Here is a 56,329-nt window from a genome sequence, read left to right on the forward strand (position 1 = left end):
TCAGGAAATGGAGATTCGGGGTTTCGTACCACTGGTAAGGCAGCGCGCCGGTTACGGGGGTCCTTCCCCGGAAGAAAATCTGGAGCCGGGACTTGTAATAAGCGAAATTGGAAAAGCTTATTATAACCTTTCTGCCCACCCTCAGTGCGTCCGTCAGCACCGAATCCGGGTGCTTGATCTGCTGGAGGCTCTGGTTGAGGATCACGTAGTCGAACGATTTATCTTCGTATTCGGCCAGACCGCTGTCTATATCCCCGTGTATGACGTTCAGCCCCTTCGCAACGCATGCATAAATCGCCTGGTCGTCTATCTCTATGCCCTGACCTCGGACGCCTCTTTCCTTGATCAGAATGGCAAGAAGCTCTCCCGTTCCGCACCCGAGATCGAGAACCGTCGTCTGCGGCTTAACCAGTTTTAATATGGCTTTTTGGTCAAAGCGGACGTTCCCATATGTCATAGTCTCAGTCCGCTTCGCATTCGTGGAACACTTTCTTCAGGAAATGCGAGATCAGGTGCGTCTCCTCGTCAATCTCGAGAAGGAACGCGTCGTGTCCGTATGTGGAGTCCACTTCGCAGTACGTGGTCTCGATCCCCGAGCGTTTACACGCCTTGACTATCTCCTTCGATTGGTAGGCGGGATATAGCCAGTCCGATTTAAACGCGATGACGAGCACCTTCGTCTTCAGGCCCTGGAGGGAGTCTTGCAGCGGCCTCCACTGCGTCGCGTCGAAGTTATCCATGGCTTTCGTAATATAAAGATATGAATTGGCGTCGAAGCGCTTTACGAAACTGTCTCCGCGGTAACGGAGATAGCCTTCGACCTCGTAGTCGGCCGTGAACTTGAAGGGCCGGGCCCCGTCCTTCTTCTGCCTCCCGAATTTCTCCTCCATGGATATGTCGCTCATGTACGTGATATGCCCTATCATCCTGGCCACGGCGAGTCCCTTGGCGGGCGTGAGGCCGCCGTAATAATCACCGGAATTCCAGTGCGGGTCGGCCATGATCGCCTGCCTCCCCACTTCGTTGAACGCGATCTGCTGAGGGGAGTGTTTTATGGCGGTCGCTATAGGGATTGCGCTCCTTATCCTGTCCGGGTACCTGATGAGCCAGGAAAGGGCCTGCATGCCGCCCATGGAGCCCCCTGCCGCCGTAAGCAGCTTATCGATGCCTAAATGATCGATAAGGCGCTTCTGCGCGTCCACCATATCGTTGATCGTGATTAGGGGAAAATCGAGGGCGTAATGACCGCCGGTTGCCGGATTTATGCTCGAAGGGCCTGTCGACCCCTTGCAGCCGCCTATGACGTTACAGCAGATAACGAAATATTTGTCCGTATCGAACGCCCTGCCCGGGCCTATCATCGAATCCCACCAGCCCGGGTTTTTCCCTTCCGCATCGAGCCCTGCGGCGTGCGCGTCGCCGGAAAGTGCGTGCAGTATGAGTACGGCGTTCGTTTTATTTTCGTTGAGCGAGCCGTAGGTCTCGTAAGCTGTCGTTACCGGCCCGAGCTTCTCCCCGTTCTCGAGCGGAAGGCTGTCGATTGTATGGAACTGCGTCTCAACAACACCGACGCCGTCTTCGTATTTATCGATTTTCTTCGTCTTCACCCTTTAACCTCTGTAATAGCCGAGGGACACATGAACAGCTTATCCCGCCTTTTCCAGCGCCTGATCTATATCTGCGATAATGTCGCTTATATGCTCGATCCCCACGGAGAGACGGACGAAGTCCGGAGTCACGCCCGTCGAAAGCTGCTCCTCGGGAGATAGCTGCTGGTGCGTGGTCGTGGCGGGATGAATTGCGAGTGTCTTCGTATCACCTACATTCGCCAGGTGCGAGATCAGCTGTAGCGAATCGATGAATTTCCGCCCCGCCTCGAGCCCGCCTTTGATACCGAAGCCCAGTATCGCGCCAGAACCCTTGGGCAGGTATTTGGCCACCCTCTCCTTCTCGGGGCTGTCGTCGAGCCCAGGATAATTGACCCACGCCACCTTCGGGTGCTCCTTCAGGTGCATCGCAACTGCAAGCGCGTTCGCCGAATGTCGCGGCATGCGGAGGTGAAGCGTTTCGAGTCCCTGCAGGAAAAGGAAAGCGTTAAACGGAGAGACGGCCATCCCGAGGTCCCTTAAAAGTGTGACTCGAGCTTTTATAATATAAGCGATATTGCCGAGCGGTTTTAAAGCTTCAATAAAATCTATCCCGTGATAGCTCGGCTCCGGCTCCGATATGAGGGGAAACTTCCCGCTGTCCCATTCGAACTTGCCTGAATCTACTATGACTCCGCCGATGCTCGTCCCGTGGCCTCCGATAAATTTCGTCGCCGAATAGACAGTAATATCCACTCCGAAATCAAACGGCCTCAATAAGTACGGGGATACCGTATTATCAAGAACGAACGGTATCCCGTTTTTGTGAGCCACGCCGGAGATACCTTCGAGGTCGGCCACGTCGAGCTTGGGATTACCTATGGATTCGGCATAGACTGCTTTCGTTTTCTGTGTAATTGCTTTTTGAAGTGCCTTTAAATCGTTCGACTTTACGAACTTTACGGTTACCCCGAGGCGCGGGAAAGTGTAATGGAACAGGTTATAAGTCCCTCCGTAGAGGTTGTCCATGGATACGATCTCATCCCCTGCCTGCGCTATGTTGAGGAGCGCCATAGTCGTAGCGGATTGTCCGCTCGAAACTGCAAGGGCTCCGACTCCGCCGTCCATAGCGGCTATCCTTTTCTCGAATGCGTCCTGCGTCGGGTTCATGATCCTCGTATAGATGTTCCCGAACTCGCGCAGCCCGAAGAGATTCGCGGCATGTTCCGTGCTCTTGAACTGGTAGGATGTGGTCTGATAGATGGGGAGCGCCCTCGCCCCGGTCGCGGGGTCGGGCTCCCACCCTCCGTGGAGAGCGAGCGACTCTACTTTAAGCTGACTATCGATCTTACTCATTCACATACTCCTTTGGTCTCATTTTATTTTTTATCTTAATCGGGTTTGATAAAAATGTCGAGATAGTATCCATGCCTCGAAACCAGACCCGTCCTCATGCGCCCAAGCCGCAGCAATATCTGTTGATTGCACGAGATTATATCATAGAAAAATAGGGCAATCACCATGCCAATTGCTACAAATTGATATAATTCCAAGGAGTTGCGCTTCGACAAGACGCATGATTACAACCTAATGTCACGCCACTCCGGGTCATTTAGTTACCATTTGTATAATTCTTATGCACAAGGAACCGGATATCATGGGAACCCCGCAATCATGCAGGGAGGACAACAGTAGAGGAGGCATTGCCTATTTCGCTGGTGGAGCCGAAGGGATTTGAACCCTCGACCTCATGAATGCCATTCATGCGCTCTCCCAACTGAGCTACGGCCCCACGGAAGGTATTAATTTAAGTCCTCATTCGTTTAAAGTCAAATAAAATAATGTATAATTCCTAGCTTATACTCGATTTTGCCTCGATTATAAAGGAGAAATTTGATGAATGTCGTTAACGTCGGCCTTATCGGCGCAGGCACCGTCGGATGCGGTGTTATCGAGGTGCTGCGTAAGAACATGGATATAATCGAAAAGAGGACCGGCATCAGGATAAATCTTAAAAAAATAGCCGATATCGACCCCGACAGGAAAAGGCCCGTCGCAATCCCCAGAAACAAGATGACGAAGGACGCGGGAGAGCTCCTTCGGGACAGCTCGATCCAGATAATTATTGAGCTCGTTGGAGGGACGGGTGTAGCTAAGGACCTCGTGATAGGAGCCATCAGGAGCGGGAAACACGTAGTAACGGCCAATAAGGCGCTCCTCGCGCATTACGGCAGGGAGATTTTCGGAGCGGCTGCGGAAAATGGCGTCGATGTCGGGTTCGAGGCCAGCGTGGGGGGCGGAATACCTATTATCAAGGCCGCGCAGGAAAGCTTCGTCGCGAACAATATACTTTCGATACACGGGATAATAAATGGTACGTCCAATTACATACTTTCGAGAATGACGGAGGAAGGGTCCGGGTTCGCCGAGGTCCTGAAAGAAGCCCAGAAAGAGGGTTATGCCGAGGCCGACCCGTCGTTCGACGTGGACGGGATCGACGCCGCGCACAAGCTCTCGATCCTCATCATGCTCTCCTTCGGCATTTTCATAAGCTTCGGGAAAATTCACGCGGAAGGGATAAGGGGCATTACACCGCTCGATATAGAGTACGCAGACGAGCTCGGGTACAAGATAAAGCTCCTTGCCGTCGCGAAATGGAGGGAAAAAGGACTCGAAGCCGGGGTCTATCCGGCCCTCGTGAGAAAAGAAACACAGCTCGCCGACGTATCGGGAGCTTTTAACGCTATCTACCTCGTAGGCGACGCTGTAGGGCCGGCCATGCTCTACGGCAAGGGGGCGGGAATGATGCCCACGGCCAGCGCCGTCGTGAGCGACGTTATCGAGATCGCGAAAGACATCTCGCTCGGGAACACGCACCCATCCCCTCCGAGGTTTTACGGGGTGAAAGAGCTGTCACGGCTGATAAAAATGAGCGATACGACGAACAAATACTATCTGAGGTTCCAGGCCGAAGACAGGCCCGGCGTGCTCGGCAGAATCACGGGGAGCCTTGGGAAACACGGGATCAGCATCGAATCCGTCATACAGAAAGGCAGGCACCTGGGCGGCGGGGACGTCCCGGTTGTAATCATGACACACGAGGCTCTGGAGAAGAATCTCCTTTCCTCGCTCAGGGAGATAGACAGGTTCTCCACCATACGGGCGAAAACGACTTTCATAAGGATAGAAGACCTTTGACCGGGATTGTGAGAGCCGCTGTCTCGCTAGTATTAATGTTTCACGGACGGGAGCCGGGAGAATCAACTCCCGGAGAAGAGCGCGTATTAATCGGGCGCGGGCAATATGACGAAAAAAGTTAATTTCGAGGAAATATTCGATTCGTTACCGGAATCCATAATCATTATAGACAAGGACCTACGCGTGCTCGATATGAACGACAACGCCGAGAGCACTTTCAGGATTTCCAGGGAAAAGGCCAGGGGACAGCATTCGAGGGCATTCATGCCCGAAGGGATCGACCAGGTCGCGCTAATGGCGATGGGCGAGGGCAGAACCGTAATCGGCGATGAGATTAAACCTACGCTGAGGAGCGGCGAGCGCATCTCCATTCAGGCCGTCGCTTCCCCGCTCTTCACGAGCGACGGGGACCTCAAGGGGGCGATAGTGCAAGTCAAGGACATGTCCGGCACGAAGTTCCTAAACAGCAAGAGCATACAGGAGATATCGGCGTCCAAGTTCGAGAACCTCGTGCTGGGGCTCGCTCACGAGCTCAAAAACCCGCTCAGCGGTATAAGGGGGGCGGCTCAGCTCCTGGCCGAAGACGCTCCGAACAAGGAGACGCTTAAATGCGCCGAGATCATAACGAAGGAAGCCGACAGGCTGAGCGCCCTTCTCAACACGCTCAAGCAGCTTGAGCCGTTCGCCGAAGAGGTATTCGAGCTTATAGACATACACGAGCTGCTTATGGAAATCATATACCTCGAATCGATGTCCAAAGCGGGAAATCGGATACAGTACAAGCAGAATTACGACGTCACGATACCGCCCATACACGGCGACAGGAACTCGCTTAAGCAGGTGTTCCTCAACCTTATTAAAAACGCAGCCGAGTCTATCCCGGGCAAAGGACAGGTCGAGGTTTCCACCAGATGGATCACAGAGCACAAGCTCAAGGGACAGAATTCGATGGCTGTCGAGATAAGGGATAACGGAAGCGGGATATCTCCGGATTCGCTGGAGAAAATATTCAACCCCTTTTATACTACTAAAAAAGAAGGGTCGGGTCTCGGACTCTTTCTGGCGTATCAGATTATCGCCAAGCACGGCGGAGCGATCTTCGTCGACAGCGAGGTCGGTACCGGTACGACGGTCAAGGTGTTCCTGCCTATATCCGGAGTATAATTCCGGCGTACGAATCTGAACCAAAATGAAATCCGAAACGGGCAATTGATAATCGAAAGCATAAGATGAAAAAAAAGGTACTCGTCGTAGACGACGAAGAAAGCATAAGGTGGGTGCTCGGCAAATGCCTGGAGAAGGCGGGCTACACGGTCCGTTATGCCGATAACGGGGCGAAGGCCGTCGAGAGCGCATCGTCGGAAGGTTTTTCCTCGATAATCCTCGACATCACAATGCCCGATATGAGCGGCTTCGACGTGCTGAGGGAATTCAGGTCGCGAGGGATCAATCCGCCTGTAATCATTATCACCGCTCAGAACACGGTCAAGAACGCAATAGACGCCATGAAGCAGGGCGCGTACGACTATATAGCCAAGCCGTTTGACCTCGACGAGGTCAAGCTCACCGTACAGAGGGCCATAGACAGCTACGAGAACTCGAAGAAGCTCGAGATGCTCAGGGCGGAATCCGGAGAAGCGGATTCCCTCCAGGACATCGTCGGCAAGTCCCAGGTCATGCTCAACATATACAAGATGATAGGCAGGGTAGCCGAGCGGGACATTACGGTGCTCGTAGTCGGTGAGAGCGGGACCGGCAAGGAGCTCGTGGCGCGGGCCATACACCAGAACAGCATGAGGAGGGACGGAAAGATGGTCGCGGTCAACATAGCGGCCATTCCGAAGGAGCTCCTCGAAAGCGAGCTTTTCGGCTACGAGAAAGGAGCCTTCACAGGGGCCTCTCTCCCCAAACAGGGGAGGTTCGAGGAAGCCCACAAAGGCACTCTGCATCTCGACGAAATCGGCGACATGCCGCCCGAGCTCCAGACGAAGCTTCTCAGGATACTCGAGGAGAGGAAATTCTACAGACTCGGAAGTGAAAAACCCACTCCCGTCGATGTCCGGATAATAGCGTCGACGAACAAGAACCTCGAGAAAGAGGTGGCCGAAGGCAGGTTCAGGGAGGACCTTTACTACAGGCTGAACGCGATCACGATCGAGATACCGCCGCTCAGAAAAAGAATAGAAGACGTCGTGCCGCTCATCGAGCATTTCCTCAATAAATACTCGCGGGAGCTGGGCGTAGCCAAGAGGACAATATCCGACGAAGCAAAAGAGCTCGTGCTAGGCTACAGTTGGCCCGGCAACGTCAGGGAGCTTGAGAACATAATCAAACGCGTCCTCGTGCTGACGTCCGACAGCGTAATCACGAGAGAGACCCTTATCGAAGCCGCCCCCCATCTCGAAGGCAGGGCGAGGAAGGAACAGGAATCGTTCGATCAGCTCATCACCAACGAGGTCAATTTCCTTATGGAGGCCGGGGGCACGGAGACCGATGGGCATATCCACGATATAATCATCAGAAAGGTCGAGAAACCCCTCATTGAAGCCGTACTCAGGATTACTAACGGGAACAAGAAAAAGGCCGCCCAGATACTGGGCATCAACAGGAATACGCTTTCAAAAAAGATGGAAGAGCTGGGTCTCGAGGGCAAAGACACGGATTAATCCCGGAAGGGTCATGCGATCTTGTTGAGACTTTCTATGTACTCGAGCCCTTCTTTCGCCGCAGCCTGCTCGGCCTGCTTCTTGTTCCTTCCGGTCCCCTTGCCCATGCATTTTCTGCCGAGCCTGACCTCAACATGGAAACACTTGTCGTGAGGAGGCCCTTCCTCGAGCACTACCTTATACTTCGGAACCTTTTTAAACTGCCTCTGCGCGACTTCCTGGAGCCTGGTCTTATAGTCCCTGAAGATCTCCTCGTCGCCGTTAAGACAGTTCTTGAGCAGCTTCGTAACTATCCTGTAGACCTTCTTGTATCCCCCGTCGATGAATACCGCGCCTATCACCGCCTCGAACGCTCCGGCGAGGTTCGACTGCCTCTTTCTCCCTCCTGTATTCTCCTCGCCCTTCCCGAGAAGTATCTGCTTGTCTATCTTGAGCTCTTTGGCGAAATGGGCGAAATTCATGCGGCTCACTATAGCGCTCCTCATCTTGGAGAGCTTCCCCTCGGCGGCATCAGGGAAGAGATCGTACAGCACACGCGCGACAATGAAGCCCAATACGGCATCGCCCAGGAACTCCATCCTCTCGTTGCTCTCGACGGAAGTCTCGTTGGCGTAAGAACTATGGGTTAGCGCGGTTTTAAGAAGGCTCGGGTCCTTGAATCTGTAATTGAGCTTCTTCTCGATCATGAGCTTAGAAAATTATCATCAAGAAAGACTAAAATCAACCGTCCTCGCTAGAGCCGATTATAAAATATAGTCTATACCGGAAGAGATTTATAGGGTTAGGATTTGAAGCGAAACCGGCCTCGGAGGAAGCCGTATGGTCGAGCTTCAAATACAAGGGTGAAATCCAAACCCGTAATCGATCGTAAATATAGAGTATAATACGATACGCTTCCGAGAGGCGTAATTATATAGACGAGGTGAGAAATGAGTATTAGACCTGCATCCCTGTTCGCTTGTTTATTGTTAATATTTACATTAGGTTACAACTCAAGTGCCCAGGACGGCCAGAATGGTAAACGCACCCTGAGCGTTACAGGGAACGGCAAGGCCGACGCAGCCCCGGACGTCGCGTATCTGACCCTTTCCGTCGAGACACTCGCGAAAAACGCTTCCCGGGCGGTCAAGGAAAACGCGGAGACGACCGATAAGGTCATACAGGTGATAAAAGCCAAGCTCGGCAAAAACGACAAGCTCTCAACGGCCGGATACAGCCTGGCACCCGTCTATGAATACAACAACCAGACGAGCAAATCCGAGTTCAAGGGGTACAGGGCAAGTAACAGGATCATCGTCGAAGCCCATAACCTGAAAGAGATAGGTACCATTATCGACGCCACAGCCGAGGCGGGACTCAACAACATAGACAGTCTCTCGTTCGAGACCACGAAGAGGGACGAATTCAGGAGGCAGGCGCTCACCCAGGCAGTGAACGACGCAAAGACGACCGCCGAGACCTTGGCCAAGGCGGCGGGCGTCAAGATAACCAGGATACTCCAGCTTTCACCGTCTTTCGATTACCCCGTGCCGGTGTACAGGGACTACGCCCTCGCCAAGGAAGCCGCACCTGCGGCTCCTCCCACGCCCATAGAGCCCGGGGATATATCCGTGAGCGCATCCGTAAACATAGTGTTCGAGATAGAGTGACGGGTCAGTCCCCCGAGCGGCATTCCTCACAGCTGCAAAGCTCTCGAAGGAATTCGTACGTATAAATTCCCGTATCGTGCTTGTCGTTCCAGCAGAACTTGAACGCGTATTGCCCGACGGGCTCGATGCTCAGGGGCTTGATCGAGACGGATTTCACCCTGAGCGGTATCGTTTTCTTGAAAGGGAGCCTGCCGTCCTTGCTCGTCTTTCTAAGCTGTCTGCACGTGGCGCACGGGCACTCCTGTCTCAGGTCTTCGTAAAGATAGATGCTCTCGTGACCGTCGTCCCACATAATACGCAGCGCCGTATCGCTGAACTCTGATATATCCGCGGGCTTGTATTTCATCTCTCTGTCCCCTCAGGCGGCATATATGAATCGTGCTCCTATATTGTACCGAATTGCGCTGAAATTGACTCCCTACACTGCGAATATTGAACAAACGCCCGGCATGATTCCGTTTCGTTGACATAATTTATACGGAAATTGTATAATCCTTTCCAGATGAAAAAGGACGTCGCGGGGACGGTAGCGGAATGGATAAGGGAGGCACGGAAGATCGTAGTGCTTACGGGATATGACCTTTCAGCCGAGTGCGGGCTCCCGGATTTCTCGGACCCGAGGCTTAACCCTCACATAAGGGATTTCCGGGAGAGCAGGGACGTAAGGGCCGGGTACTGGAAGAAGATCATGGAGATATACCCCTCCCTCGTCAGCGCAGAGCCGGGCCCGGGGCACCGGGCGTTAGCCGAACTCGAGCTGCTCGGGAACCTCGACTGCATATTCACCCAGAGCACGGACGGTCTGCACCGGAAGGCCGGGAGCACGACGGTCATAGAGCTCAACAGCAGCATCCTGTGGATCACCTGCCCAAGCTGCGGCAAGGATTACTCGATAGACGAGATCGCGGGGATGCTGGAAAAAGGCTCCATTGTGCCTGTATGCAGGGAATGCGGGAGCGACCAGCTGAAACCGGCGATCTCTTTCCCCGGACAGCCGCCGCCCCATTGGGAAGCCCGTGAGGCGTGGATGAGGCTACACAGCGCCGACCTCTTTCTCATCTCAGGCGCATCGCTCGAAAACGAGCCCGTTGCATCATACCCCTTCCTCGCCAAGGACAATAACGCCAAGGTAGTCATCATAAGCGAGAAGGAAGGCCCTGCAGACGACTACGTAGACGCGGTCATATACGGCAAGCCGGGTCAGGTGCTGGCCCACATTTTAAAAAAGGTGAAGGAGAGCATTACCATCTCCTGACCGGTAACGGTATAATAAGTACTCCTGAAACCCGTCCGCGACACCATACTACAGGACAACCCGAGGAGAACCATGGCTGAGGAAAAACCGCAGGTTCCAGAAATCGAAAGATACGTTTCGAATACGGACAGGGACATCTATACGGTGAGCAACATTCCCGAAGAGGTCGTCGCCGTTATATTCGCATACGTGAGCAGGAGTCCCAAGGGGTTCAGGGAGAATATAGGGACCGTCATCCAGGAAGAGGAGTTAGGTAGAGAGAGGGCTGCGAAGTTCCACGAAAAGTGGGTGCTAAATTACGGCCACGCCTCGGTCGCGGAGCACGCCGCAGTGCACGTCGGCATCGAGCGTGTATCCAGGCTTTTCTCCTCCATACTCGAGCTCTCGAACGAATACCTCTCGTTCACCGAATATTCGCAGAGATACCAGAGGCCGTCGAGAGGTGATTTTTATGTGCCGCGGGAGCTGGAGCAAAACCCGGCGCTCGGGAACGATTATCTGAAACTCAATGACGAACTTTATTCCACATACTCGAATCTCAACGAAAGGCTGCTTGAATATTTAAAGAGCGCCGAGCCCGCTCCCGAGGGAACGGACGAGAAGGCGCACCTGAGGGCGCTCGAAAAAATCGCGTTCGAGGACGCACGGTACGCGCTCACTCTGGCCACTTTCACGAACCTCGGCATGACGGCGAACGCGAGAGCGATAGAGGACTCGCTCACGAAGCTTCTCTCGAACAAGTACGAAGAGGTCAGGCGGAGGGCGGAGGAGATAAAGGACGAGGTCAGGTTCTCTGTCCCCACGCTCGTAAAATACGCCAACGAAAACAGGTATATAAAAGAGACGAGGGAAGAGCTCGCAAGCACAGCAGAATCAATGCTAGGGCGGGACATTCAGCGGCGGTCGAACGAGGGCTCAGCCGTCAGCCTCATCGACTGGACCGGTAAGGACTCCCCGAATCCGGAAGAGACGGCAATCGATAAAATGATCAGAGCAATACTGTTCGAGCACTCGGATTCGGGCTGCGATGAGATCGATAAAGCTCTCCGCGGACAAAACCTCGCGGGCAGGCTCGGCATATTGAAGAAATCGCTCGAGAGGCTCGGGAAATACGACAATCCCGTGAACGCACTCAGGCTCGTCCGGTACGAGGCCGAGTTCGTCATAAGCGAGGCGTGCTGGCACCAGCTGCTCAGGCACAGAAAGACGGACTGGATCTACAAGGACCCTTCTGTGTCGCACGGCATTACCATTCCGCCCAATATAGGAAAAGCGGGGGTTTCCGGGATGCTCGCGGAAGCGGCTGAGAAAAGCGAGAGGCTTTACAATAAGCTTATGAACGAGGGTCTGACGGAGACGGCAAGCTACGTAGTGACTAACGCGCACCAGAGACGTGTCATCGGCAGCTTCGATCTCTGGGAGCTCTATCACCTTATAAATTTGAGGATGTCCGCAGGGGCGCAGTGGGATATCAAGAACGTAACCGGTATGCTCGCGAAAGAGATAGGCAGGCATCATCCGAACCTCGTCGCCCCCGCGCTCAAGAGGGTAAATTAGATTCGAACATTCACGTCACTAATTCAGAGTGACCCCAATATGGCAAACCAGGAGCACGTGACGATAATTAAAAAAGGGGCCGACGAGTGGAACAGGTGGAGGAAAGAGAACCCGGACTTGAAGCCCGACCTCTCATGGGCGAACCTCACAGGGGCGGATCTCGGCGGCATCAATCTCGAAGACGCGAACATGAAGCTCGCGTTCTGCAAGGGATCGAAACTAATTGGAGCAAGGCTCACCCACGCTACATTATTCGGAACGAATTTCGAGGGAGCGAACCTGGCAGGCGCCACACTGGAAGGGGCTACGCTCGAAGGGGCGCATCTCATAAAAGCCGATCTCTCGGGAGCTAATTTCAGAGGGGTAAATTTTAAACTGGCCAACCTTCAGGATGCTGTGCTCGAAGGCGCTGACCTGACAGGATGCGCGAAGTTGAGTGCGGACCAACTCTCGGCCGCGAAAACACTGCGCAATGCGAAGCTCGACCCCGCGCTTTTAAATGAGGTGTCGAATAAGCGCCCGGAGCTTTTCCGGTAGACCGATGCCTTGCCCCGAAGGCAGGCTTTCCTTGACTATTCCCCACCCATCCAAAATACTACATCCTAATGGAAGATAGCCCGTCTTTTCAGGAATTATTTAAATCACAGATATATTCCGTTTCCGAGCTCAACGCCAGGATCAAGGAGACGATAGAAGATGAGCTCGGGTTCGAGTACGTGTGGGTCACAGGCGAGATTTCTAACTTCAAAGGCAACTACACGAGCGGGCACTGGTATTTCTCGCTCAAGGACGCCTCGAGCCAGATATCAGCCGTCTGTTTCAAATGGGCGAACCAGGCGATAAAATTCGTCCCCGAGAACGGCATGGAGGTCATTTGCTCGGGGCTCGTAGGGGTTTACGAAAAACAAGGAGTTTACCAGCTGAACGTGAGGGATATGGAGCCGAAGGGAGTCGGCGCCGAGGCCCTCGCGCTCGAGCAGCTCCGGGAGAAGCTCCTGTCAGAAGGCCTGTTCAACGTTGAGAGAAAGCGCCCTCTGCCCTTCCTCCCCCGGAGGATCGGCATAGTAACCTCCCCGACCGGAGCCGCGGTAAAAGACATTTTGAAGGTCCTCGACAGCAGGTTCCCTAACCTCGAAATACTCATCTCCCCGGCGAGGGTCCAGGGGGACGAGGCGCCAAAGGAAATAATCTCGTCACTGAACAAACTTTACAGGCTCCCCGGCATCGACCTCATCATACTCGCGAGGGGCGGAGGCTCAAAAGAAGATTTAAGAGCATTCAACGACGAGGCGCTCGCGAGGGAGATTGCGAAGTCCCCCGTCCCTGTCGTGTCCGCCGTGGGACACGAGATCGACGTCACGATCGCTGACCTCGTCGCCGACATGAGGGCGGCAACACCGTCAAACGCGGCGGAGATCGTCGTCAGGGAAAAGGCGGAGCTCCTTCAGGATCTGGCGGAGCTCAAGGCCAAATTAGCTTTCGCTCTGCTTAACCGGGTCGAGTTCCATGCGAGGGAAACAGACCAGATGCAGTCGGACATGGTAAGGCTGTTTCAGATAAAGATCGATAACGCGGTATCGGAGACGGGCGCCCTCGCCGGCAAGCTCGACGCGCTCAGCCCGCTCAAGGTGCTCGATCGCGGATACAGCATCACGTACAAGCTCCCGTCCATGAAGACCGTCAAGGACTCGAAAGAGCTCGCGCGCGGGGACAAGGTCCTGATCGCTTTTAATAAGGGAAAGGCCAGATGCTCGGTCACCGAAACCGAAGATTAACCGAGCAGATTGTTGAACTCGGTGATTTCTATAAGACTGGCGCCTGTGCTTCTAAGAAGAGTTCCGGTCTCGCCTCCGGGGATAGAGTCCGTCAGGATGAGCTTCACCCTGTTTCCCAGGTCCGTCAGGATCTTTTTGCCCGGCTGCCGCCCGTTTAAAACCGAAAGGGATTTCCTGCACAACTCCTCAAGACCCGATTTGGTCTCGAACAATACAGTAGGCATCACCTCGACTATATCCTGATAAAAATCCTTCCTGCCTTCGGCAACCGCAGCCCTGCTGCCCTGATAAAGTGTGAGGTAATTTACAAATTTCGCGAAGGGGCTAGCCTCCGTCATATAAGAAAACGACTGGTCTTCGGCGTTGAGCCGAGGACACCTGAGGGAGACGTTGCCGAGAGACTCCATCAAATCACCCTCCGATACCTCCACAGTACGCGCGTTATCCGCACCCGGTGGGAGAAACAATGCAGCAGGATTGTCGGGCGATATATTTTTATATATACCGGCGAGCTCGTCCTCGAGCTTCTTCCTTTTCATCAATCCGAACTTGAGAACGGCTTTGAAGTTTAGCACCCTGTCGTTCGTTATCCCGGCATCAGGGTAGACAATGATTCTGCCGACGCTCCCGAGAGCAGAAAGGGAGCCCAAAACACCTTCCGCCGCTGCTCCCTGCTCGAGGAATACTAACCTCGGACGAAGCTCATTAGCGACCTCTATGATCCTCTCAGGCTTTTCGTCAGGGGACATCGGAATGACCAGTCCCCCAAGATGCAATACCGCGATCTCCGAAGAGATGGCTTCGAGCCTGTTCGAGGAGACCACGAGCGCCCCGTCCCCCCTGGCGAATCCGAGATCAAGCAGGAAAGCCGCTATATTCTTCACTTTACGGTCGAAATCGAGCCAGGTAATTTGTTTCCAGCTCCAGCCGTCGCGCCTCTGGTAGAGGAGCCTGGTCCCGTGCTCCTTTACTCGATTTTGCAGGAGTTCTGGTATAGTCTTTTCGCTCATCAGTCTTTACCGTGAGTGACGTACAAATATGCTCATCCGGACTGAGTGTAAAATATACTCTAAAACTGGCAGTTTAAAACCATGAAGAAAGTTATAGAGATTAAACCGTTCGAGAGCGAGCTCTTCGACATAGCCAGACACCTGGTCACGCAGCTGAGGAATGCGGGACATAAGGCTTTCTGCGTCGGCGGGTGCACGAGGGATATGCTGATGGGAACCCCGCCCAGGGAATACGATATAACGACGAGCGCAACCCCTGACGAAGTTTCGAAAATTTTCACGCATACCATACCCGTCGGAGTGAGCTTCGGCGTAATACTCGTTTTGATAGGACATTACAGGTTCGAAGTCGCCACATTCAGGAAAGAAGAGGGCTACTCCGACAGCCGCCACCCGGATTACGTAGCCTACACCGCCTCAGAAGAGGAAGACGTACTCAGGAGGGACTTCACGATAAACGGGATGCTCTACGACCCCATAGGGGAAGAGGCGATCGACTACGTGGGCGGGATGGACGATATAAGAGACGGGATAATCAGGACAATAGGCGTGCCGCTATACAGGTTCGGCGAAGACAAGCTCAGGCTCATGAGGGCAGTGAGATTCGCCTCCAGGTACGGCTTCGAGGTCGAGAAGGAGACTTACTCCGCTCTCAAAGCACTCGCACCCGCCATAAATCTGGTGAGCGCCGAGAGGATAAGGGACGAGCTCGTAAAGATCATCACCCAGGAAAATCCGGGAGCGGGACTGAGGCTCCTCCGGGAGAGCGGCCTTCTGCGATATATCCTGCCGGAGGTCGATGTAATGTCCGGTGTGGATCAGCCCCCGGAATTCCATCCCGAGGGAGACGTATTCACTCACACCTGCCTCGTGCTCGATAAAATATACGAGAATTCAGGAGGGCCCGTCTCGCCCGAGCTTGCTATGGGAGGACTCCTCCACGATGTCGGGAAGCCGCCTACTTTCTCGGTCACGGACAGGATAAGGTTCAACGGGCACGACAAGCTCGGGGCCGAAATGTCCCGCGATATATGCAGGAGGCTCAAGTTCTCCAATAAACAGATCGAGCTCATCTTTGAGCTGGTACGGGACCACCTGAAGTTCAAAGACGTCTTCTATATGAAAAAAAGCACGTTAAAGAGGTTCATCGGCACGCCTGATTTCGAGGACCATATGATCCTCCACCTGGCGGACTGCCTCGCGAGCCACGGCTCTACCGAGGCTTACGACTTCGTCATGAAAAAGTTCGAGGAGCTCAAGGAAGAAGAGATAAAACCGGAGCCGCTTCTCGGAGGGAAGGAGCTTATCGAAATGGGATACACGCCCGGCCCGATATTCACGGAGATACTCAGCTTTGTCGAGGAAGCCCAGCTCGAAGGGGAAATTCAAAACGCCGAGGAAGCCAGAGAGCTCGTTTCGAGGAAGTATCCTATAGGCAGGAGCGTCAGTTAGATTCCTTATAGGCTACTCGAAAGTCCCTGCACTAAAATCTGAAGAGATGTACCAGAAATCGCCCTTTTGAATCCAGGTGTCCTGGACCATGACGCTCTTCTCAGAGACGGACGGGTATTTATAGTAAGTGTAGAGGACCCTCACCACACACTCGCCGGTTTCCTTCTGTGCCGGGCTTCCATCGGACGCGCCCTCCGTCATATAAGTCATTTCCTTTATCTCATAACCCGTGATGTTGAGGTCGTTCCGGTTTGCGAGCACGAAGGCTTCGAACTGCTTATATTTGTCGGGGTCCACGAATTGAGCGGCCTTCTCATAGTATTTCCACATTATGAGCTTATAATAAAAATCGCTCGATTTCGCGAGGGACTCCTGGTCGTCCTTCTGTATCAGACCGGTCGTCTTACCGCAGCTGAACAGGACGAAAGCGACGAGAAGGCATGTTACGGCTTTCTTCATAGTAGAAAGGTAACGCCGGGGGACTAATATATCAAATTAGTAAATGCGGGGGATTCCCGAGAACCCCCCGCACCCTGATTATATTTTTCCCTGCAGCAGGAATGCTATGAGAAGAGCATAAATAACGAGAGACTCGATGAGAGCAAGACCGATAATCATCGGAGTGAGGATTTTGGAGCTTGCGCCCGGGTTTCTCGCGATACCGCTCAATGCAGCCGCAGTCGCGCGTCCCTGACCCAGACCGGCGACACCGGCCGCGATTCCAATTCCCAATCCCGCGCCGAGAGCGAGTCCGAGCTTCGTGAGCTCTCCGCCGCCCCCTTCCTGCGCGAACGCCGCATCCGGAATAAAAGCAGCGAGGATAGCTACTCCGACTATCGAGAGAATCGAAAGTGCTGTTTTCATTTTTTACCTCCTTTTGTATAGTAGGTCATTTGTTTTTAATTTTTTGCCCGAATCCTATTCGATTTCAGCTTCATGCGCCGTGGCGAGGGATATGTATATCGCCGACAGCACGGTAAATATAAACGCCTGGAGAAAAGATACAAATATTCCGAGACCTATGAATATAGCCGGTATTATGTAATGCACGAGGTTGGTGAAAACGCCCAGTATAAGGTGGTCTCCCGTTATGTTCATGAAAAGCCTGAGGGAAAGCGACACAGGGCGTACGAAATGGCTTATTACTTCGATAATAAACATCAGCGGGGCCAGAAATATTACGGGTCCCGCAAAATGTTTCAGATAAGCGAGCCCGTTTTCCTTGAACCCGTAAAAGTTATACATTACGAATATGACTAGCGCGCATGCAACGGGCACGTTGAAGTTTCCGGTCGGCGGCAGGAAGCCGGGGATAATCCCGAGAAAATTCGCGAACAAAATGAAGAAAAAGGAAGCGCCCAGGAGAGGGAAATACTTCTTCGCCCGTTCTTTAGAGCCGAGCATGTTCGTGAACAGGTCAAATAGAAAGTCGATAGTGAGTATTTCGAAGATGGTCCTTATCGAGAACTTTTCATCAGGCAAAACGGAATCTTCCCTCGATAGCGCTTTCTTTATCCCGAACCCGGCCAGGGCCAGAATAATAAGCACCAGTATCGACCCGAGTATATAGTCGTATTGTCCGAGTCCGATCAAGGTGAACCAGCTAAAGTGTTCCATCTTTACTCCCTCTCAAGCTTTCTCCGATTATCACTATAACGACACCTGTGACCCCGATAAAAAACCCGTACAGGTTCACCTTGGCGAATATGAATAACGCCACCACTATTGCGATGAATACAGCCATCTTGATTACGAACGCGAATATGCCGAAGCCCTTTGGAGACGACTTCGCTACGAGCGCGTTTACGAGGAACCTGATCGCCATGAAATTCGCGGTAAAAAGTATCCCCCCCGCTGCAGTTCCCACCGCCAGCTCCCTCGAGCCGATAAAATAACACACGACCATTAATATGCCGGTAACGGCCAGACCGGTTCTCTCTACTCTTCCTATGCTCGGTATGTTAATTAGAGTTGCTGTCCTTTCCGTCATTTATCCGCTTTAGCATCCTCAAAAGAATATTGAACCCTGCAAAAACACCTGCCAACAACCCAAGAATCGTGAACCAGGGGGTTTTGGTCCCGACCAGCTCATCTATGTATTCCCCGAGCAGTATGCCGGCTATGACCGAGAACCCGAGCTCGAACCCGATGGCTATGAACATCAGCCATTTATACTTTCCGTCACTCTTAACAGTACGTCTCCCCCGATTATCTCAGACCGATTTAAGAGCTTTATGCACGGCGTCAAGCGTACTATCGACGTCCCTTTCAGTGTGGGCCAGCGAAAGGAAAACCGCCTCAAACTGAGAAGGCGGAAACATAATACCAGCCCTGAGTAAATTTTCAAAAAATTTGGAATACTTTTTTGTATCGCTTTTTAGCACCGTTTTGTAATCCACAGGCTCTATCTCAGTAAAGAAGAGCGTAAACATGGAATCGACTGAATTGACCGAAGCCTTGACACCGACCTTTTTTATTATTTCCTTTATCCCCTCGACCATGGCAGAGGAGAGTTCCCGAAGCCTCTTGTAATTACCCGGCTCTTTTAGTTTTTTAAGCGTTGCGAGCCCGGCGGCCATCGCGAGCGGGTTCCCCGAGAGCGTCCCCGCCTGGTACATAGGGCCCAAAGGAGCAACCATGCTCATTATATTCTTCCTCCCGCCGAACGCCCCCACCGGAAGACCTCCCCCAATAATCTTCCCGAGGCAGGTAATGTCGGGAATCACACCGTATTTACGCTGGGCGCCGCCCATTCCGAGCCTGAATCCCGTTATGACCTCGTCAAAAATGAGAAGCGACCCGGAATCGCTGGTGAGCTTCCTGAGACCTTCCAAAAAACCGTCCGCGGGCGGAACGACGCCCATGTTTGCAGCGACCGGCTCAAGGATGACGGCCGCAATCTGATCCCCGTATTTCCGATAAAGCCCCTTCACCGAATCGAGATCGTTATAATTCGCAAGCAGTGTCTTTTCCGTGAATGATTCGGGTACACCCGGACTGCTCGGCGTTCCGAAAGTGGTAGCACCTGAACCCGCCTGAACGAGCAGAAAATCGGCGTGCCCATGGTAGCATCCCTCGAACTTCACTATATAGTCCCTCTTCGTAAAGGCTCTCGCAAGACGCACCCCGCTCATAGTGGCTTCGGTGCCGGAGCTCGTCATCCTGACCATATCGATGGAGGGGAAGGATTTAACTATGAGCTTTGCGACCTCTATCTCATCCTCGCACGGGGCGCCGTAGCTGGTACCATTTTCCGCCGCCCTCTTTACCGCCTTGACCACGCCGGTTGCCGCGTGACCCAGAATAAGCGGCCCCCAGGAAGACATGTAATCCGTGTATTTATTCCCGTCAGCGTCGTAAATATATTGACCCCTGGCCCTGGATATGAAGACAGGCGTGCCCGATACGGCTTTGAAAGATCTAACAGGGCTGTTGACACCGCCAGGTATGAGTTTCTGAGCGGTTTTAAACAGTTTTTTCGATTTCGTAAGCCGGAGTTTCATTTCCGCGAACAGGAGTGGGAATCAAAAACAGCCAGTAGTAAACATGGATTATTATGGAGTGTCAAGTAATCAATGATTCCGGGAACAAACGGCATGTAAAAAAAAGAGAGAAACCCCGTACCGGGGTTTCTCTCCGTAATTTAGCCTCACCGTTTCAAGTACTCAGGAACGATGAGAAATCTCTTATATTCAAGCGTTTAGGCCAAGCTTATATTTTAGTTGGCGTACTGAAATATAAGTCTCGCGCCTACTTTCGCAGTCGGCGAAGTTACTACGAAGTGAGCCCTTCTGTTAAGCTGATAGGCTTCTTCGGTCGTTCCCGCACCGAACTGTGTCGTTTCACCGCCGCTCGCAGTCGTGATCCTGGCAGGGTCGATACCCAGCTGGACGAGAAACGCCTTCGTTGAGTCGGCCCTTCTCTGAGCAAGCTTCAGGTTGTATGCAGGTGTACCTCTGATATCCGCATACCCTTCGATCAATACAGTCAGGTTAGCATCTGCCTGTAAGGTCGCCGCGTTTTCTTCGAGCACCGCTGCAGCGTCCGGCCTGATGTTGTACTTATCGAAGTCAAAGAATATATCTTTGAGCTCAGGTGCCGGCGGCGGGGGTGGCGGAGGCGGCGGGGGTGGCGGTACTGCACATTTTAATTTCGCTTCGTCTGCCTTTGCCTTGGCATCGATCAGCATTCTGCGAGCTTCGAGCTCACTGCAGAACTCGCTCGCGAGGGCTTTACCCTTTGCCAGTGCCGATTCAGCAGCTGCCAGCTCGTCTTCACCGCAAGGGGCTCCGCAATAATCGCCTCTCGTCGGATCGTCACCGCAAACACGCTGCTTACATTGCTCACAAGTAGCTTTCGCTTCAGCTGTTGCCGATTCAGCAGCTGCCAGCTCTTTAGTCGGCGGGGGTGTCGCGCAGCTAGCCAGATAGAGCAATGCAACAACTAACAAGGGAAGGCCAAAAAACAGGATTTGCTTATCCCTTTTCATTCTACTGCACCTCCTTTAAGAGTTTTTTGAGTACTTAACGAGTACATAATAATAAACAGTTTAACGCTCAACTGCAAGCTCTGAAATTTTTTCTTTTGCCGTCTTAGCTTCGTCGGAATTCGGGTACTTGTCTATCAGCGTCTGGAAGAATAATTTGGCCTCTTCCTCTTTGCCGATCTCGACCAGGGACATGCCCTGCTTGAGATACGCCAGAGGCACCCTTTGGTCCTTGGGATACGTATCTATGAACCTTTGATATTCGAGTATCGATTCTTCGAACTGCCCTTCCCTGTAATAGGATTCGGCGATCCAGTAAGTCGCGTCACTCGCCTTCTGGGACTTGGGGTACCTGGATAGATACTCCTTGAACTTCGCCCTCGAACCCTCGTAATTACCGTCGCTCAGCTCCGTATAACCCTCATTGAACATGACCTCCTCGGTATTGACCGAAGCCGTCTCCGAGGGCATCTGCATATGGGACCCCGACTCCGTAACCGGGGGCGCGGAGCCCAGGCTCAGCTGATTGACCTTCGACTCAAGCTTCGAGTAAGCCTGGCTTAAGTCCCTAAGGCTGGCCTCCAGCTGATAAACCTTCTCCTGCAGCTGGACGTCCGTACCCGTGGTGGAGGCTTCTTTCTGGCTTATCGTTTCAACCTGGTTCGACAGCCTGTCCATCTTGGCTTCAAGCCTAGTCTGACGGGCGTAAACGCTGCTGACATCACCCTGAGTAGCCACACAACCGAGAGACATAATAGAAATCACCGCCGCAATGAGATTAATTGCTTTTCTGTGCATAGGTCATACCTAGAAACTTGGGGAACCAACCGCCGGCACAAAATGCGCCCTTCTGTTCTGCTGGTAATCGTATTCACTCGTACCCACAGCGAACTGTTCGGTTTCTCCTTTGCTTATAGGCTGCACCTTAGAGGGCGAAATTCCGAGCCCGACCAGGTAATTCGTCACCGATTCGGCTCTCCTTTGGCCCAGGGCAAGATTATATTCCTCCGTGCCCCTTATGTCGCAATAACCTTCTACCACAACGACCTGGAACTTATCTCCGCTGTTCCTAATTATACTTGCATTTTGATCAAGCACGGGCTTCGCATCAATTCTTATAGCAGACTGGTCATAATCGAAGAATATGTCCACCAGACCGTATTGTGAGCCGGCGGGGCTCAAATCCTGAAGACTGCCTTCGTCCGCAGTCTGTGCGTAGGCCTGGCTCTTCGCCTTTCCTTCGGCTTCTATCGCCTTGAACCTCGCTTCCTCCAAGAGCTGGCGGGCGGCGTCCTTGTTTCCCGCAGCCATCATCTCCTTCGCTTTTTCAATCAGTTCTTCGGCTGCCTGATACTCGGGTAACCCCTCGGCTCCCGCATCCTTAGCCGCCTGCAGCGCAGCCTCGGCATCGGCCATTTCTTTATCCAGATTCGATCCGCAACCAATCGCAAACATTATCGAAAATGCAAAACAAACGCATAAAGCACGTAACCACAGCCTTTCCATTAAGCTCCTCCTGATTGAAATGAAACTTCTACCTGAGATAATTACATTATTTTGGTTGTTAAGTCAAGACATTTTAATCAAAAATGCGTTAAATCTCAAATAAAAATGGAGAATTTTTAAACCAAATAATCGCTACCAAATCCCCCTCTGCGGTGTTATTATTAAAACGAGAGGGAATATGCCGCTTTCATCAAGAATCACGTCGTTTTTAAGGTTTTTACTGATTATTCACGTGTCTCTAATAATATTCAACACCGATTCGGCACGTGCGGCAACGATTGAAGGCAGCGAGACACTGCTCCCCCTAAGCCCTATTAACGACTCGGTATTTGTCGATATCACGGATATAAACAAGCCGGATATCATTCTCGAGAAAGAAGCGGACAGGAAAACGCTAGCGGACTTCGAGGATTTCCTTCAAAACACCCGCAACGTTTACTTCACGATCTGGCTCATCCGCATAGCCCAGGTGAACATGCTGGATATAAACAGAAAAGAAGAACAAATGATAATAAACCCGCTCAGGTGGTGGAAGAACTTCCTAGGTTTCCAGAACGACGGAAAGAGAAGGGGCGATTTCGAATGGAAAGACGGAGACAGGTTCAAAACGAACTGGATCGCCCACCCCGCGTTCGGCGCCTATTCATATCTTTATTACAGAGCCAAGGGCTATGACCGTTTCGCTTCCGCCGTCGGATCGGCCGTCCAGAGCACTCTTTTCGAATACACGATCGAGGGAGTGATACAATCGCCGTCGATACACGACCTGATAATAACACCGGGCATAGGCGTTCCCGCGGGCATAGTCCTCGAAGAGACTTCCAACCTGCTCGCTTCGAGCGACAGCGGGTTTTTGAACGCCCTCGGGTACGTCATTAACCCAATGAAAATAATCGTCCCTGACCGGGAGACTGTAAACCTGAGCCCTCTCGTGAGCGGGCAGGTCGTTATCGGCTTCCAGTGGTAGATACATGTGTTTGCATAAACCCGAGCCTGAAAGACCGGCCCGCAGACCAAGCGGCGAATCACCAAGGATAATACCATGAGCAAAGAAGAAGGACAGGCGGTCGCGGGGGCTTTCTGGTCTCTCTCCCCGGTCGTTGCAATTACAAGTACCTGGCAGGGGAAGCATAACGGGCAGATCGCGGTGACAGCGGTTACGTCATCCATAGTCCATTTCATACCGCGGCTCCTCGTCGGGATATGGAAAGGCAACTATACGCACGAATTCATCACGAACAGCAGGGCGTTCACCATCCACCTTCTGAGGCCCGATCAGCTGAGCCTCGTAAGGAACTTCGGATTCTACACGGGCAGGGACAGGAATAAATTCGAGAACGTGCAGTACAGAACAGGCGTCACCGGCAGCCCTGTGCTCACGGACGCGCACTCCTACGCCGAATGCAGGGTGATCAATGCGATGGACGGCGGTGACATGACGGCGTTCCTCGTGAGCGTCGAAGACGGCGGTATAATCAGCAGGGGCCAGTGGATGACGCTCAATCACTTTTACTCGGACGCTCCGCGCGAATGGATCGAGGAGTACGGAGAGAAGCTTTCCCGCTCGGTCGCATATTCCCTGAATCTGATCCACAACATAGACTATTCGCCCTGGAAGCCCGAATAACCGCGGGGTTTCCGCCGGCATGCAAAATTCACCGACCCCGGCAGAACCGTATCGTTCTAAAGAGTTATCTCAGCGCGGTTCCGGCACGACACCGACGCTAATTCGTTTCCCCGCCCTGATTATCACGACCTCGACGGCGACGCCGGGTCTGGATACCGCGAGCGCGCTCCGGTAATCATATATGTTACGGATCCTTATCCCGTCGAGCTCTATGACAGTGTCGCCTTTCGCGAGCCCGGCCCGCTCGGCCGGACTCCCTTCTTTTACTCCCGAGAGCCTCACCCCCTCTTCGCGGTTCGTATAATCGGGCACTGTCCCCAGATAGACGTTAAGTTCGGGCGGTCCATCATACGCCGTCGAGCCCTCGGAGAACGTGACTTTCCCCCCGTCGCCCAGCTCCGTAACGAGATTCGCTATAAGGCGCAGCACCCTTGCTTCGCCCTCCGGGTTTATTTTCTCCCAGTCGTCCCCGGTCGTGTGATAGTCCTTATGAAGCCCAGTAAAAAAGAGGACGGACGGTATCTTGTCGGCGAAAAAAACAGTCTGGTCGCTCGGGCCGAACGCCGAATCCATATAGGTCAGGTCGAGGCCGACGCCTGCGTTCGCCTTGTCGATCAGGCCTTCCCACTCCCCGGCTGAGCCTACCCCGAGGACCGTGAGCTTGTTTTCCCTGAGCCTCCCTATCATATCCATATTTATCATCGCCACGGTGTTCTCAGCGGGTATCGCCGGATGCTCTATGTAAAAAGAAGAGCCCAGGAGGCCTATCTCCTCCCCCGAGAACGCTATAAATAGGAGGCTCCGCTTAAGGCGGTGTGTGCTCCGGGCGAAATACTCGCCCAATTCGAGAAGACCTGAGACGCCCGAAGCATTGTCGTCGGCGCCGTTATATACCCTGCCCTTTCCGGGCCGGGGGTCAGAATAATTTTGCCCTCTGCCCAGGTGATCATAGTGTGCGCCAATTACAACTACCTGATTCTTAAGCACGGGGTCGCTGCCCGGAAGGAACCCGAGAACATTGGAGCTCTCCCCCCTTACGGTCACGAGATCGACCCTCATCTCCGCCTCCGATCCCGGGATCGGAAACGAGCCGCTTTTCCTTTCGGAGAGCATCGCCTCCAATCGTGCGAAGTCCCCGCCCGCCAAGCCGATGATTACCCGCGCCTCGTCCCTCCTGATAATTGCCGCCTCAACCGCCGCGCCGCCCGACGGCAGCTCGAAGGCCAGGCTTCCCAGGTCTTCCTCCTCGTCGAGCGAATCGGGCGTCGTGAAAATGATGCCTTTCGCCCCTTTTTCCCAGGCATTCATCGCCTTGTACCGGAAGGACGCATAATCATAGAAATGGCTCCTGTAGTCCATATCCCTCGGCGAGCCCCTAAGCAGGAGCACGATCCTGCCCCTCACATCCACGCCTCGATAGTCGTCATACCCGAGCTCTGGAGCGCTGATGCCGTATCCGGCGAACACCAGCTCTCCAGAAGCGGAGCCGCTCGCAGAAACGGCCAGAGGAAAGAAATCACGGCCCAATTCGAACCGTTTCTCAAGACCGTTGATGGTGATGGCGAGCGAGTTCAGCTTCCCGGGAATAACCCTCTCAGGGAGCGGGAATTTTTGAAAGTAATTGCCGCCGTCTCCCAGGGGCTCGAGGCCCGACTGCTCGAAATCACGGGCGATATACCGCGCGGCCTCTGTCGAGCCCTTCTCACCCGTCATCCGCCCTTCGAGCTTGTCCGAGGAGAGGTAGCGCACGTGGGCAATGACCTCGTGCTGCGTTATCTCCCCCGAGACGGGTTGGGAAGGGGCCTCCTCCGGCCGGGACGGAGAAAGAATAACCAGGGACAGTAAAAGAGGCAGAGCATACTTCCGCATAACTCAATAAATTACCACAGCCCTGCAGGGAGCCGTTTCACATATAGATAATATTACAACGAACGACCGGGGAGCAGTTTGCAGACAAAACCAAACCGTGTAAGACTTATGACCCAAAACCGCACAGTGGAGTATACAATGTATCCCGTTCTATTCAGAGTAGGCGACATATCCGTATCTTCTTTCTCGGTAATGGTCCTCCTGGGTTTCCTGGTCGCATACATACTCGGAGAATCGGAATTCAAGAGGAAGGGGCTTAACGGCAACCTCGTGGATTTGCTGCTCATCGCCTCCGTAGTGGGCGGACTCGGCGGCGCGAAAATCCTGTTCCTCTACCAGCAGGTCCCCATAACGGACTTTATCGCCGACCCCGTCAGGTACCTCGCGTCCGGTTTTACTTTCTTCGGCGGCCTCATCGGGGCGGCAATACTCACATGGCTCGTGACCCAGATGAAAAGGATCAGTTTTTTATCCGTCACGGACCTGATGTGCCCGCTCCTCATAATAGCGTATGCGATCGGCAGAATCGGATGCCTGCTCGTAGGAGACGACTACGGAACCCCTTCCGGCCTGCCCTGGGCGATGGCCTTTCCCGAGGGCTCGCCACCGACTACCGAAAGGGTCCATCCGACCCAGATATACGACACGATCTCCATGACGATATTGTTCGCAGTGCTCTGGGGCATACGCAAAAAAGACCTTCCGACCGGGTGGATGACGGCGATTACGTTTATTGTTCTGGGGATCCAGAGGTTCCTCGTGGAGTTCCTGCGGCAGACGACGCCCAGCTTCATCCCCGGTATATCGCAGGCCCAAATTATAGCGGTCGTATTTGTCGCAGCGGGCATCGTAATTCTATGGAATTCCAAAAATCGCACGGCGAGGCCTGCAGCAGCTCCCTGACGGCGGGCTTGAATACCACTCTCCCCGCTATTTATAAATGCTTTTACTCCGAGTATGTTATGGTAATATTCAGGTCGCTTGCAGTTCGTGAAACGCCGAAGGTGACTGCTTTCTTGAGACAATTTACCGAATAGTGATACTGAAGCGGGATGAACCTTTATCGTATCGGTTTTGGCAAAAAGCTGTTAATCCGGCAAACGAACTCATTGCTTATTACCCTCACATGAGGCCGGCAGAAATAAAATGAAAGTAATTTTCGATCCCGAAGAACCTCTGGACAGCCCGACATCCGCTACGATCGGAAACTTCGACGGCGTACACATCGGTCACAAGAGGATATTGAGCGCGGTAAAGGAAACGGCCGGAACGAAGGGACTGAGCTCCTGCGTGATAACCTTTCACCCCCATCCCCAAAAGGTGCTCCAGAACATAGAGATACCGCTCCTGATGCCTATAAGAGAGAGACTCAGGCTGCTGGAAAACGAGGGCATTGATTTCGTCGCCTGTTATACATTCACGAAAGAGATGTCAAAAATCACGGCGAAGGACTTTATCTCCGAAATACTCGTAGGCAGGCTCAAGGTCAAGCACCTCATCATAGGCCCCGACTTTTCGTTCGGAAGGAAGAGGGAGGGGAATGCGGATCTTCTCAAAGCCATGGGGAAGGCGTATGACTTCGAAACGAGCGTTATCGGTCCCGTGTTCATAGACAACGAGGTCGTCAGCAGTTCCGCCATCAGGAATTTTCTAAGGGAGGGCGACGCAAGAAAGGCGGCCAGGTTCCTCGGTTACTTTTATTACGTCGAGGGACAAGTCACCGAGGGAGAAAAGAGGGGCAGGCAGATCGGATACCCGACCGCGAATCTGGATACGGACTGGGACATATTTCCGAAAACCGGTGTCTATGCCACGAGGGCCTATCTTGACGGAAAGAAGCTCGACAGCATAACGAACATAGGATACAGACCCACGTTCGGGAGCAATAAACTCCTTATCGAAACTCATATATTCGACTTTAATTCCGATATATACGGGAAAAGGCTCAGGCTCGAGTTCATAGAGAGGATAAGGGACGAGAAGCGTTTCGAGAGCGTGGACGCGCTCGTAGCCGAGATCGGGAAGGACGTGGAAAAGGTGAAAGACGTCCTCAGGAATGTAATTTAAAGTGAATATGCCACTTCCCGCGGGGAAAAATTGGAAATAAAAGCGACGACGAAAATATACGGAATATTCGGCCACCCCGTGCATCACAGCCTGTCGCCCGTCATGCACAACAGCGCGTTCTCGGCGCTCGGGCTCGACTGCGTGTACGTTGCGTTCGATGTATCGCCCGGGGAGATAGACAAGGCCGCCCAGGCCGTAAGGATCCTCGGAATAAATGGAGTAAATATCACTATTCCCCACAAGGAAAGCATAATTCCTCACCTAGATAAAATCGCCCCCGACGCAGAGCTCATGGGCGCGGTCAATACGGTAAAGAACAACGACGGCAAGCTCACAGGCTACAACACGGACGTGGGAGGGTTCCTGAGGGCGGTCGAAGAAGACCTCGGTATAAAGCCCGAGGGGCTGAGCGTGCTCCTCGCTGGCGCGGGGGGGGCCGCCCGGGCCGTAATGTCCGCATTCTGCTTGAACGGGGCCGAGAGAATATACATCGCCAACAGAACATACGATAAGGGCCTGAAGATGGCGAACGAATTCGGAAAGCGATTCAAGAAAATCAAGATCGAGCCGGTCGCGCTCGACGATGTCAAAGCCGTAAGAGCAAAACTCGCGGAAGCGGACATACTCGTCAATTCAACTTCGGCGGGCATGGAGGGAAGGGAAACCATAGACCTTCCACTCGATGCACTCAAGGAGACTGCCGCCGTGTACGACCTGGTCTATAAACCCAAGGAGACGCCGCTCGTTAAGGAGGCGCGCAGGCTCGGCCGCAGGGCGTCAGGGGGCCTCGGCATGCTCCTTTACCAGGGCGCGCTCAGCTTCGAGATCTGGACGGGCAGGGACGCCCCGGTTGGGGTTATGAGAAAAGCGATCGAATAAGCCGCCTCCGAGTCAACGGCCCCTTTTTACACCCCGGTAAAATAGGCCCCAGGTCCGAAAAATACAAATCGTCCACTGGCATATACCCGGGCTTTATGGGATAATGAGTGTATCAATACGACAGCTTAAACCCGATCGGAGGTGTGATGAAGGTTGTAAGCCCCGCAGGAGATTTCGAGATCAAGGTCAGCGACTCGTCGGTAGAGGGCGAGTTCGTGGTCCTGAGCGGCCAGATGGGCGTATGGGATTCGAAGATCTACCTGACGCCGGCTGATATCTGGCAGTTCGCATCGATATTTCTGAGACCCGCCGTAGTTATATACATACTCAAGATGCCGTTCAGGTCTTTTTTCGGCGGCTCGAAAGGGAACGGCGAGAAGCAGAACGGCGGCGACTGATCCGCCCGGGCGGACGAACAGCCGCGGAACGGCGACGATAAAAATAGGGCTTGAAACTTAGCACAGAAATTCTTAGACTTTTAGTAGATAAATCTTAAAAGGAGGGACTCAGGATGATAGATAATTTCGACGACTTTGATTCCGACATTCCCGTTAACTATCGAGGCTTCGATCTCTCCGACATAGATTACAACGAGCTGCCCGCCCTCATGGAAAAAATTGACCTGATCCACGAGGACATGAACAGGATCAAGAACCTTTCCAGCAAACTGATCGGAATTTACGAGACCTCCGAATCGATTAAAGGCGACGTTTCGGGAAAACGCGTGCCCGTCTACGAGCAGTTCATAGATGAAGGTATAAAGGAATACGGAGAGGACAGGGGCCGAGAGCTCATAGAGCTGCTCCTGGGCGGCCCCCATGAATCTCCCAAGCAGCAGATCGCCAAAGCGAAGGCGCTGCTCATTTCCTACGAAAGGCTTTTCGAGGACGAAGAGTCCGAGCCTATCCATCCGTCGCAGTTCGAAGAGAGCGACATCTTCAAAATGATCAAGAAACTCACCGGGAACAAGAACCTGTTCCCTACCCTCAACTCTCAGTAACAGGTGGCATATACGAGAGGGGCGCATATACGGGCGGGGAGCATATATAGAGGTGAGTATGAGCGGCGGCATATGCGAGCGGGGGCTTATATGAAAGGACCAGCCATAGAGTGAGTAAGGCTAGCCCATGCGCTCGAGAACTTCCGGGTTGACGAGGTGTTCGGGTATCTTTCCGCCGAGCGCTAGATCGACGCTCTCGACAGCCATCTCTATCATCCTTATTCTGGTTTCCGCGGACGCGCTCCCTATGTGAGGAAGGAGCACTGTGTTCTTCCGCTTAAGGAGCTCTGGGTCCACGTCCGGCTCCCTTTCGTACACGTCGAGCCCAGCCCCCCAGATAATCCCTTCTTTCAGCGCCGCTGCAAGCTCTCCCTCTTTTATGATCGGTCCCCTCCCGACGTTCACGATAACAGCGGTCCGTTTCATTTGTCTGAATTCGGCAAGCCCGAACCGTCCCCTCGTTTCATCATTCAGAGGAGAAGAGACCAGGATGAAATCCGATTCCCTGAGAAGACTCTGAAAGTCCGCATACACAGCCCCGGTTTCCCTCTCGGCATTCTCGTTCCTTCTCCTGTTGTTGTATACGACCTTCATCCCGAAACCCGCAGCCCTTCTGGCCGCGGCCGCGCCTATCCGTCCCATGCCGAATATTCCGAGGGTCTTTCCGTGAATGTTCTGCCCGAGGAGGAGCGACGGGTGCCAGCATTTGAAGTCCCCGCGCCTCACGTACGCGTCCGCCTCTACGACCCGCCGGGCGGCCGAGATCATCAAAGCCCACGCGAGGTCGGCCGTCGTTTCGGTGAGCACATCGGGCGTATTCGTGACCATGACGCCCCTTTCGGTCGCATAGGCGACGTCTACGTTCTCATACCCGACGCCGCAGTTGGATACTATCTTGAGGCCCGGGAGAAGGTCGATGAACTCTTTATCTATCCTGTCGGAAACTGTCGAGATAACGGCTATCGAGCCTGACGCGCCCTCGAGAAGCTCAGCCCTCGTGGGAAGACGGTCACCCGGGAATTCCTCGACAATGTACTTTTCCCTGAGCCGCCCGAAGGGCTCCCCAGGGTAGTGCGCACTGACATATATCTTTTCCATTACTTTGATTGTCCATCCCGAGAGAGATACAGAACGCCTGGTTCGTTCAACTCCGGGACACGAAACGGTCTCTATTTCTCGAACGGGTCAGGTATCTCAGGGTGCCAGAGCTTGAAATGGTTTCTATGGTTCTCCGTATAAGCGCCCGGCGGATAGTATTTATCGTAGAAATCCAGGTCGAGGTGGTGCGCCTGAACCATGAACCGGAGGAACATAGGGTCAGAGAACGCCGGGAACCTCCCGTACGTATCGTAGACGTAGCTGCATATGTCCTTGACGACCTGTATCTCCTCCTTGCTCGGCCTCTCGACTTCCTGGAGCACGCCCTCGGGGTTCTTGAACGGCATCGTATGGGATTCCCAGTTGGACCATTTCAAATCGTTAAGCGCCTCGACCGCTTCTCCCATGTCCTTGTAATATGGAGGACAGAAGGCCTGGAAATACCCGTCCTTCCCGACCGCAACAGGGTTCGGGTTGCCCGTTTCACCCTTGAGCTTCGGAGTGATGAACCTGAACCCGAGGCCACGGTTGAACGGAGTGCCGCCGAGCATGAACATGCTCGCGAACCCGCTGAAGAGCCACCCCCCTAACCCCAGCGCCTGGAGAGTAAGAACCATGTTTTGCCCCATGAACGCCTGCTCGGCTATATATCCGTTCGCGAACCTGAGCTCAGCCTCTATGAGCGGCATCCTCTTCCCGAGATCGAGGAAGCCCTTTTTCTGCCACTCTGCCGTCCCGGGCGCCCTCATCCCGTGGATCTCGTCGACGAAATTGAATCTGTGATCGGGACGCATGTAAAAGAAGTAAAGATTTATTATGCAGGCGGAGAGATCGGTTACCGGCATGAAAAGGGTCGTGCCCGGCTTGTTTACGTTCCAGAGGTTGTGCGCGGCGAGTCCGGGCGGCTTCGAGGGAAGGTCCGCCCGCTTGTCCTCGAGCTTTATCCTCGACTCCCTGAAGAGCTCGAGTATTCGGTCGACGCGCTTCTCACGGCTCAGTCCCTCGAGGCCCCTGAAGTCATCCGGGCGTCTGTCGTGGAGCTTTACCATGTAAGTACCTTCGTCGTTCGTGTAAAAGAGCTCCGTCCTGTGGACGTCCCCGAGCGCGGGGACTGTCCTGCTCGTAAACTGCATCTCGAGGTCGAGCCCGACGTGCGGGGGGAAATCCGACAGGTTGATGTTCTTAATACCGAGCCCGTTCCAGACGATTATCGCCTCTTCGAGCTCAGAGAGTGGGACCGGGGCGTGCTTGGACTTGTACGCGAGGGGGCCCTTTTCGATCTCCATGCCGAGGCCGAACCTCCTCGACCTCCTTTCGAAAACGGCGTCCATGAATTTGTAATCGACGGCAACATCAAGCCCAGGCGGATATTTACTCATTTCTACTTGTCTCCCTCTGAATTTTGAAGGTTATTGTAGCAAATATGGAAGTGTAATCCAAATGAATGTGGAAATAGAAAAGATACTTACAAGAAACGGGATAATTCATCATATATACTTTTATATGACGGCTTCGATCTCGACCTCAGAAAGGACTGAACATGAAATCTAGCCCCCGACTCGCTTCGTTTTCCCCCGCCGGATTGGCCCTTATGATAGTCTTCCTTACCTCATGCTATCCCTCCTACAATATCCCTCCGCCGCCTCCTTTCGCGCCGAATCCTAACGTTCAAACGAGCGAGGACGGCGTGAGGATAACGGTTATCCCCTCATACTGGACGGGATCTCCCGGAAACCTCCAGAACTATGTTACGCCCTTTTACATAGAGATAGAGAACTTCTCAGGCCGGACAGTCGGATTCGATTACAGCGACATTATCCTCTTCGACCAGTTCAGGACGCAGTACGTCCCGCTCAACCCTCAGACCGTGGCGGACATAATCCGGTCTTCGGCGCCCGTATACGCCTATCCCGCATATCCCAATGTATCTATAGGAATTGGGGGAGGTTATTACGGGGGTTTTTACAGGGGAGGCTGGGGACCGTACTACGGACCATACTGGAGACCATTCGGGTACTATGCTTTCAGTCCGATATGGTATTACCCGCCGCCCGTATATTACTACGCGCAGCAGCCGAGCACGAAAGACGTGCTCACAGAAGCGCTGGCGCCCGGCTCTATCGCCCCGAACGCGTCCGTCAGGGGATACATATTTTTCAAGCAGATACCGGCTGAAGTGACGGAGGTCACGCTTGATATAGGTTACGGAATTGAGGGCACGCCCGTATTCCGCACGATGTCGTTCCAGTTCCCCGTGCTGCAGCAAGGCGAGTGACGGTTTGAGTTACCGCAATTTAATTTCTTATTAAAAATAGATGCCGGGAATATGATGTTTTCCCGGTTATTGGTCTTGATACAGGCCGGCATTAGTTTACTTTCTCGCCGCCGAGCACTTTCAGCTTGTTGTAAAGCTCCTTTTCCTCTCGAGAAATCTTTTTGGGTATTTCGACCTGGATTCTCACGTATATGTCCCCGCGCCTGCCGCTCCTGAAACCCGGCAACCCCTCGTTCGGTATGCGCATTACGGTACCCGGCTGCGTTCCTGCCGGGATTTTCATCTCGACCTCTCCCGTTAACGTGGGTATGTCGAGCTTAGTGCCCAGCACGGCATCTGCGATCTGAATGTTTTCCATCCTGTAGAGGTGCTCGCCCCTCCGCTCGAACCTCGGGTCGTCTTCCGTCCTTACGGTAACGAGCAGGTCTCCCGGCTGGCCGCCCGGCTCGGGACTCAGGCTTCCGTGTCCCGTTACGCGAAGGGTCGTGCCCTCTTCAAGCCCCGCCGGCACCTTTATCTTGATTTCGCTCTTCCGCTCGACGTCCCCCTTCCCACTGCAGGTCTGGCAAAATTCCTCAATTATCGAGCCGCGTCCCTTACACTTCGGACAAATGGCTACCTGCTGGAAAGTCATCCCCTGCTGGCGGCTCGTATAGACCTTCTGACCCGACCCGCCGCACTCGGAGCAGCTCTTGGGCTGTGTGCCCGGTTTCGCCCCTGACCCTCCGCAGTCGGCGCACGCCACCCTGCGGCTGTACACGATCGTCTCTTCCCCGCCCGTGAGTATCCTTTTCAGGGGCACCGTAATTTCCGCCTCAATATCCCTGCCCCTCGCAGGCCCCCTCCTTCTCCCGAACCCGAATATCTCGTCGAAAATGCTGCCTCCGAAACCCCCTCCCCCGAAAATGTCGCCGAAGTTGATCCCGCTGAAAATATCTTCCGCGGACATTCCGTCCAGGGCGGAGAACCCTCCCCTGTCATAGCGCGAGCGCTTTTCGGAATCGGAGAGGACGCCGTATGCCTCCGAGAGCTCCTTGAATTTTTCCTCTGCATCCGGCGCGTCGTTGTGGTCGGGGTGATACTGCATGGCGAGCTTGCGGTAGGCCTTTTTTATGTCCTGCTGGCTTGCCCCCCTTTCGACGCCGAGCACTTCGTAATAATCCCTTTTTTCTCTAGGCATATGAGAAACCCGTACCCGTTCTTATTTCATATATAAAAATCATTTCCTGTTTTTCAAGCCCGTGTAGCGGGCGAATGCGGAGCAAACGGCTCTGAACCCGGTATCGAGCAGGTAATTTTATAGGAAAATAAGCTCGATTCCCAATATGAAGCTGACGCATCGATACGGGCGGAAATAATCATCGCAATGTCAGGAGGATAAGGACTGTCTTAAGTATCTGCCGGTGTGGGATTTATCCGAATCCGCGACCTCTTCGGGGGTGCCGTGTGCGATTATATATCCGCCTTCTTCCCCGCCTTCCGGCCCGAGGTCGAGCACATAGTCGGCTGACTTTATAACGTCGAGATTATGCTCCACGACAAGAACGGTATTTCCGGCAAGGACGAGCTTGTTGATCACATCGAGAAGCTTCCTGACATCTTCGGCGTGAAGCCCGACAGTCGGCTCATCGAGTATATAGAGTATGTCCTTCCCTCCCTTCCTCCCCAATTCCCTCGCTATTTTTATCCTCTGGGCCTCCCCTCCCGAAAGCGTGGGCGCCGCCTGGCCGAGCCTCACATAGCCGAGACCCACGTCCTGGAGTATCTTGAGCTTCCTGCCTATAGCAGGGACTTCGTGAAAGAAATTGATAGCTTCGTTCACGGTGAGAGCCAGTACCTCGTCTATGTTCCTGTCCCTGTACCGTACTGACAGCACGTCCTTATTGAACCGCTTGCCCCCGCACTCCTCGCACGTCACGAACACGTCGGCCAGAAAGTGCATTTCTATCTGCTGCACGCCCTCGCCTTCGCAGGTCTCGCACCTCCCCCCGGAGACGTTGAACGAGAAATGGGACGGAGTGAGCCCCTTCGATCTCGCCTGCCAGGTGCCGGCCATCGTCTTCCTAATCTCGTCATACGCCTTTATGTAGGTCACCGGGTTCGACCTCGAGCTTTTCCCGATCGGGTTCTGATCGAGCATTATGACGTCGGACAGGTATTCCGCCCCCTTGATATCTTTGTATCTCCCGACCCTCTCGACTTCGCCCCTGAATTTCCGGGCGAGCGCAGCGTAAACCACGTCGCTCACGAGGGAGCTCTTCCCCGAGCCCGACACGCCCGTAACGCATATGAACGTCCTCAGCGGAAACGAGACGGTCAGGTTCTTGAGGTTGTTCTCCTGCGCTCCCGTAACTGTGAGCGACCTCCCGCTCCCCTTGCGTCTCTTCGAGGGCGGCACGATCTTCGCCTTGCCCGTTATATATCTCTTCGTCAGAGAATCGACGGAGTCGTTAAGCAGCTTCCTCACATCTCCCTGATACACAATGTCGCCCCCCCTCTCGCCCGCGAGGGGCCCGAGCTCGATAATATTGTCAGCCGACTTTATCATTTCGAAATCGTGCTCCACAACGACTACAGTATTGTCCCTGTCCCTGAGCTCCTTGATGAGGGAGATGAGACGGTCGACGTCCCTCGGGTGGAGCCCGATAGAGGGCTCGTCCATTATGTAAAGGGTCTCGGTAAGCGTGGCGCCCAGCTGACACGCGAGATTCACCCTCTGCGCCTCTCCCCCGGAGAGCGTCCTCGAAAGCCTGGCCAGCGTGAGGTATTCGAGGCCGACCTTTATGAGGAAATCTATTCTCGATTCGATCTGCTTCAGTATCTCTTGGGCTATGTTCATTTCATGGTCGCTAAGCTCGAGCTTTTCGAAAAATTTCCCGAGCCTGTCTATCGGCATCAGGGAAAGCTCGTGGATGTCGAGACCCCCGACCTTCACCCAGAGGGCCTCCTTTACGAGCCTCGACCCCCGGCAGGCGTCGCATGTGAACGCCGACCTGTACTTGCTGAGGAATACCCTCACGTGCATTTTGTAATTTTTTTCCTCGAGATGCCTGAAATAACCCCTGACGCCCGGAAACCCTGCTCCGCCTTCGAAGATGAGCTCCTTTTCTTTATCCGGGAGCGTCTTGTAAGGCTTGTCCGTATATATCCCTCTCTCTTCCGCAAAACGGAGGAGCTTCCTCATCTGGGGCCTGGAAGACGGCTTCGTGAGGGGCTCTATTGCTCCCTGTGAAAGGCTTTTTTCGGGGTTGGGGACAACGAGGTCGGGATCGAGGCCCAGTATATTGCCGAACCCCTTGCACTCGGGACAGGCGCCCTGCGGGCTGTTGAATGAAAAAAGGAGGGGGCTCGGTTCGCTGAACCGCATATGGCCCGCCGGACATTCCAGATCGGCCGAGTATGTAAGGGTCTCGCCGCCGACTATGCGGACGTTCACGCGCCTGCTCTCCTCGAATGCGAGCTCGAGCGAGCCGACGATCCTGGAACGGGACTTCTTATCCAGTACAATCCTGTCGAGAACTATCTCCGAACCCCTCGGGACCTTCGACAGGCCCTCGACTTCCTCAATGTCCCCCGCCGCAGTTATGATCCTGCTAAAGCCGTTCGAGAGGAGCTCGGCAGGCGTGAGATTCAGGTTGCCGGGAGGGAACGTCACTAAAGCCCTCTTCCCTTCTTGGTCTCTCAGCAGCTCACCCGCTATGTCCCCCGGAGACCTGTGCCTGACCTCCCTGCCGCATTCGGGGCAGTAGATCCTGCCGATCTTCGCGAAAAGGAGCCTCAGATAATCGTAGATCTCCGTCGTCGTGCCCACGGTCGAGCGCGAATTCCTGACCGTATTCCTGCTCTCTATTGCAACCGCCGGCGGGAGCCCCGATATATCGTCCATATCGGGACGGTCGACGCGCTCGAGGAACTGCCTCGCATACGTGGACAGGCACTCGATATACCTCCTGAGCCCCTCCGCATAAAGCGTATCGAGGGCGAGCGACGACTTTCCCGAGCCGCTCAGCCCCGTTACGACAGTAAATTTATGCCAGGGTATCGAGACTGTTATATCCTTCAGGTTGTTTTCCCTGGCTCCCTCGATTCTTATCTCGCCTTCCATTGACAGCGCCCTTTTATACGATTGCAATGATGAGTCGAAACCGTCCTTGTCGACGGCTCGCGCCTGCAGGACGACCCTTGAATTAATCGACCAGTCCGATTATTTCGGAAAGCTCGCTTACTTCCTTGACATCGGTGTCATCGAATTTCTCGATTTTCCTTCCGTTGAACCATACGACGTCCGCGCCCGCGTTTAATGCCCCCCTTATATCCGTACCGTACATATCGCCGACGTGTACCGCCTCCGACGGAAAAATCCCCATCTTGTCCGCAGCGAATCTGAAGATCCGGGCGTCGGGCTTAACCATATCCAGCCTCGTCGAATCAAAAACGAAATCAAGATACTGCCGGATGCCCACTTCCTCGCATTTCTCTTCCGTATAGCCGTCGTTGTTCGATATGACGGCAAGCAAATAACCCTTTCCCTTGAGGAAATCAAGGAGCCCCGCGGCGCCCGGCAGGAGAGACCTCGAAAAACCGATTTCGCTCATCTCCCTTCTGACACGTTCCCGGAACTTGTCGATATCGGCGGCGGGCGAAAGCGATTCATAGAGAATGGGAAAGAACCATTCCCGGTGTTCTCTCGGACTGATGCCTCCCATCTCCCTGTGCTTCAAAAACAGCTTGTAATCCGCTTTGACGTATTCCGCTTCGAATTCCCTGTCCGTAATGTCGAATCCCGCCTTCCTCATAGCCATTGCTATCCTGAATATAAAAGGCGGATCGGTCGACGCCAGCGTATCGCCGAAATCGAAGAAGAAAGCCTTTTTGGACTTCTCTATTTTCCCTGACGCCATTGACGTTTCCTCGCGCGCTCCCGATAAAGAAAATGATAGCATATGTGTTAAGTTCCACTAATTCCACGGACGGTAATGCAATGGCAGGGGCGAGCAGGCGATAATTTCCGTAGTCACCGGAATTCTGATCGGACTGGTTCCGATAAGATTTTATTTTTTCTTTGCAATGAAATTACGGAGATGTTAGAATATTTTCCCTAATATGAGATGGTATTTCGCTCCCTTGCTCGCGGTCGCGCTCATAACAGTTTCGATCGAGACCGCGCTGCCGGTCAACAGCACAACCAGCGCCTATACGGCTAAGATCGACACCCTGCTTCCCAAGGAGGCGAGGAACAACGGCAAGCTCGGCGTCGTCGTAAAGTCTCTCACCTCCGGTGAAACGATTTACGAACACAACGCGCAGAGCCTCTTCATACCCGCGTCTAACGAAAAGATCATCACGTCCGTGGCATCGCTCTCGCTCCTGAAGAGGGATTACAGGTTCAAGACGGAGTTTTACAGCGGAGGCGGGATATCGAACGGAGTGCTGCACGGCGGCCTTTACATCAAGGGCTACGGAGACCCGACCCTGAGCGAACCGCACCTGGGATTCATCGTCTACCAGCTCAAGAAAAGAGGGATCAGGGAGATCAAAGACGGAATAACGGTCGACGATTCGTATTTCAGCAGAGTAAGGCGGGCGGAAGGATGGAAAGAGGAATGGACGAACGATTTTTACAGCCCCCCGATCAGTGCGCTCTCCTTCAACTATAATACGATCGAGGTCAAGGTCACGGCCTCCAAATCGGGGCAGAGGCCGTATGTCTCGATACTGCCCGACGGCTCCGGCATAGCGATAATAAACAACGCCGTCACCAGCACCAAACAGAGCGCGCTTACCACCACCTGGAAGGACGATCAGACTATAATAGTGGGCGGAAGAATCAAGCCGAAAGCATCCGTCCTTCTCAAAATCCCTGTCCAGAACCCGACGCTCCTTACGGGCAACATACTGAAAAACGCTATCGAGGAGGCGGGCATCAAGGTATCGGGCCCTGTTGTAGCGGGCGATGTGCCAAGGTGGGCCACCGAGTTCTACACGCACTACTCCGATCCCCTGTCGGCGATCATAACCGAGTACAACAAGAACAGCGTCAATATAATAGGCGAAAACCTTATAAAGACACTCGGCGCGGAATTCAAAGGCGCACCCGGGTCGTGGGAAAACGGTTCGTCGGTAATTTCCGAGTTCCTCCAAAAGATTGGCATCAAAGACGGGTACAGGGTGGTCGACGGTTCCGGCCTGTCGCTCCTGAACAGGGTTTCTCCTGAAACCCTGACCGAAGTTTTAAGCTACGCCTACACGAACAGGATAATCGCATCAGACTTCATCGATTCCCTTCCGATAGCGGGCGTGGACGGGACGCTCAAGAAAAGGTTCCGTCAGTCGGATGTCCAGGGCAGGGTAATGGCTAAAACCGGCTATCTCAACAATGTAAGAGCCCTCTCCGGCTATGTTTTTACAAAACAGGGCGATGTTCTGGTATTCTCGATCCTTGATAACGGACTGGGGTGGAAGACCAAGGAATTCCAGAATAGTCTTCTGTCCGAGCTCGTAGGGTGCTGCGGCGCAGCAACAGCCGGCACTTCGACAATCAATTAAATGTTCAAGATAATCGGATTTCCGGAATTGATTTTTGGCAAATCAAAAAGTACATTGTAATCAGAGGCAGGGAATTCTTCCCTACACCATTGTCTATTGATTTTAAATGAAAATTCGAGACCGTGTCGCATCTGGCTCAATTTTCAGGAACGTGTAAGCGAGATTCATCATCGCTTCAGCCACAAAGCAATGGGATACGTCTTCAACGACAAATTATACTCCGTCATTCATGCAAAGAAGTTTCGCTTGACAGATAAAGTAAAAAACTTTATTTTTTTAGGTAAAATTAACCTTTCTACTTAAATGCTCGTTACGATTTTAAAAAAATATGTCTGGGTAATTAACTTATGCCTGCTTACGGGACTCGCTTACCTGGCGGCCGCGACCGTAAACCAGAAAATCGAGGGCATGATAAGCTCGCCTCGCGCTGCGGCATCTCAAAAGCTCCTCCAGGACGACGGAAAGAGCAAACCTGAATCGAGCGTAAAACGCCCTGTATCTTACTACCGGGTGATACTCACGAGAAACATCTTCGGCATCACCAATTTATCGGATGCGGGGTACCCCGGAGGGAGCCAGGAAGCCCTGCCCGACAGCACGCTCAACATAGTCCTCCTCGGGACGATCATCAACAACGACTCCTCGTCGGTGGCCATCATAAAGAACCCCGACGATAACAAGGTCAACGGCTACCGCAGCGGGGAGACCATAGGGATTATCACGTCCGAGAACGTCAAGCTGATAGAAGTGATGAACTGCAAGGTAGTCATAGAGCGGCAGAGGACCGGACGGGAGACTATCAAGTGCAAGGACCTCGGGGAAATAGCATCCACAACCCCGCAAGCCCCTCCCGCGAGGAGGACACAAGCGAGGGGAACGGGCTCGGAAAGTCCGCAGGGGTCTTCCGAAAACGAAGGAATAAATAAAATCGGGGATAACGAATACGAGGTCAGCAGGGAGCTGCTCGAAGAGGTGCTCAGCGACCCGACGAATATTATTCAGCAGGCGCGCGTAATACCTCAGGAGGACGGACTCAGGTTTTTCGGAATACGGTCGAACAGCATATTCTGGAAGATCGGAATTAAAAACGGTGACACCCTGCATAGAATAAACAACGTCGAATTAAACGACGTGGAAAAAGCCCTGAGCGTTTTTGAAGAACTGAGGTCACAGAGTAATTTCACGATAGATTTTACAAGGGCTGGTAAAGAGTACACTTATGAGTACAATGTTAGATAGAAGAGCGTCCGGATGCTCGGGTTCGCTGCCGATATTCGATGATGCGCCGTATACGATCTGATTACTCAAACAGAGACAGGGATGAGCGTACGCGGAGTGTGAGGACCGAATAATAATGAGAGGGCTGCTGATCAATATTCTGATTCTTGGATTCCTTTTAACACTATACGTCTACGTCAACACGGACCACGAAAAAACGATAATCAAAGAGAACTCGGCACAAACTACCGAGCTTGGAGACGAGAAGTCCGCAGGCTCCGACCGGGAAGAGGACTCGAGTTACAAGATACGGGAAGGCGACACCTTATCCCGGATCGCGGAAAGGTTTGAGGTGTCGGTCAAGGACCTGAAAGAATTTAACGGCCTGACAAAGGATGAGCTGTCGGTAGGCGAGTATATCGACATACCCGCCGGGAGCGATACCGAAAAGCTTCGAATCGCAGGGAGCGACACTTATGCCCCCTACGGGGACCCAGGCGACTCCGAGACCATGACTCAATCTCTAAGCGATGAGGAGCAAGACCCGTCGGGTTATCAGAACGCGACTGATCAGCCTGCCTCCGACAGGCAGGAGGAAATCGAGCAGAGGAGACAAAACCTCCTTCAGCAAAGAGATAGGCGGCGACGGCAGCAGACACAGAGCCCCCGCACGCGGGATAGTCTTCAGCAGATGTTACCAAAAGAAAACGGAACTCAAACGCCCCCCGAAACCGAAGCGGAAACCGGAACAGTCGAAGAAAAACCCGAAATCGTCGTAACCGACGGCGAGATCGTCAATCTGCAGTCGGAAATGGACGTGCAGGACCTGATTCAGACCATCAGCGAAATCACGGGACAAAACTTCATACTCGACGAGTCGGTAAAGGGAAAGAAGGTCACTGTAATCGCGCCCGGCGGCTTTAAGAAAGAAAACGCGATGAAGCTCTTTGAAACGATCCTGAGCCTGAACGGGTTCTCGGTCGTCAAAAAGGACGGCACCAATATAATCGTGCCGAAGAGGGACATAAAAATAACCAGCATCCCTACTGAAGTTGGCACTGAGCTGGGTGAGTCATCCGACAGTTTTATAACGAGGCTGGTCCAGCTTAAGAACATACAGGCCAGCGAGGCGGCGAACATTCTGAAGCCCCTGATTTCCCGAGAGGGAGACATAGTAGTGTATCCGGCAACCAACACGCTTATCATAGTAGAGACGGTGGACAACCTGAACCGGATTCTGAAAATAATCGACAACCTGGATGTAGAGACCGAAATAGAATTCATAAAGATACATAATGCCGATGCTGCTGAAGTAGCGGCAAAGCTCGTCGAGATATTCGGGGGAACGGCATCCCAGGCATCGAGCGCCCCTGCACAAACCCAGCAGTCGCAAAGACAGTCGGCGACACGCACACGCAGCCTTCCCGGCTCCCAGAGCAGGGCGGAAACACCCGCGATAACGTCCCAAACGACCGGCGAGAACGCGGCCGTCGGATTTAAAGTAATCACGGACGAAAGGACTAACTCGCTTATCGTCATAGCATATCCGGACGACATGAAAAAAATTAAAGCCGTCATAGAGATACTCGACGTCGAGACCGCGGAGCCGGAAGAGGGCATCTACGTAATAAGGGTATTGAATGCCGACGCCGAATCGATCGTGGCCGTGCTCGCGAGCCTGTTCGGAGGGAGCGGGGCCAGAACGGGGATCGGCGCGGACAGGACTCAGCGTACCTCCGGCTTCGGGACCGATTCAGCGCTGGGGACGTCATCTACAATAGGAACCGGCTCCTCCACGGCCAGGCAGGCGATCGAGAGGGGCACATCGAGCGGCTCTACGGTGGTGGCTGAGACGGACGAGCTCAGGGTTACGTCCGACCCGTCGACTAATTCCATTATCTTTATAGGCTCCAGAAGGGACTACGAGACAATAAAAGAAGTGATCGAAGAACTGGACGTCAGGAGAAAGCAGGTGTTCGTGGAGGCCGCGATTCTCGAAGTGAGCCTGGACAAGATCAGGTCGTTCGGGACCAATCTGAGCATCGGGTTCACGGTAAACGGCGATACACTGGGCTTCGGCGGCACTGTGCTGCCGGGAGTCCCGAGCCTCCTTGCGGTCGAAGCCGACCCCGAAGCATCCGTAAACGTCCTGGGCAGCCTCTCCGGCCTGTTCCTCGGCGTACTGGGCGAGGAAGTGGATCCCGACGGCTCGGGCCCCATCCCCCCGATACCGTCATTCAGCGCGCTATTCCAGGCATTGACCTCGCTTACCGACGTAAACGTATTATCGACACCGAGCATTATTACGACAGACAACGAGCCTGCCGAGATCATCGTCGCGGACGTCATACCGTTCCCTACGGGCAGCACGGTCGGAGACAGCGGAGTAACCGTGCAGACGATCCAGCGTGAGCCCGTCGGCATAAGGCTATCCATTGTACCCCAGATAAGCGAGGGCGACTTCCTGAACCTCAATATACTGACGGAAGTTTCTGCGATCAGGCAGGCGCCGGTACAGGGCCTCAATACCGCACAGTTCGGTATCGCCACCACGACAAGGACCGCCGATTCCTCAGTAGTCGTGAAGAACGGACAGACTATAGTAATCGGCGGACTCGTACAGGACAGGGAGAGCGTGATTCAGAACAGGGTGCCGGTACTCGGCAACATACCGGTGCTTGGCAACCTGTTCAAATTCAAGCAGAGAGAGAGCCAGAAGATCAATCTGATGATACTCCTTACTCCGAGGATCGTCGAGAACGAGCAGGACATGCAGCGGATACTTGAAGAAAGGCAAAGACGCAATATGCTTTTACAGGAGAGGGGGTTTAACAGAGAGGATAACTGATCTTGAGTTATTGATATGAAGAGCATTCAGGAAATAATAGGCGAGCGGAATCCCGCCGCGCTCCCCAAAATTGACGAGCTTTTATCGAAAAACGGAGAAAGCCTCGAGGAAGTATTAATCAAGTCGAGGGTTCTCGACGAGAAGGAAGTCTTGGAAGTGCTTTCCGAATTCTATGAATTCCCTTACACGCTGACGATATCCGAGCGGGAAATAGACGGCGAGCTCGTAAAGACGCTCCCGATCAGCTTCGCGAAGAAATTCAGGTTAATACCCTTTCAGAAAAGGAACGGCAAGGTGATCATCATCCTGTCTCCGCCGCTCGACCTCTACGCCCTCGATGAGGTCAGGTCGCTGTTCGGGTGCGAGATCGAGCCGGTTCTGGCGCTTAACCACATCGTCCTCGACACGATCAACAGGGTCTATGAGCGCGGAAAGGAGATGACGGAAGGGATCGAGGACGATTCGGCAGGCATCTCGGAATACGACCTCCAGGAGCCCAAAGACCTCCTCGAAGCCGAAGACGAAGCCCCGATAATCAGGTTCGTCAATTCGCTCCTGTTTCAGGCGGTGAAGGAAAAAGCGAGCGACATACACCTCGAGTGCTTCGAGAAGGAGCTCTCCGTCAGGTTCAGGAAGGACGGCATACTCCACGAGATAACCACCGTACCTAAAAAGCTTCAGGCGTCGATAATATCCAGGGTCAAGATCATGGCCGAGCTCGATATCGCCGAGAAGAGGAAGCCTCAGGACGGAAGGATCAGGGTCAAGGTCGCGGGAAGGGACGTCGACGTACGTATATCGACCGTTCCGACCACATGGGGAGAGAGCGTCGTAATGAGGATACTCGACAGGTCCTCCGTGCTCCTCTCTCTTGAAGACCTGGGGCTCGCCGGAAAGAAGCTCCATATCTTCGAAGGGCTTATACAGCGCCCTCACGGCATCATACTGGTCACCGGCCCTACGGGCAGCGGTAAAACGACTTCGCTATACGCCGGCCTCGAAAGGATTAACTCTCCCGACAAAAAGATCATCACTGTTGAAGACCCGGTCGAATACCAGATACAGGGGATAAACCAGATACAGGTGAACCCGAAGGTAAACCTCACTTTCGCAAACGGCCTCAGGTCCATACTCCGGCAGGACCCGGACGTAATCCTGGTCGGCGAAATCAGGGACAGGGAAACCGCGGATATCGCTATCCACGCGTCGCTCACGGGACACCTCGTTTTCTCCACGCTGCACACCAACGATTCGGCGAGCGCGATCACAAGGCTTATAGACATGGAGATCGAGCCCTTCCTCGTGGCCTCATCGCTTATGGCCGTAATCGCCCAGCGGCTTCTCAGGTTCCTTTGCAGCTCCTGTAAAGAACCCTATGAGCCGCACGACGACGAGCTCCTGAAGATAGGCCTCCGCAGGAGCCAGCTTGATGACGGGGTGCTCTACAGGGCCAGAGGGTGCGACAAATGCTTTAATATGGGGTACAGCGGCAGGACCGGGATTTTCGAAATGCTGCTTATCGACGACGATATAAGGAACCTGACCCTCAGTCAGGTCGACTCTACCAAGATCAAGAGAAAGGCCATGGAGCACGGCATGACCACACTCAGGATGGACGGGGCTGAGAAGGTGGCAAGGGGCTTGACTTCGGTCGACGAGGTCATGAGGGTTACAGAAGAAGAAAGCATAATCTAAACCGCCTGAAGAGATCACCCCAATTTTTATAAACAGAATCGGATAATATATAAGATATGCCCGTATACAAATACAAAGCCATTGACGAGACCGGACGGACCGTCCAGGGAATCGTAGATGCGGAATCCCCGAAGGGCGCAACGGACAAGCTCAAGCGCCAGGGGGTCTTCCTTTCCTCGCTTAACGAAGTCAAACAGGGGAGAGCGAGGAGCTTTAATCCGTTCAAAGGCGTTAAAATTTCCGAGCTCGCGGTCACTACGAGGCAGTTTTCTACGCTTATCTCCGCCGGGCTACCGCTCGAGGCGTCCCTGACGGCCCTCTCCGAGCAAACGGAGGACGCGAAGCTCGGCGAGATACTGACACAGGTGAAGGACAGGGTGAGCGAGGGCAGCTCTTTGGCTAATGCCCTCGGCGAGCACAGGAGCGTTTTCTCCGATCTCTACATAAACATAGTAAGGGCGGGCGAAGCGAGCGGCACGCTAGACATAGTGCTCCTGAGACTCGCGGACTTTCTTGAAAAACAGGCCGCCCTGACCTCAAAGGTAAAAAGCGCGCTCATATATCCCGTCTTCATGTTTTTCATAGGCGGCGGGGTGCTGTTCTTCACGATGACTTATGTAATACCCAGGATAGCGAAGATATTCGAGGACAGCCAGAAGGCTTTGCCTCTCATGACGGTAATACTGATAAACGTAAGCGGTTTTTTCAGCAGCAACATACTGCTGCTCCTCGTATTGCTCCCCATACTCGTTTTCGGAGCGTACCGTTTCAACAAAACGGAGCGCGGAAGGATGTTCTTCGACCGGCTCTCCCTGAAATTGCCGGTATTCGGAAAAATAAATTCCATGGTCGTGATATCGAGGTTCACGCGGACCCTGGGGACGCTCCTCGCGAGCGGCATACCGCTCCTGGACGCGCTTAAAATAGGCGAAGCAGTCATGGGCAACCAGGTCTACGGCAAAACGCTCGAAGAAGTGAGGTCCAACGTAAGGGAGGGGACGAGCCTCGCAAAACCCCTCAGGGACAGTGGCGTCTTCCCGCCGCTCGTCACACGAATGATAGCCGTAGGGGAGCAGACGGGCGAAATGGAAGAGATGCTCACCAAGGTGGCGGACATTTACGACCAGCAGGTCGAAACGATGGTATCCACCCTCACTTCCCTTCTCGAGCCGGTTATGATTTTAATTATAGGCGCCGTGATGGGGTTCATAGTATTCGCAGTTCTCCTGCCCATATTCAATTTGACATCAACTATAGGATAAAGGAGGTACGAGTTATGAGATCCGAAGGAGGTTTCACGCTTATCGAAATAATGGTCGTGCTGCTGATCATAGCCGGGCTCGCATATATCGTGGGTACGAACGTGATCGGAAGGTTCGGGGAGGCCAAGAAAGAGGAGACCAAGATCCAGATCAAGAACCTGGAATCGGCTCTCAAGCTTTTCAAGCTCGACAACGGTTTCTATCCCGAGACGCAGCAGGGTCTTAACGCCCTAATACAGCAGCCGACGACGGGAAGGGAGCCCTGCTGTTATGCAAAGGACGGATACCTGGAAGGAGAACAGGTCCCCAAGGACGGCTGGAAAAACGAGTTCGTGTATATAGGGCCCGACCAGACCGGGGACGGTACTTACGAGATTATCTCCATCGGGGAGGACGCGGTGCAGCAGACAGAGGACGACATTACAAGCCGCGCGATACAATGAAGAAGCAAAGCGGTTTTACACTCATAGAGCTCCTGGTCGTGATTTTTCTGGTCGGCGCATTCGTATTTATAGCAGTGCCGAAAATCAAAAGCAGCACAGAGATCAACGTAAAGAGCGCTTCCAGGAACCTGAGCGGAACGATAAAATATCTCTACAACGAAGCGGCATTTAAAAAAAATATCTACAGGCTCGTTTTCGATATCGACAGGGGGGAGTACTGGGTCGAAGTGCTGAACGGCAACGAGTACGTGGTATCTACCGAATACCTGCACAAAAAACGGACACTTCCGGGCGGCGTCCATTTCAAGGACGTCGTCACAGAGCGCACACTGGGGAGAAGCTCGCTCGACGACTCCGGGGAATTCATTCTGTTCCTGCCCACGGGTTTTGTCGAACCCGCCGTCATCCATCTCGTGACCGACAGCGAGGACTACTATACTCTCGAGACGAAGCCCTATACGGGCGGGACAAGGGTATACGACGAATACGTACAGCTTTTGAGGAATGAATAAACTAGACAGGGCTGCAAATGAATCCTCCGCAATAGAGCCGCGGTTACACACGGGAGCGCCGGCCCGGAGAGCGGGGTTTACGCTTCTCGAGGTAATCATCGCTGTCGCTATAATCGGCTCGTCGCTGGCGATATTGCTCGGTGCGGTAAACAAAAACCTCATCCTCGCCTCGCAATCCAAGAATCTCTCAATCGCTTCGTTCCTCGCGCAACGGAAGATGGGAGAGGTCGAGATCGAGGGGTTCCCCGAGCTTGGGAGCCAGGAGGGGGTTTTCGAGGAGCAGCCGGAGTTCAGGTGGCACCTAACGGTACAGCCTTACAATATCGAGCAGCTCGGGACCGAAATAAGGATAGTAATACTTACCATTTCCTGGGACGAAGGGAATAAGGAGTTCACAGTTGCGACCGCGATCTCGGACCACGGATAAAGGGTTTACCCTTATCGAAGTGCTGCTAGCGGTTTTTATTGGGTCGATAGTCCTCACAGTGCTCTACGCCTCCTTCTTTCAGATAAACAAGGCGAAGGACAGGATCGAGGAAGAGCTCGAGCTTTATCATGAGGCAAGGATCATCATGTCGAAGATAACCAAGGACCTGGCGGATGCGTACCCCAGGGGACTCGTCAATTCGCAGTCGACCAATATTACCACCCCGTTTTTTTATGGGGCCGCGGAGGGAGAAAGGAGCAAATTGAGCTTCACGTCTCTATCCCGCATGCCGACCCAGAATTCGAGGGAATCCGACCAGACGGAGATAAGCTATTTTCTCGAGCCGATTCAGGACTCGGACCTGTTCGCCCTGGTAAGGAGGGACAACCCGACCCTCGAATCCGATACCGGAGGCACTCAATTTGCGCTATCGGAGCGTATTACGGGTTTTAACCTCACATACCTTGCGAAAATACCCGAGGACGGCGATGCCCAGGAGTACGCGACAGAGTGGAATTCTAACGAGACGCTGTCGTTGCCGGCCGCAGTCAATGTAAATATCGTTCTGAGGAATCCAAGGGGGGAGGACATCCAGTTCAGCACGATGGTGACTATACCGGTAGTCAATTAATACGGGTAAGCTCTCGGGATATAAATATCAGGCGGCCATGATGAAGCCACATCAATCAACGAACTGCGCGAGGCAGAGGGACGGGGAAAAAGGGATCGTCCTGGTCATCGTGATTATCATTATCGCGATCCTCATGATACTCGTGACGGACCTCATTTATTTCACACAGATTGATACAGAGATATCGTCAAATACACGGGACGAAATCAAGGCCCGCTATATCGCCAAATCCGGCGTCCATGTCGCGGCGGGGACGCTGAAAGCGAGGCCGCTCGAAGAGCTCACATCGCTGACGGCCGCACTCGGGGGACAGAACGAAAACCCGGACGGCTACTGGGCCATCAACGTTCCCTACTTCCCCGTCGGGGAAGGAAGCGTGTCAGTTACAGTGACCGACGAAAGGTCGAAGATAAACCTGAACTCGCTCGTCAGCCGGTCGTCGAACAGGGTGGACAGGCAGGTATTGACCGAGCTTACTCAGCTCTGCAGATTCCTGGAAGTCGACGACGGAAAATGCTCCAGATTCATCCCGAGTCTTATAAACTGGCTTGACGCGCCAATCGAAGGCGCTCAAAACGATCAGGACTCTGCGGGAGCGAACGGGGCTTTTTATTCCAGCCTCGAAAACCCCTATATGATAAAGGACGGCCCACTCGACACAGTCCAGGAAATCAGGATGATAGACGGCATGGACGACGAATTCTATTCCAGGATCAAGGACTACGTCACCGTATATCCGCGCGACAAGAAGATAAATTTCAGCACGGCTCCGAAGCAGGTAATCATGGCGGCAATCAAGGGATCGGCCGTGTCCGCAGTTCCGGGCCAGGGCGAAGGAGATGAAGAGGAAGTCGACGACGACATCGCCGAGCAAATCGCGGACGAGATAATAGAAGCGAGAAAGGAAACACCTATAATCACCATACAGAAAGCGAGGGATATAGCGAAGAAAGTCGACGAGACGTCCGAGATCAGCGGGGGGCTCGTCGGTGTTACGCTCGATAGCGGTGAAAGTGAAACGTTCAACGTACGGGCAGTAGGCAGTCTCGGCGAGGAGAACCCGACGAAGAGAATAATCGAAGCGGTGCTCAAAAAAACAAGGCGCGACCAGGAAGTCGTAGTGGACATCGTGACATGGAAAGAACTCTAGAGAAGTTAAAGAAGATAAGAAACGATCTGAAATCGCGCTACTTCGAAAGGGACGACGTAATAGACGGCGCCTTTTGCGCCCTCCTCACCGGAAGCCACCTGCTCCTTATCGGCCCGCCAGGCACGGCCAAATCCCAGCTCGCCAACGAAATCTGCCGCAAGATCAGAGGGGCCCGCTATTTCCAGTGGCTTCTCACCAAGTTCACCACGCCCGAGGAGCTGTTCGGCGCCGTAAGCCTGAGGGGGCTCGAGAACGACGAATACAGGAGAGTCACCGCGGGGAAGCTCCCCGAAGCACACATAGCGTTCCTCGACGAAGTATTTAAAGCCAGCTCCTCGATCCTGAACACGCTGCTCACGATAATGAATGAAAGAATTTTTTATAACGGCACCGAAAAGGTCAGGATACCGCTGATCTCTCTTTTCGGGGCGAGCAATGAGCTCCCGTCCGAGGAAGACGAGCTCGAGGCCCTTTACGACAGGTTCCTTCTCCGGTACGTCGTCGACTACATTAAAGAAGACTTCAGGTTCCTCAAGATGCTCAATACCGAGAACGGCTCATCCGAAGAAGGTGTGATCACGTCCGGGGAGCTCGATGCCTGCAGGGCGGAAGCGGCAAAGGTCAAGCTGCCTTCGAACATATTAAAGCTTATATCGCGGATCAGAAAAGACCTGGGGAAAAAAGGCATAACCCCATCCGACAGAAGGTATAAGCAGTCGGTCTCTCTCCTCAAGTCAAAGGCATACCTCGAGGAAAGGGACGAGGTCACGGAGGACGACCTCCGCTTTCTTGAGAATATTCTATGGAGAGAGCCCGGCGAAAAGGCCGAAATACAATCGGTCGTCCACCAGGCGCTCCACGGCTGGAGGGACAGGCTGAGAGAGCTCCTCATCCAGGCAAAGGAGCTCGACGCTTATTCGAGACGGGAATGGGAAAGCGAGGAAATGCTTATAAAAGCGAATATCGAAGCCCAGACGAAGCTAAAGCACATAGGGGCCAAGCTCGAGGAGCTCGTCCAGGAGTGCAGGGAAAGGGGAAAGCCTACCGACGAGATCAAGTCAGCCGAAGAGGAAATAGAAACCATTCAGAGGGAAATCCTCGACAGGCTCGTTTCGAGCAAAGAGGAGATGGCCTAGGCCGTTCTCGTTTTCAAAGTCTCCGATGACCGGAACAGGCCGCACACGGCAGTCCTGCTACTCACATCCTAAACCATAAATCACCCACCAATCCTCAAGAGCACTTTGCCGGAGCTCTTCCTCGATTCGATGAGCTCATGAGCGCGAGCGACCTCCTCCAAACCGAACACTCTGCCCACGACAGGCCTTATCCGGTGCTCGATTACGAAACCCCTGAGCTCCCCGTAGATATGCGCCATCTTATCGGGCTCCCTGTCCAGCAGATGGCCGAGATGGGACGACATTACGGCGATCGACCTCTCAGCCAATAAACCTACATCGATCCTCGGTATGTCTTTCCAGGTCCTGAGCCACGAGGCCGGATTCCATTTATCCAGATCGAGGCTCGCGAACCCGGTGATTACAATTCTTCCGAAGGGCTTCAGCGTACCCATGCATCTCCTGAAGACGTCCCCGCCGACCATCTCTATGACGGCGTCCACTCCGCCTGTTGCCGCGATCAGATCTTTATAGCTGCCGGCGGCGCGGTAGTTAAAAGTGCCTGAAGCTCCGAGGGATTTGATTAATTCCAGCTTTTCCGCGCTCCCCGCCATGCCGTAGACTTCGCATCCCGCACGGGATGCGAGTTGTATTGCCGCCGTACCCACGCCACCGGCAGCGGCCGTCACGAGCACCTTATCCCCATTGCTTACCCTCGCCATTTTGAACAGCGCGACCCAGGCAGTCATGTAGTTTACGAGGAACGAGGCCGCTTCCTCGTAGCTGAATCCATCTATCACGGGGACGGCATTGATCTCAGGCACGGCAACATATTCGGCATAACACCCGTGCTTCGTCCCTACCATCACGCTATCCCCGACCCTCGACGGGTCGACCCCATCGCCCGCTTCCTCTATCACGCCCGAACATTCCATTCCCGGTATATACGGTTTTCTGGGAGCCCATCCGTAGAGCCCTTTCCTCGAGAGTATCTCCGCGTAGTTAATGCCCGCGAACCTTACCGCGACCACTACCTCCCCCCTCCCCGCCCGCGGCTTATTCACCTCTTCCGTTCGTAGAACGCCGGGTCCCCCGCTTTTCCTGAGAACGATTGCTTTCATATCGCACACCCCGGTTCCAAAATTGAAAATTTCCGCATTCTGACTTATTATGATAAACGAATCGGGCTGAGGTAAACGGACGGGCACAAAAAAATAATAGACGGTGGTGATGAGATGAAAAGATTTTTGCTGATACCTGCAGTGCTTATCACGATTCTTTCGTGCGGCAACCCTTATGTGATAGACCCCTTACAGGAGCAGTCCGCTAGTCCGGGTCAGGTGCCGTGCGAGCCCGACATGATCGAGGTTATCCAGCATAAAATAAACCCCGACGGCAGCGCGACATGGACCGCCCTTTGTCAGGGATACACGTACGACTGCGAAAGGGCGTCAGGCGAGCAGGGCGCAGTCAGCTGCGAGCGCATGGAATCGCAGATGCCCGAATAATAGTATGACTTTCGCCTCCAAGGAGACAGACCGTAGAACGCGTCGATGATAACGGCGGAATCGTATTTATATCCCCTCGTTCGCCTGCCTCGTCTTCGCCCTGCCTTTCACTTCTTCTCCGATCTTCCAGTACTTTTTGTCCTCTTCAGTAAGTAGTTTGAGGGTAGGCACCGGTATCGGCTTTCCGTCCGGATCGATGGCGACGAATATGATATAGCCCCTGCAGGTGAACTCGGCCCCGGGACTGTATTTGCCCACCTTGTAGACGTCCACCTTCACCACCATCGACGTATGGGCCGTGTAGATGACCCTGGCTTTGACTTCTATTATGTCCCCGACTTTCACGGGCCTCTTGAAATCGACTGCTTCGATCGAGGCGGTCACCGTGTCCTGGCCCGCAAACCTCATGGCGGCCAAAACTCCCGTCATATCCATGAGCTCCAGCACCCTGCCCCCGAATATCGTGCCGTAATGGTTCGTATGCGTCGGGAATACCAGCTCCGAGCTCGTAACTTCGACAGCTTCCCTGACCGATTCATTTCCCAATTTATCGCCTCCTGCGTCAACTCGCCTGAGCTTGCATGTTGCGTCGAGGAATATACTAAACGAGCGCCGTGGTTTTTCAACCGGAGGGATTTGCCGAACGTACACTTCACTCACGGTCTGTAAAGGGTGTAAAGTTAGCAAAAATCCGCGTTAATGGAGAACAATATGAATTACCGTAAACCTTATAGGAAACATCTGTCGACTGTATATCTCTTCCTAGCTCTATCTTCATTGACTCTCTCGGTCTTCCTCATCCCGGACGAGTCGCTGGCGGGCGGTAGCGACAAGTATCCAAAGTGCTTCATTGGGACTTATCTGGTGGAGGAGGGAAACGGAACGAAGAGCATCTGGAGCCTTGGGGCGAGGGGAATAATCCTCATTACCAGCTCCGCGCAGCCCTCTCTTAATTTCAGCGATGCGCAGGGAGCCTGGATCAGGACCGGCAAGCTTGAAGCGTCGGCTACCTCGCTCGATTTCTCGTTCGACGATGAAGGCGGCCTCCTCAACATCGCCAAGGTCAATGCCGCGATAAGGTTCACGGACAAAAACTGCCTGGGGATAGAAGGCGAGTTCACGGTTCTGTTCTACGAGCCCGGAGTAGACCCACTCGACCCGGACTCGGTCCCGGATAACGTCGTTTCGGATACGTTTACAGGTCAGCGTGTCGCTGTCGAACAATAACGTACACCGCGTACTCCCGGACCGGAACTATTCGAATGTCCCGTAAACAATCAGATGCCTGTCGCTCGCCTGCGCGACGTCGAATCCGCCGAGGCCCGCTTCTTCAAGCTGCAGCTCGACTTCGCCTACCTCGAATGCGGCGAGGAGGGAATTGTAAAAATCTCTCTTTAAAATGTCTGGCTCGTTCCGCGAATATGTTTCTACGAGACTCCGGGCTTCCTCGACGCTTGCGGGTCTCATCAAGTCCATGATAAAGACCCGGGTTCCCGGGGACGATAGCCTCTTTACCGCGAGCCAGAAATGAGCCGGGTCGGAGAGATGGTGAAGGAGGCTGTTGCTGACGATGAGGTCGTAAGATTTCCCGGGCTCGAATTCCTGTATATTCCCTAGTATGAAACAAACCCTCCCTTCAAGTCCGGGACTGTTTTTGAGCCCCTCTTCCGCATAATGCAGCATCGCAGCCGAGCCGTCTATCGCGTCGATCCTAGAGCCGGGTAACGCTATTGCGACTCTGAAAGTTATGTCCCCCGTCCCGCAACCCATATCTAGAATCGTATCTATTTGCGCCACATCAGTAAGGAACCCCATTAGCAGCTCGATGAAATTCGAGTGAGGCTCCTCGAAATCCGCCCTGCCGTAGGCATACGCCTGCTCGGGATCGTCCATCAGCTCGGGCTCGGGGATTCTCTTCATGCCGCCTTCGGGATTATTTTAATGCGCCGCCTTCCCTTTTGTAATTTCTGATTCATCATTAATAAAAAAGGGGGATACCAGGATGCCGAAAAAATCTGATTCATTAAACGCGGTCGAGCTCATGCACATAGGCTTCAGCGTCTCGATCGACGCCAGGAAATATGAGGAGCGGATAGAGGAAATCATTGAAACAGCCAGGATGTTCAACTCGACTGTTATACTGAGGAACACGCCCGAAACGATGCTCAACGAAAAATTCCTCAAGAAGCTGAAGAGCCATTCCCATAAGATCGTGATCGAGGTCTGAAGGTCGGCCATGCCTAGACTATTCAACCGCTAATGTTCCCGCCGTCACCTGGGCAGGAGTTCGCAATAATAAAAACGGCCTTCCCTCAATACTATTTCCCCCTTTTCGAACTCCACCCTCCTCCCGAATATTGGCCCGTTGTAAACGAACGTATGGAACTCGCCGTTCTCTCCGCAGGGATCGGCGTTCGTAGGAAGGTCAGTTAAGAAATCGTTATCGAATTCCCTTCCGGCAAACCCTCCGTCGAGTAAAGTCGAATCGACGCAGACGACCACCGCTTTAAAGCCCTCGTCGATGAAAGTCCGGGCCAGCGTTGCCGAATCCCTGTCCCAAACGGGGAACACGCCGAGCATACCCAGCTTCCTCAGATGCTCCTCCCTGTATCTCCTGATTTCCTCAAGGAATATGTCTCCGTAGACCACGGAATCCACGCCGGAATCCTTATATTTCAGGAGTAACTTCTCGAGGGACAGCTCGTACTCTTCATTAGTCGCGTTCTGCGGGATCAGTACCTTTTCGAGACCGAGACCGAGCGAGTCCGCCTGCTCATCGAGTAGAGTGCTCCTGACGCCGTGCATACTGATCCTGTCGTACCCGCTTGTAACCGTCGTTACGAGGGACACGATATCGTAATCGCGGCTCGCCATGGTTTCATAGAGAGCGAGCGCGCTGTCCTTGCCGCCGCTCCAGGAGAAAAGAGCCTTCCCGTCCATACGGATTACAATATAACACGCTCCCGCGTCTAATGAATATCCGCACGGAGCATTTGTAGATGCAGGCGTGATTATATGTTACTTTTTGGAATCCGAGCTGGGAGGAAAGATCCGCAAATGCGCTGGAGAACGGGCAGGCGAAGCACGAACATCGAGGACAGGAGGGGGGTAAGACTGCCGGGGAGGGCCGCGGGGGGCGGTATAGGCATCCTCGTGCTTATTATAATCGCGGTCCTTCTCGGCGCCGACCCGGTCAATCTCTTAAACGATATCACCTTCACCGAGGTCGATCCGACCTCGAGCTACGACAGGGCTCCATTTTCCGAAGAGGAGAAGGAGCTCGCCGATTTTGTCTCCGTCGTTCTCGCCGATACCGAAGACACCTGGCACGAGCTGTTCGCCGCGCATAACGGCGCCTACCGGGAGCCGACGCTCGTTTTATTTTCGGGAGCGGTCGACTCCGCATGCGGCTACGCCCGGTCCGCAGTGGGGCCGTTCTATTGCCCCGCCGATGAGAAGGTCTATATCGATCTCAGCTTCTACAGAGACCTCAAGGAAAGGTTCGACGCCCCAGGCGATTTCGCCCAGGCTTACGTCATAGCGCACGAAGTGGGACACCACGTGCAGAACCTCCTCGGTATATCGGAGCAAGTAAGGAGGGCACAGAGGAGGGTCGGGGAGGCGGATGCGAACAGGCTCTCCGTCATGCAGGAGCTTCAGGCGGACTGTTTTGCGGGCGTCTGGGCGCACAACGCCGACAGGGCGAGGGACATACTCGAATACGGCGACATAGAGGAAGGTCTGAACGCCGCGAGCAGTATCGGGGACGACAGGCTGCAGATGGAATCACAGGGCCGCGTAACGCCGGACTCGTTTACGCACGGGAGCTCGAAGCAGAGGGTCGCATGGTTCAAGAGGGGACTCGATTCGGGCGACATCGACTCGTGCAATACGTTCGAAGCGAGGAATTTATAAAAGCTCATCGATAGAATGCACATCCGGCAATATCGGGGTTATCTTCCGTTTTAATCATTATCAGCCCCCTTTTCCAGCCTGTCTATCACAGCCGCCCCGACGCA

The 56,329-nt window shown here is 53.6% G+C and carries 58 protein-coding genes and 1 tRNA gene (2 of these 59 only partly in view); 32 read left to right on the plus strand and 27 right to left on the minus strand.

Annotated features, from left to right (window positions below; translation table 11 throughout):
- The 4 genes from metW to AB1598_07915 form a co-directional block, all read right to left on the minus strand.
- Positions 1-457 carry the 5' portion of a methionine biosynthesis protein MetW gene (metW, locus tag AB1598_07900; protein MEW6144921.1) on the minus strand. 143 nt of this gene lie to the left of the window's left edge, so 457 of the gene's 600 nt are visible here — the first part of the coding sequence; the start codon lies at positions 455-457; its stop codon lies off the left edge, out of view.
- A gap of 4 nt (positions 458-461) precedes the next feature.
- Entirely contained in the window at positions 462-1,607 is a 1,146-nt protein-coding gene (locus AB1598_07905; GenBank protein MEW6144922.1) for a homoserine O-acetyltransferase, read from the minus strand.
- Positions 1,608-1,646: 39 nt separating this feature from the next.
- Complete coding sequence (locus AB1598_07910; protein ID MEW6144923.1) at positions 1,647-2,942, minus strand: O-acetylhomoserine aminocarboxypropyltransferase/cysteine synthase family protein; 1,296 nt, start codon at positions 2,940-2,942, stop codon at positions 1,647-1,649.
- A 360-nt stretch (positions 2,943-3,302) separates the two neighbouring features.
- Positions 3,303-3,378 (minus strand) — tRNA-Ala (locus AB1598_07915).
- Positions 3,379-3,482: 104 nt separating this feature from the next.
- On the opposite strand from AB1598_07915, the gene AB1598_07920 reads away from it, so the two are divergent.
- From AB1598_07920 to AB1598_07930, 3 genes are all read left to right on the plus strand, one after another.
- Positions 3,483-4,784 (plus strand): homoserine dehydrogenase, encoded by a 1,302-nt coding sequence (locus AB1598_07920; GenBank protein ID MEW6144924.1) that lies wholly within the window; start codon positions 3,483-3,485, stop codon positions 4,782-4,784.
- 105 nt (positions 4,785-4,889) lie between these two features.
- Positions 4,890-5,948: an ATP-binding protein gene (locus AB1598_07925; protein MEW6144925.1), complete on the plus strand. Its 1,059-nt coding sequence runs from the start codon at positions 4,890-4,892 to the stop codon at positions 5,946-5,948.
- A gap of 65 nt (positions 5,949-6,013) precedes the next feature.
- Complete coding sequence (locus AB1598_07930; protein MEW6144926.1) at positions 6,014-7,450, plus strand: sigma-54 dependent transcriptional regulator; 1,437 nt, start codon at positions 6,014-6,016, stop codon at positions 7,448-7,450.
- 11 nt (positions 7,451-7,461) lie between these two features.
- On the opposite strand, the gene rnc is transcribed toward AB1598_07930, so the two are convergent.
- Positions 7,462-8,136: a ribonuclease III gene (gene rnc / locus AB1598_07935; protein MEW6144927.1), complete on the minus strand. Its 675-nt coding sequence runs from the start codon at positions 8,134-8,136 to the stop codon at positions 7,462-7,464.
- A 243-nt stretch (positions 8,137-8,379) separates the two neighbouring features.
- Between rnc and AB1598_07940 the strand changes: the two genes are divergently transcribed.
- On the plus strand, positions 8,380-9,099 hold the full coding sequence (locus AB1598_07940; protein ID MEW6144928.1) for an SIMPL domain-containing protein: 720 nt from the start codon (positions 8,380-8,382) through the stop codon (positions 9,097-9,099).
- Positions 9,100-9,103: 4 nt separating this feature from the next.
- Here AB1598_07940 and AB1598_07945 read toward each other — a convergent pair whose 3' ends face one another.
- A complete protein-coding gene (locus AB1598_07945) occupies positions 9,104-9,445 on the minus strand; it encodes a DUF971 domain-containing protein (GenBank protein MEW6144929.1) in 342 nt (113 codons plus the stop codon).
- Between the two features lie 156 nt (positions 9,446-9,601).
- Between AB1598_07945 and AB1598_07950 the strand changes: the two genes are divergently transcribed.
- The 4 genes from AB1598_07950 (at position 9,602) to xseA (ending at position 13,686) form a co-directional block, all read left to right on the plus strand.
- Positions 9,602-10,354: an NAD-dependent deacetylase gene (locus tag AB1598_07950; protein MEW6144930.1), complete on the plus strand. Its 753-nt coding sequence runs from the start codon at positions 9,602-9,604 to the stop codon at positions 10,352-10,354.
- Between the two features lie 72 nt (positions 10,355-10,426).
- On the plus strand, positions 10,427-11,911 hold the full coding sequence (locus AB1598_07955) for an FAD-dependent thymidylate synthase (GenBank protein MEW6144931.1): 1,485 nt from the start codon (positions 10,427-10,429) through the stop codon (positions 11,909-11,911).
- Between the two features lie 39 nt (positions 11,912-11,950).
- Complete coding sequence (locus AB1598_07960; GenBank protein ID MEW6144932.1) at positions 11,951-12,448, plus strand: pentapeptide repeat-containing protein; 498 nt, start codon at positions 11,951-11,953, stop codon at positions 12,446-12,448.
- Between the two features lie 68 nt (positions 12,449-12,516).
- Complete coding sequence (xseA, locus tag AB1598_07965) at positions 12,517-13,686, plus strand: exodeoxyribonuclease VII large subunit (protein ID MEW6144933.1); 1,170 nt, start codon at positions 12,517-12,519, stop codon at positions 13,684-13,686.
- Here xseA and AB1598_07970 read toward each other — a convergent pair.
- Positions 13,683-14,696: an AMP-binding protein gene (locus AB1598_07970; GenBank protein MEW6144934.1), complete on the minus strand. Its 1,014-nt coding sequence runs from the start codon at positions 14,694-14,696 to the stop codon at positions 13,683-13,685. The two genes, xseA and AB1598_07970, sit on opposite strands and share 4 nt — an antisense overlap.
- Positions 14,697-14,777: 81 nt before the next feature.
- Between AB1598_07970 and AB1598_07975 the strand changes: the two genes are divergently transcribed.
- The gene (locus AB1598_07975) at positions 14,778-16,148 is read left to right on the plus strand and encodes a CCA tRNA nucleotidyltransferase (protein ID MEW6144935.1); all 1,371 of its coding nucleotides are present in this window, start codon (positions 14,778-14,780) and stop codon (positions 16,146-16,148) included.
- A 12-nt stretch (positions 16,149-16,160) separates the two neighbouring features.
- Here AB1598_07975 and AB1598_07980 read toward each other — a convergent pair whose 3' ends face one another.
- The 9 genes from AB1598_07980 to AB1598_08020 all read right to left on the minus strand — a co-directional run bounded on the left by AB1598_07980 (position 16,161) and on the right by AB1598_08020 (position 22,140).
- Positions 16,161-16,607 (minus strand): hypothetical protein, encoded by a 447-nt coding sequence (locus tag AB1598_07980; GenBank protein MEW6144936.1) that lies wholly within the window; start codon positions 16,605-16,607, stop codon positions 16,161-16,163.
- A gap of 78 nt (positions 16,608-16,685) precedes the next feature.
- Positions 16,686-17,012, minus strand: a complete 327-nt coding sequence (locus tag AB1598_07985) for an ATP synthase F0 subunit C (GenBank protein MEW6144937.1) — start codon at positions 17,010-17,012, stop codon at positions 16,686-16,688.
- Between the two features lie 54 nt (positions 17,013-17,066).
- Positions 17,067-17,765 carry a F0F1 ATP synthase subunit A gene (gene atpB, locus AB1598_07990; GenBank protein ID MEW6144938.1) on the minus strand — a complete coding sequence of 233 codons (699 nt, stop codon included), beginning with the start codon at positions 17,763-17,765 and terminating at the stop codon, positions 17,067-17,069.
- Positions 17,752-18,138 (minus strand): ATP synthase subunit I, encoded by a 387-nt coding sequence (locus AB1598_07995; protein ID MEW6144939.1) that lies wholly within the window; start codon positions 18,136-18,138, stop codon positions 17,752-17,754. Before AB1598_07995 ends, atpB begins: the two co-directional genes overlap by 14 nt.
- Complete coding sequence (locus AB1598_08000; GenBank protein MEW6144940.1) at positions 18,110-18,310, minus strand: AtpZ/AtpI family protein; 201 nt, start codon at positions 18,308-18,310, stop codon at positions 18,110-18,112. The genes AB1598_07995 and AB1598_08000 overlap by 29 nt, the downstream gene beginning before the upstream one ends.
- Before the next feature lie 51 nt (positions 18,311-18,361).
- On the minus strand, positions 18,362-19,651 hold the full coding sequence (gene hemL, locus AB1598_08005; GenBank protein MEW6144941.1) for a glutamate-1-semialdehyde 2,1-aminomutase: 1,290 nt from the start codon (positions 19,649-19,651) through the stop codon (positions 18,362-18,364).
- Positions 19,652-19,866: 215 nt separating this feature from the next.
- On the minus strand, positions 19,867-20,637 hold the full coding sequence (locus AB1598_08010) for an OmpA family protein (protein MEW6144942.1): 771 nt from the start codon (positions 20,635-20,637) through the stop codon (positions 19,867-19,869).
- 60 nt (positions 20,638-20,697) lie between these two features.
- Positions 20,698-21,387: a tol-pal system protein YbgF gene (gene ybgF / locus AB1598_08015; GenBank protein ID MEW6144943.1), complete on the minus strand. Its 690-nt coding sequence runs from the start codon at positions 21,385-21,387 to the stop codon at positions 20,698-20,700.
- Positions 21,388-21,441: 54 nt separating this feature from the next.
- Complete coding sequence (locus AB1598_08020; GenBank protein ID MEW6144944.1) at positions 21,442-22,140, minus strand: OmpA family protein; 699 nt, start codon at positions 22,138-22,140, stop codon at positions 21,442-21,444.
- Positions 22,141-22,372: 232 nt separating this feature from the next.
- Here AB1598_08020 and AB1598_08025 point away from each other — a divergent pair, with 232 nt between their 5' ends.
- Both AB1598_08025 and AB1598_08030 read left to right on the plus strand, forming a co-directional pair.
- A complete protein-coding gene (locus tag AB1598_08025; protein MEW6144945.1) occupies positions 22,373-23,107 on the plus strand; it encodes a DUF3943 domain-containing protein in 735 nt (244 codons plus the stop codon).
- A 75-nt stretch (positions 23,108-23,182) separates the two neighbouring features.
- A complete protein-coding gene (locus tag AB1598_08030; protein MEW6144946.1) occupies positions 23,183-23,767 on the plus strand; it encodes a flavin reductase family protein in 585 nt (194 codons plus the stop codon).
- A 69-nt stretch (positions 23,768-23,836) separates the two neighbouring features.
- Here the strand turns inward: AB1598_08030 and AB1598_08035 are convergent, their stop codons facing one another.
- Positions 23,837-25,636: a M28 family peptidase gene (locus AB1598_08035; protein MEW6144947.1), complete on the minus strand. Its 1,800-nt coding sequence runs from the start codon at positions 25,634-25,636 to the stop codon at positions 23,837-23,839.
- 138 nt (positions 25,637-25,774) lie between these two features.
- Between AB1598_08035 and AB1598_08040 the strand changes: the two genes are divergently transcribed.
- From AB1598_08040 to AB1598_08060, 5 genes are all read left to right on the plus strand, one after another.
- The gene (locus AB1598_08040; GenBank protein ID MEW6144948.1) at positions 25,775-26,539 is read left to right on the plus strand and encodes a prolipoprotein diacylglyceryl transferase; all 765 of its coding nucleotides are present in this window, start codon (positions 25,775-25,777) and stop codon (positions 26,537-26,539) included.
- 243 nt (positions 26,540-26,782) lie between these two features.
- Positions 26,783-27,703, plus strand: a complete 921-nt coding sequence (locus tag AB1598_08045) for a bifunctional riboflavin kinase/FAD synthetase (protein MEW6144949.1) — start codon at positions 26,783-26,785, stop codon at positions 27,701-27,703.
- 30 nt (positions 27,704-27,733) lie between these two features.
- A complete protein-coding gene (locus AB1598_08050) occupies positions 27,734-28,582 on the plus strand; it encodes a shikimate dehydrogenase (protein MEW6144950.1) in 849 nt (282 codons plus the stop codon).
- Between the two features lie 146 nt (positions 28,583-28,728).
- Positions 28,729-28,980 carry a hypothetical protein gene (locus tag AB1598_08055; protein ID MEW6144951.1) on the plus strand — a complete coding sequence of 84 codons (252 nt, stop codon included), beginning with the start codon at positions 28,729-28,731 and terminating at the stop codon, positions 28,978-28,980.
- A gap of 113 nt (positions 28,981-29,093) precedes the next feature.
- A complete protein-coding gene (locus tag AB1598_08060; GenBank protein ID MEW6144952.1) occupies positions 29,094-29,582 on the plus strand; it encodes a hypothetical protein in 489 nt (162 codons plus the stop codon).
- Between the two features lie 120 nt (positions 29,583-29,702).
- Here the strand turns inward: AB1598_08060 and AB1598_08065 are convergent, their stop codons facing one another.
- Together AB1598_08065 and AB1598_08070 are read right to left on the minus strand one after the other, a co-directional pair.
- Entirely contained in the window at positions 29,703-30,680 is a 978-nt protein-coding gene (locus tag AB1598_08065) for a D-glycerate dehydrogenase (protein MEW6144953.1), read from the minus strand.
- A gap of 71 nt (positions 30,681-30,751) precedes the next feature.
- Positions 30,752-32,059, minus strand: coding sequence for a hypothetical protein (locus tag AB1598_08070; protein ID MEW6144954.1), 1,308 nt, complete (start codon positions 32,057-32,059; stop codon positions 30,752-30,754).
- A gap of 212 nt (positions 32,060-32,271) precedes the next feature.
- Here AB1598_08070 and AB1598_08075 point away from each other — a divergent pair, with 212 nt between their 5' ends.
- Positions 32,272-32,955, plus strand: coding sequence for a hypothetical protein (locus AB1598_08075; GenBank protein MEW6144955.1), 684 nt, complete (start codon positions 32,272-32,274; stop codon positions 32,953-32,955).
- A gap of 91 nt (positions 32,956-33,046) precedes the next feature.
- Here AB1598_08075 and dnaJ read toward each other — a convergent pair whose 3' ends face one another.
- The 3 genes from dnaJ to AB1598_08090 form a co-directional block, all read right to left on the minus strand.
- A complete protein-coding gene (gene dnaJ, locus AB1598_08080) occupies positions 33,047-34,135 on the minus strand; it encodes a molecular chaperone DnaJ (GenBank protein MEW6144956.1) in 1,089 nt (362 codons plus the stop codon).
- Positions 34,136-34,324: 189 nt separating this feature from the next.
- Positions 34,325-37,060 carry an excinuclease ABC subunit UvrA gene (uvrA, locus tag AB1598_08085; GenBank protein ID MEW6144957.1) on the minus strand — a complete coding sequence of 912 codons (2,736 nt, stop codon included), beginning with the start codon at positions 37,058-37,060 and terminating at the stop codon, positions 34,325-34,327.
- An 82-nt stretch (positions 37,061-37,142) separates the two neighbouring features.
- Entirely contained in the window at positions 37,143-37,856 is a 714-nt protein-coding gene (locus tag AB1598_08090) for an HAD family hydrolase (GenBank protein MEW6144958.1), read from the minus strand.
- A 202-nt stretch (positions 37,857-38,058) separates the two neighbouring features.
- Between AB1598_08090 and dacB the strand changes: the two genes are divergently transcribed.
- The 11 genes from dacB (at position 38,059) to AB1598_08145 (ending at position 50,823) form a co-directional block, all read left to right on the plus strand.
- Positions 38,059-39,501, plus strand: coding sequence for a D-alanyl-D-alanine carboxypeptidase/D-alanyl-D-alanine-endopeptidase (gene dacB / locus AB1598_08095; GenBank protein MEW6144959.1), 1,443 nt, complete (start codon positions 38,059-38,061; stop codon positions 39,499-39,501).
- A gap of 303 nt (positions 39,502-39,804) precedes the next feature.
- Positions 39,805-40,740: a type II secretion system protein GspC gene (gene gspC, locus AB1598_08100; GenBank protein MEW6144960.1), complete on the plus strand. Its 936-nt coding sequence runs from the start codon at positions 39,805-39,807 to the stop codon at positions 40,738-40,740.
- Between the two features lie 115 nt (positions 40,741-40,855).
- A complete protein-coding gene (gene gspD / locus AB1598_08105; GenBank protein ID MEW6144961.1) occupies positions 40,856-43,567 on the plus strand; it encodes a type II secretion system secretin GspD in 2,712 nt (903 codons plus the stop codon).
- 15 nt (positions 43,568-43,582) lie between these two features.
- Entirely contained in the window at positions 43,583-45,262 is a 1,680-nt protein-coding gene (gspE, locus tag AB1598_08110; protein MEW6144962.1) for a type II secretion system ATPase GspE, read from the plus strand.
- A gap of 56 nt (positions 45,263-45,318) precedes the next feature.
- On the plus strand, positions 45,319-46,524 hold the full coding sequence (gspF, locus tag AB1598_08115) for a type II secretion system inner membrane protein GspF (GenBank protein ID MEW6144963.1): 1,206 nt from the start codon (positions 45,319-45,321) through the stop codon (positions 46,522-46,524).
- Between the two features lie 14 nt (positions 46,525-46,538).
- Positions 46,539-46,967, plus strand: coding sequence for a type II secretion system major pseudopilin GspG (gene gspG / locus AB1598_08120; GenBank protein MEW6144964.1), 429 nt, complete (start codon positions 46,539-46,541; stop codon positions 46,965-46,967).
- On the plus strand, positions 46,964-47,479 hold the full coding sequence (locus tag AB1598_08125; protein ID MEW6144965.1) for a type II secretion system protein: 516 nt from the start codon (positions 46,964-46,966) through the stop codon (positions 47,477-47,479). The genes gspG and AB1598_08125 overlap by 4 nt, the downstream gene beginning before the upstream one ends.
- A complete protein-coding gene (locus AB1598_08130) occupies positions 47,472-47,906 on the plus strand; it encodes a prepilin-type N-terminal cleavage/methylation domain-containing protein (protein MEW6144966.1) in 435 nt (144 codons plus the stop codon). The genes AB1598_08125 and AB1598_08130 overlap by 8 nt, the downstream gene beginning before the upstream one ends.
- Complete coding sequence (locus tag AB1598_08135) at positions 47,878-48,537, plus strand: prepilin-type N-terminal cleavage/methylation domain-containing protein (GenBank protein MEW6144967.1); 660 nt, start codon at positions 47,878-47,880, stop codon at positions 48,535-48,537. The genes AB1598_08130 and AB1598_08135 overlap by 29 nt, the downstream gene beginning before the upstream one ends.
- Before the next feature lie 37 nt (positions 48,538-48,574).
- Positions 48,575-49,687, plus strand: coding sequence for a type II secretion system minor pseudopilin GspK (gene gspK / locus AB1598_08140; protein MEW6144968.1), 1,113 nt, complete (start codon positions 48,575-48,577; stop codon positions 49,685-49,687).
- Entirely contained in the window at positions 49,672-50,823 is a 1,152-nt protein-coding gene (locus AB1598_08145) for an AAA family ATPase (protein ID MEW6144969.1), read from the plus strand. The genes gspK and AB1598_08145 overlap by 16 nt, the downstream gene beginning before the upstream one ends.
- 80 nt (positions 50,824-50,903) lie before the next feature.
- On the opposite strand, the gene AB1598_08150 is transcribed toward AB1598_08145, so the two are convergent.
- Positions 50,904-51,923 carry an NADPH:quinone oxidoreductase family protein gene (locus AB1598_08150; protein ID MEW6144970.1) on the minus strand — a complete coding sequence of 340 codons (1,020 nt, stop codon included), beginning with the start codon at positions 51,921-51,923 and terminating at the stop codon, positions 50,904-50,906.
- 114 nt (positions 51,924-52,037) lie between these two features.
- Here AB1598_08150 and AB1598_08155 point away from each other — a divergent pair, with 114 nt between their 5' ends.
- Positions 52,038-52,310, plus strand: coding sequence for a hypothetical protein (locus AB1598_08155; protein MEW6144971.1), 273 nt, complete (start codon positions 52,038-52,040; stop codon positions 52,308-52,310).
- A gap of 66 nt (positions 52,311-52,376) precedes the next feature.
- Here AB1598_08155 and AB1598_08160 read toward each other — a convergent pair whose 3' ends face one another.
- Positions 52,377-52,856: an acyl-CoA thioesterase gene (locus AB1598_08160; GenBank protein MEW6144972.1), complete on the minus strand. Its 480-nt coding sequence runs from the start codon at positions 52,854-52,856 to the stop codon at positions 52,377-52,379.
- Between the two features lie 165 nt (positions 52,857-53,021).
- Between AB1598_08160 and AB1598_08165 the strand changes: the two genes are divergently transcribed.
- A complete protein-coding gene (locus AB1598_08165; GenBank protein MEW6144973.1) occupies positions 53,022-53,537 on the plus strand; it encodes a hypothetical protein in 516 nt (171 codons plus the stop codon).
- A 27-nt stretch (positions 53,538-53,564) separates the two neighbouring features.
- Here the strand turns inward: AB1598_08165 and AB1598_08170 are convergent, their stop codons facing one another.
- Positions 53,565-54,230: a class I SAM-dependent methyltransferase gene (locus AB1598_08170; GenBank protein ID MEW6144974.1), complete on the minus strand. Its 666-nt coding sequence runs from the start codon at positions 54,228-54,230 to the stop codon at positions 53,565-53,567.
- 82 nt (positions 54,231-54,312) lie between these two features.
- On the opposite strand from AB1598_08170, the gene AB1598_08175 reads away from it, so the two are divergent.
- Positions 54,313-54,537, plus strand: coding sequence for a hypothetical protein (locus AB1598_08175; GenBank protein MEW6144975.1), 225 nt, complete (start codon positions 54,313-54,315; stop codon positions 54,535-54,537).
- Positions 54,538-54,581: 44 nt separating this feature from the next.
- Here AB1598_08175 and AB1598_08180 read toward each other — a convergent pair whose 3' ends face one another.
- Positions 54,582-55,250, minus strand: a complete 669-nt coding sequence (locus tag AB1598_08180; protein ID MEW6144976.1) for a diphthine--ammonia ligase — start codon at positions 55,248-55,250, stop codon at positions 54,582-54,584.
- 117 nt (positions 55,251-55,367) lie between these two features.
- Here AB1598_08180 and AB1598_08185 point away from each other — a divergent pair, with 117 nt between their 5' ends.
- Entirely contained in the window at positions 55,368-56,225 is an 858-nt protein-coding gene (locus tag AB1598_08185) for a neutral zinc metallopeptidase (protein MEW6144977.1), read from the plus strand.
- A 50-nt stretch (positions 56,226-56,275) separates the two neighbouring features.
- On the opposite strand, the gene AB1598_08190 is transcribed toward AB1598_08185, so the two are convergent.
- A protein-coding gene (locus AB1598_08190) for a dicarboxylate/amino acid:cation symporter (GenBank protein ID MEW6144978.1) crosses the window boundary here: on the minus strand, positions 56,276-56,329 show its 3' portion. Its footprint extends 1,173 nt past the window's final position; the window shows 54 of its 1,227 coding nt (coding positions 1,174-1,227); its start codon lies beyond the right edge, outside the window — the gene reads right to left on this strand; its stop codon occupies positions 56,276-56,278.

It is taken from the genome of Thermodesulfobacteriota bacterium (genome assembly GCA_040754335.1).
GTDB lineage: Bacteria > Desulfobacterota_D > UBA1144 > Nemesobacterales > UBA2774 > 2-12-FULL-53-21.

What these genes read in the sequence shown, in the direction of transcription:
- AB1598_08180 (MEW6144976.1), bottom strand. Translation starts at nt 55,250, where the DNA reads ATGGACGGGAAGGCTCTTTTCTCCTGGAGCGGCGGCAAGGACAGCGCG.
- AB1598_07970 (MEW6144934.1), bottom strand. Translation starts at nt 14,696, where the DNA reads ATGAGCGAAAAGACTATACCAGAACTCCTGCAAAATCGAGTAAAGGAG.
- AB1598_07960 (MEW6144932.1), top strand. Translation starts at nt 11,951, where the DNA reads ATGGCAAACCAGGAGCACGTGACGATAATTAAAAAAGGGGCCGACGAG.
- AB1598_08055 (MEW6144951.1), top strand. Translation starts at nt 28,729, where the DNA reads ATGAAGGTTGTAAGCCCCGCAGGAGATTTCGAGATCAAGGTCAGCGAC.
- uvrA (MEW6144957.1), bottom strand. Translation starts at nt 37,060, where the DNA reads ATGGAAGGCGAGATAAGAATCGAGGGAGCCAGGGAAAACAACCTGAAG.
- AB1598_08165 (MEW6144973.1), top strand. Translation starts at nt 53,022, where the DNA reads ATGAATTACCGTAAACCTTATAGGAAACATCTGTCGACTGTATATCTC.
- gspF (MEW6144963.1), top strand. Translation starts at nt 45,319, where the DNA reads ATGCCCGTATACAAATACAAAGCCATTGACGAGACCGGACGGACCGTC.
- AB1598_08045 (MEW6144949.1), top strand. Translation starts at nt 26,783, where the DNA reads ATGAAAGTAATTTTCGATCCCGAAGAACCTCTGGACAGCCCGACATCC.
- dacB (MEW6144959.1), top strand. Translation starts at nt 38,059, where the DNA reads ATGAGATGGTATTTCGCTCCCTTGCTCGCGGTCGCGCTCATAACAGTT.
- AB1598_07945 (MEW6144929.1), bottom strand. Translation starts at nt 9,445, where the DNA reads ATGAAATACAAGCCCGCGGATATATCAGAGTTCAGCGATACGGCGCTG.
- gspK (MEW6144968.1), top strand. Translation starts at nt 48,575, where the DNA reads ATGATGAAGCCACATCAATCAACGAACTGCGCGAGGCAGAGGGACGGG.
- dnaJ (MEW6144956.1), bottom strand. Translation starts at nt 34,135, where the DNA reads ATGCCTAGAGAAAAAAGGGATTATTACGAAGTGCTCGGCGTCGAAAGG.
- AB1598_07955 (MEW6144931.1), top strand. Translation starts at nt 10,427, where the DNA reads ATGGCTGAGGAAAAACCGCAGGTTCCAGAAATCGAAAGATACGTTTCG.
- AB1598_08155 (MEW6144971.1), top strand. Translation starts at nt 52,038, where the DNA reads ATGAAAAGATTTTTGCTGATACCTGCAGTGCTTATCACGATTCTTTCG.
- AB1598_08145 (MEW6144969.1), top strand. Translation starts at nt 49,672, where the DNA reads ATGGAAAGAACTCTAGAGAAGTTAAAGAAGATAAGAAACGATCTGAAA.
- AB1598_07980 (MEW6144936.1), bottom strand. Translation starts at nt 16,607, where the DNA reads ATGAAGAAAGCCGTAACATGCCTTCTCGTCGCTTTCGTCCTGTTCAGC.
- AB1598_08150 (MEW6144970.1), bottom strand. Translation starts at nt 51,923, where the DNA reads ATGAAAGCAATCGTTCTCAGGAAAAGCGGGGGACCCGGCGTTCTACGA.
- rnc (MEW6144927.1), bottom strand. Translation starts at nt 8,136, where the DNA reads ATGATCGAGAAGAAGCTCAATTACAGATTCAAGGACCCGAGCCTTCTT.
- AB1598_08060 (MEW6144952.1), top strand. Translation starts at nt 29,094, where the DNA reads ATGATAGATAATTTCGACGACTTTGATTCCGACATTCCCGTTAACTAT.
- AB1598_08070 (MEW6144954.1), bottom strand. Translation starts at nt 32,059, where the DNA reads ATGAGTAAATATCCGCCTGGGCTTGATGTTGCCGTCGATTACAAATTC.
- AB1598_07940 (MEW6144928.1), top strand. Translation starts at nt 8,380, where the DNA reads ATGAGTATTAGACCTGCATCCCTGTTCGCTTGTTTATTGTTAATATTT.
- AB1598_08185 (MEW6144977.1), top strand. Translation starts at nt 55,368, where the DNA reads ATGCGCTGGAGAACGGGCAGGCGAAGCACGAACATCGAGGACAGGAGG.
- AB1598_08035 (MEW6144947.1), bottom strand. Translation starts at nt 25,636, where the DNA reads ATGCGGAAGTATGCTCTGCCTCTTTTACTGTCCCTGGTTATTCTTTCT.
- AB1598_08010 (MEW6144942.1), bottom strand. Translation starts at nt 20,637, where the DNA reads ATGAAAAGGGATAAGCAAATCCTGTTTTTTGGCCTTCCCTTGTTAGTT.
- AB1598_08125 (MEW6144965.1), top strand. Translation starts at nt 46,964, where the DNA reads ATGAAGAAGCAAAGCGGTTTTACACTCATAGAGCTCCTGGTCGTGATT.
- AB1598_07975 (MEW6144935.1), top strand. Translation starts at nt 14,778, where the DNA reads ATGAAGAAAGTTATAGAGATTAAACCGTTCGAGAGCGAGCTCTTCGAC.
- AB1598_08175 (MEW6144975.1), top strand. Translation starts at nt 54,313, where the DNA reads ATGCCGAAAAAATCTGATTCATTAAACGCGGTCGAGCTCATGCACATA.
- gspD (MEW6144961.1), top strand. Translation starts at nt 40,856, where the DNA reads ATGAGAGGGCTGCTGATCAATATTCTGATTCTTGGATTCCTTTTAACA.
- ybgF (MEW6144943.1), bottom strand. Translation starts at nt 21,387, where the DNA reads ATGTCTCTCGGTTGTGTGGCTACTCAGGGTGATGTCAGCAGCGTTTAC.
- AB1598_07950 (MEW6144930.1), top strand. Translation starts at nt 9,602, where the DNA reads ATGAAAAAGGACGTCGCGGGGACGGTAGCGGAATGGATAAGGGAGGCA.
- gspG (MEW6144964.1), top strand. Translation starts at nt 46,539, where the DNA reads ATGAGATCCGAAGGAGGTTTCACGCTTATCGAAATAATGGTCGTGCTG.
- AB1598_07930 (MEW6144926.1), top strand. Translation starts at nt 6,014, where the DNA reads ATGAAAAAAAAGGTACTCGTCGTAGACGACGAAGAAAGCATAAGGTGG.
- AB1598_07985 (MEW6144937.1), bottom strand. Translation starts at nt 17,012, where the DNA reads ATGAAAACAGCACTTTCGATTCTCTCGATAGTCGGAGTAGCTATCCTC.
- AB1598_08030 (MEW6144946.1), top strand. Translation starts at nt 23,183, where the DNA reads ATGAGCAAAGAAGAAGGACAGGCGGTCGCGGGGGCTTTCTGGTCTCTC.
- AB1598_07910 (MEW6144923.1), bottom strand. Translation starts at nt 2,942, where the DNA reads ATGAGTAAGATCGATAGTCAGCTTAAAGTAGAGTCGCTCGCTCTCCAC.
- AB1598_07995 (MEW6144939.1), bottom strand. Translation starts at nt 18,138, where the DNA reads ATGACGGAAAGGACAGCAACTCTAATTAACATACCGAGCATAGGAAGA.
- AB1598_08130 (MEW6144966.1), top strand. Translation starts at nt 47,472, where the DNA reads ATGAATAAACTAGACAGGGCTGCAAATGAATCCTCCGCAATAGAGCCG.
- hemL (MEW6144941.1), bottom strand. Translation starts at nt 19,651, where the DNA reads ATGAAACTCCGGCTTACGAAATCGAAAAAACTGTTTAAAACCGCTCAG.
- gspC (MEW6144960.1), top strand. Translation starts at nt 39,805, where the DNA reads ATGCTCGTTACGATTTTAAAAAAATATGTCTGGGTAATTAACTTATGC.
- gspE (MEW6144962.1), top strand. Translation starts at nt 43,583, where the DNA reads ATGAAGAGCATTCAGGAAATAATAGGCGAGCGGAATCCCGCCGCGCTC.
- AB1598_08090 (MEW6144958.1), bottom strand. Translation starts at nt 37,856, where the DNA reads ATGGCGTCAGGGAAAATAGAGAAGTCCAAAAAGGCTTTCTTCTTCGAT.
- AB1598_08065 (MEW6144953.1), bottom strand. Translation starts at nt 30,680, where the DNA reads ATGGAAAAGATATATGTCAGTGCGCACTACCCTGGGGAGCCCTTCGGG.
- AB1598_08170 (MEW6144974.1), bottom strand. Translation starts at nt 54,230, where the DNA reads ATGAAGAGAATCCCCGAGCCCGAGCTGATGGACGATCCCGAGCAGGCG.
- AB1598_08000 (MEW6144940.1), bottom strand. Translation starts at nt 18,310, where the DNA reads ATGTTCATAGCCATCGGGTTCGAGCTCGGGTTCTCGGTCATAGCCGGC.
- atpB (MEW6144938.1), bottom strand. Translation starts at nt 17,765, where the DNA reads ATGGAACACTTTAGCTGGTTCACCTTGATCGGACTCGGACAATACGAC.
- xseA (MEW6144933.1), top strand. Translation starts at nt 12,517, where the DNA reads ATGGAAGATAGCCCGTCTTTTCAGGAATTATTTAAATCACAGATATAT.
- AB1598_07925 (MEW6144925.1), top strand. Translation starts at nt 4,890, where the DNA reads ATGACGAAAAAAGTTAATTTCGAGGAAATATTCGATTCGTTACCGGAA.
- AB1598_07920 (MEW6144924.1), top strand. Translation starts at nt 3,483, where the DNA reads ATGAATGTCGTTAACGTCGGCCTTATCGGCGCAGGCACCGTCGGATGC.
- AB1598_08075 (MEW6144955.1), top strand. Translation starts at nt 32,272, where the DNA reads ATGATAGTCTTCCTTACCTCATGCTATCCCTCCTACAATATCCCTCCG.
- AB1598_08040 (MEW6144948.1), top strand. Translation starts at nt 25,775, where the DNA reads ATGTATCCCGTTCTATTCAGAGTAGGCGACATATCCGTATCTTCTTTC.
- AB1598_08020 (MEW6144944.1), bottom strand. Translation starts at nt 22,140, where the DNA reads ATGGAAAGGCTGTGGTTACGTGCTTTATGCGTTTGTTTTGCATTTTCG.